General features: G+C 67.2%; 46 protein-coding genes, 1 tRNA gene and 1 pseudogene (1 of these 48 cut by a window edge). 18 read left to right on the top strand and 30 right to left on the bottom strand.

Annotation, left to right across the window (positions count from 1 at the left end):
* Positions 1-97 precede the first annotated feature (97 nt).
* The 6 genes from AAG816_RS03860 to AAG816_RS03885 all read right to left on the bottom strand — a co-directional run bounded on the left by AAG816_RS03860 (position 98) and on the right by AAG816_RS03885 (position 5,715).
* A complete protein-coding gene (locus AAG816_RS03860) occupies positions 98-1,402 on the bottom strand; it encodes a glycosyltransferase family 2 protein (protein WP_341988198.1) in 1,305 nt (434 codons plus the stop codon).
* Positions 1,399-1,929 carry a dTDP-4-dehydrorhamnose 3,5-epimerase gene (gene rfbC / locus AAG816_RS03865; RefSeq protein WP_341988199.1) on the bottom strand — a complete coding sequence of 177 codons (531 nt, stop codon included), beginning with the start codon at positions 1,927-1,929 and terminating at the stop codon, positions 1,399-1,401. The genes AAG816_RS03860 and rfbC overlap by 4 nt, the downstream gene beginning before the upstream one ends.
* 42 nt (positions 1,930-1,971) lie before the next feature.
* Entirely contained in the window at positions 1,972-3,033 is a 1,062-nt protein-coding gene (gene rfbG, locus AAG816_RS03870; RefSeq protein WP_341988371.1) for a CDP-glucose 4,6-dehydratase, read from the bottom strand.
* Positions 3,024-3,797, bottom strand: coding sequence for a glucose-1-phosphate cytidylyltransferase (gene rfbF / locus AAG816_RS03875; protein ID WP_341988200.1), 774 nt, complete (start codon positions 3,795-3,797; stop codon positions 3,024-3,026). The genes rfbG and rfbF overlap by 10 nt, the downstream gene beginning before the upstream one ends.
* A 365-nt stretch (positions 3,798-4,162) precedes the next feature.
* Positions 4,163-5,278, bottom strand: a complete 1,116-nt coding sequence (locus tag AAG816_RS03880) for a hypothetical protein (RefSeq protein WP_341988201.1) — start codon at positions 5,276-5,278, stop codon at positions 4,163-4,165.
* A gap of 224 nt (positions 5,279-5,502) precedes the next feature.
* Positions 5,503-5,715 (bottom strand): hypothetical protein, encoded by a 213-nt coding sequence (locus tag AAG816_RS03885; protein WP_341988202.1) that lies wholly within the window; start codon positions 5,713-5,715, stop codon positions 5,503-5,505.
* On the opposite strand from AAG816_RS03885, the pseudogene AAG816_RS03890 reads away from it, so the two are divergent.
* Positions 5,662-5,991: pseudogene (locus tag AAG816_RS03890) on the top strand (hypothetical protein); the annotation flags it as partial. The gene AAG816_RS03885 and the pseudogene AAG816_RS03890 overlap by 54 nt on opposite strands.
* 192 nt (positions 5,992-6,183) lie before the next feature.
* Here AAG816_RS03890 and AAG816_RS03895 read toward each other — a convergent pair.
* Together AAG816_RS03895 and AAG816_RS03900 are read right to left on the bottom strand one after the other, a co-directional pair.
* A tRNA-Glu gene (locus tag AAG816_RS03895) sits at positions 6,184-6,259 on the bottom strand.
* A gap of 226 nt (positions 6,260-6,485) precedes the next feature.
* Positions 6,486-7,205 (bottom strand): YggS family pyridoxal phosphate-dependent enzyme, encoded by a 720-nt coding sequence (locus tag AAG816_RS03900; RefSeq protein WP_341988203.1) that lies wholly within the window; start codon positions 7,203-7,205, stop codon positions 6,486-6,488.
* 115 nt (positions 7,206-7,320) lie between these two features.
* On the opposite strand from AAG816_RS03900, the gene AAG816_RS03905 reads away from it, so the two are divergent.
* Positions 7,321-9,009, top strand: coding sequence for a GGDEF domain-containing protein (locus AAG816_RS03905; RefSeq protein ID WP_341988204.1), 1,689 nt, complete (start codon positions 7,321-7,323; stop codon positions 9,007-9,009).
* 137 nt (positions 9,010-9,146) lie between these two features.
* On the opposite strand, the gene AAG816_RS03910 is transcribed toward AAG816_RS03905, so the two are convergent.
* The 7 genes from AAG816_RS03910 to AAG816_RS03940 form a co-directional block, all read right to left on the bottom strand.
* A complete protein-coding gene (locus AAG816_RS03910) occupies positions 9,147-10,031 on the bottom strand; it encodes an NlpC/P60 family protein (RefSeq protein ID WP_341988205.1) in 885 nt (294 codons plus the stop codon).
* Positions 10,032-10,038: 7 nt separating this feature from the next.
* Positions 10,039-11,394 (bottom strand): leucyl aminopeptidase family protein, encoded by a 1,356-nt coding sequence (locus AAG816_RS03915; protein WP_341988206.1) that lies wholly within the window; start codon positions 11,392-11,394, stop codon positions 10,039-10,041.
* A 196-nt stretch (positions 11,395-11,590) separates the two neighbouring features.
* Positions 11,591-12,100, bottom strand: a complete 510-nt coding sequence (locus AAG816_RS03920; RefSeq protein ID WP_341988207.1) for a prepilin peptidase — start codon at positions 12,098-12,100, stop codon at positions 11,591-11,593.
* 5 nt (positions 12,101-12,105) lie between these two features.
* Positions 12,106-12,270 carry a Flp family type IVb pilin gene (locus tag AAG816_RS03925; RefSeq protein ID WP_341988208.1) on the bottom strand — a complete coding sequence of 55 codons (165 nt, stop codon included), beginning with the start codon at positions 12,268-12,270 and terminating at the stop codon, positions 12,106-12,108.
* 143 nt (positions 12,271-12,413) lie between these two features.
* Entirely contained in the window at positions 12,414-13,598 is a 1,185-nt protein-coding gene (locus AAG816_RS03930; protein ID WP_341988209.1) for an MFS transporter, read from the bottom strand.
* A 155-nt stretch (positions 13,599-13,753) separates the two neighbouring features.
* Positions 13,754-14,860 carry an AAA family ATPase gene (locus tag AAG816_RS03935; RefSeq protein WP_341988210.1) on the bottom strand — a complete coding sequence of 369 codons (1,107 nt, stop codon included), beginning with the start codon at positions 14,858-14,860 and terminating at the stop codon, positions 13,754-13,756.
* Complete coding sequence (locus tag AAG816_RS03940) at positions 14,820-17,627, bottom strand: [protein-PII] uridylyltransferase (RefSeq protein ID WP_341988211.1); 2,808 nt, start codon at positions 17,625-17,627, stop codon at positions 14,820-14,822. Before AAG816_RS03940 ends, AAG816_RS03935 begins: the two co-directional genes overlap by 41 nt.
* Before the next feature lie 251 nt (positions 17,628-17,878).
* On the opposite strand from AAG816_RS03940, the gene AAG816_RS03945 reads away from it, so the two are divergent.
* Together AAG816_RS03945 and AAG816_RS03950 are read left to right on the top strand one after the other, a co-directional pair.
* Positions 17,879-20,098, top strand: a complete 2,220-nt coding sequence (locus AAG816_RS03945) for a penicillin-binding protein 1A (RefSeq protein ID WP_341988212.1) — start codon at positions 17,879-17,881, stop codon at positions 20,096-20,098.
* A 169-nt stretch (positions 20,099-20,267) separates the two neighbouring features.
* Complete coding sequence (locus AAG816_RS03950) at positions 20,268-21,056, top strand: sulfite exporter TauE/SafE family protein (protein WP_341988213.1); 789 nt, start codon at positions 20,268-20,270, stop codon at positions 21,054-21,056.
* A gap of 36 nt (positions 21,057-21,092) precedes the next feature.
* Here AAG816_RS03950 and AAG816_RS03955 read toward each other — a convergent pair whose 3' ends face one another.
* Together AAG816_RS03955 and hemA are read right to left on the bottom strand one after the other, a co-directional pair.
* Positions 21,093-21,872 (bottom strand): lysozyme inhibitor LprI family protein, encoded by a 780-nt coding sequence (locus AAG816_RS03955; RefSeq protein WP_341988214.1) that lies wholly within the window; start codon positions 21,870-21,872, stop codon positions 21,093-21,095.
* Positions 21,873-21,968: 96 nt separating this feature from the next.
* Complete coding sequence (gene hemA, locus AAG816_RS03960; RefSeq protein ID WP_341988215.1) at positions 21,969-23,246, bottom strand: 5-aminolevulinate synthase; 1,278 nt, start codon at positions 23,244-23,246, stop codon at positions 21,969-21,971.
* A 947-nt stretch (positions 23,247-24,193) separates the two neighbouring features.
* On the opposite strand from hemA, the gene AAG816_RS03965 reads away from it, so the two are divergent.
* Both AAG816_RS03965 and AAG816_RS03970 read left to right on the top strand, forming a co-directional pair.
* On the top strand, positions 24,194-25,324 hold the full coding sequence (locus AAG816_RS03965; protein ID WP_341988216.1) for a type III PLP-dependent enzyme: 1,131 nt from the start codon (positions 24,194-24,196) through the stop codon (positions 25,322-25,324).
* A gap of 209 nt (positions 25,325-25,533) precedes the next feature.
* Entirely contained in the window at positions 25,534-26,091 is a 558-nt protein-coding gene (locus tag AAG816_RS03970) for an N-acetyltransferase (protein WP_341988217.1), read from the top strand.
* A gap of 33 nt (positions 26,092-26,124) precedes the next feature.
* On the opposite strand, the gene AAG816_RS03975 is transcribed toward AAG816_RS03970, so the two are convergent.
* Complete coding sequence (locus tag AAG816_RS03975; protein WP_341988218.1) at positions 26,125-27,090, bottom strand: LysR family transcriptional regulator; 966 nt, start codon at positions 27,088-27,090, stop codon at positions 26,125-26,127.
* A 114-nt stretch (positions 27,091-27,204) separates the two neighbouring features.
* On the opposite strand from AAG816_RS03975, the gene AAG816_RS03980 reads away from it, so the two are divergent.
* Positions 27,205-28,380 (top strand): MFS transporter, encoded by a 1,176-nt coding sequence (locus AAG816_RS03980; protein ID WP_341988372.1) that lies wholly within the window; start codon positions 27,205-27,207, stop codon positions 28,378-28,380.
* Positions 28,381-28,443: 63 nt separating this feature from the next.
* On the opposite strand, the gene AAG816_RS03985 is transcribed toward AAG816_RS03980, so the two are convergent.
* The 3 genes from AAG816_RS03985 to hrpB form a co-directional block, all read right to left on the bottom strand.
* Positions 28,444-29,790 (bottom strand): esterase-like activity of phytase family protein, encoded by a 1,347-nt coding sequence (locus AAG816_RS03985; protein ID WP_341988219.1) that lies wholly within the window; start codon positions 29,788-29,790, stop codon positions 28,444-28,446.
* 138 nt (positions 29,791-29,928) lie between these two features.
* Positions 29,929-31,428, bottom strand: a complete 1,500-nt coding sequence (locus AAG816_RS03990; RefSeq protein ID WP_341988220.1) for a phosphomannomutase/phosphoglucomutase — start codon at positions 31,426-31,428, stop codon at positions 29,929-29,931.
* A 184-nt stretch (positions 31,429-31,612) separates the two neighbouring features.
* On the bottom strand, positions 31,613-34,096 hold the full coding sequence (hrpB, locus tag AAG816_RS03995; RefSeq protein WP_341988221.1) for an ATP-dependent helicase HrpB: 2,484 nt from the start codon (positions 34,094-34,096) through the stop codon (positions 31,613-31,615).
* A gap of 189 nt (positions 34,097-34,285) precedes the next feature.
* Between hrpB and AAG816_RS04000 the strand changes: the two genes are divergently transcribed.
* The 4 genes from AAG816_RS04000 to AAG816_RS04015 all read left to right on the top strand — a co-directional run bounded on the left by AAG816_RS04000 (position 34,286) and on the right by AAG816_RS04015 (position 38,899).
* The gene (locus tag AAG816_RS04000; RefSeq protein WP_341988222.1) at positions 34,286-35,491 is read left to right on the top strand and encodes an ABC transporter substrate-binding protein; all 1,206 of its coding nucleotides are present in this window, start codon (positions 34,286-34,288) and stop codon (positions 35,489-35,491) included.
* 164 nt (positions 35,492-35,655) lie between these two features.
* Positions 35,656-36,588 carry a WD40 repeat domain-containing protein gene (locus AAG816_RS04005; RefSeq protein WP_341988223.1) on the top strand — a complete coding sequence of 311 codons (933 nt, stop codon included), beginning with the start codon at positions 35,656-35,658 and terminating at the stop codon, positions 36,586-36,588.
* Between the two features lie 154 nt (positions 36,589-36,742).
* Entirely contained in the window at positions 36,743-37,489 is a 747-nt protein-coding gene (locus AAG816_RS04010) for an acetoacetate decarboxylase (protein ID WP_341988224.1), read from the top strand.
* 258 nt (positions 37,490-37,747) lie between these two features.
* Positions 37,748-38,899 carry a patatin-like phospholipase family protein gene (locus AAG816_RS04015; RefSeq protein WP_341988225.1) on the top strand — a complete coding sequence of 384 codons (1,152 nt, stop codon included), beginning with the start codon at positions 37,748-37,750 and terminating at the stop codon, positions 38,897-38,899.
* Positions 38,900-38,935: 36 nt separating this feature from the next.
* On the opposite strand, the gene AAG816_RS04020 is transcribed toward AAG816_RS04015, so the two are convergent.
* A complete protein-coding gene (locus AAG816_RS04020) occupies positions 38,936-39,685 on the bottom strand; it encodes a sulfite exporter TauE/SafE family protein (protein ID WP_341988226.1) in 750 nt (249 codons plus the stop codon).
* A gap of 82 nt (positions 39,686-39,767) precedes the next feature.
* On the opposite strand from AAG816_RS04020, the gene AAG816_RS04025 reads away from it, so the two are divergent.
* Entirely contained in the window at positions 39,768-40,661 is an 894-nt protein-coding gene (locus tag AAG816_RS04025; RefSeq protein ID WP_341988227.1) for a LysR family transcriptional regulator, read from the top strand.
* Positions 40,662-40,843: 182 nt separating this feature from the next.
* On the opposite strand, the gene AAG816_RS04030 is transcribed toward AAG816_RS04025, so the two are convergent.
* Positions 40,844-41,500 (bottom strand): glutathione S-transferase family protein, encoded by a 657-nt coding sequence (locus AAG816_RS04030; protein ID WP_341988229.1) that lies wholly within the window; start codon positions 41,498-41,500, stop codon positions 40,844-40,846.
* A gap of 287 nt (positions 41,501-41,787) precedes the next feature.
* Between AAG816_RS04030 and phaZ the strand changes: the two genes are divergently transcribed.
* The 5 genes from phaZ (at position 41,788) to AAG816_RS04055 (ending at position 47,805) form a co-directional block, all read left to right on the top strand.
* Entirely contained in the window at positions 41,788-43,008 is a 1,221-nt protein-coding gene (phaZ, locus tag AAG816_RS04035) for a polyhydroxyalkanoate depolymerase (RefSeq protein WP_341988230.1), read from the top strand.
* A gap of 282 nt (positions 43,009-43,290) precedes the next feature.
* The gene (locus AAG816_RS04040) at positions 43,291-44,721 is read left to right on the top strand and encodes a homospermidine synthase (protein WP_341988231.1); all 1,431 of its coding nucleotides are present in this window, start codon (positions 43,291-43,293) and stop codon (positions 44,719-44,721) included.
* Between the two features lie 332 nt (positions 44,722-45,053).
* Positions 45,054-45,416 (top strand): hypothetical protein, encoded by a 363-nt coding sequence (locus AAG816_RS04045; protein ID WP_341988232.1) that lies wholly within the window; start codon positions 45,054-45,056, stop codon positions 45,414-45,416.
* A 215-nt stretch (positions 45,417-45,631) separates the two neighbouring features.
* Complete coding sequence (locus tag AAG816_RS04050) at positions 45,632-46,171, top strand: Spy/CpxP family protein refolding chaperone (protein WP_341988233.1); 540 nt, start codon at positions 45,632-45,634, stop codon at positions 46,169-46,171.
* A gap of 416 nt (positions 46,172-46,587) precedes the next feature.
* Positions 46,588-47,805 carry a PepSY-associated TM helix domain-containing protein gene (locus AAG816_RS04055; protein ID WP_341988234.1) on the top strand — a complete coding sequence of 406 codons (1,218 nt, stop codon included), beginning with the start codon at positions 46,588-46,590 and terminating at the stop codon, positions 47,803-47,805.
* A 27-nt stretch (positions 47,806-47,832) separates the two neighbouring features.
* Here the strand turns inward: AAG816_RS04055 and AAG816_RS04060 are convergent, their stop codons facing one another.
* From AAG816_RS04060 to hemC, 7 genes are all read right to left on the bottom strand, one after another.
* Positions 47,833-48,591, bottom strand: coding sequence for a VIT family protein (locus tag AAG816_RS04060; protein WP_341988235.1), 759 nt, complete (start codon positions 48,589-48,591; stop codon positions 47,833-47,835).
* Between the two features lie 72 nt (positions 48,592-48,663).
* Positions 48,664-50,469, bottom strand: coding sequence for a translation elongation factor 4 (gene lepA / locus AAG816_RS04065; protein WP_341988236.1), 1,806 nt, complete (start codon positions 50,467-50,469; stop codon positions 48,664-48,666).
* Between the two features lie 82 nt (positions 50,470-50,551).
* Complete coding sequence (locus AAG816_RS04070) at positions 50,552-51,349, bottom strand: cobalamin-binding protein (RefSeq protein WP_341988237.1); 798 nt, start codon at positions 51,347-51,349, stop codon at positions 50,552-50,554.
* Between the two features lie 13 nt (positions 51,350-51,362).
* Positions 51,363-52,961, bottom strand: a complete 1,599-nt coding sequence (locus AAG816_RS04075; RefSeq protein WP_341988238.1) for a heme biosynthesis HemY N-terminal domain-containing protein — start codon at positions 52,959-52,961, stop codon at positions 51,363-51,365.
* Positions 52,958-54,208 carry a hypothetical protein gene (locus tag AAG816_RS04080; RefSeq protein WP_341988239.1) on the bottom strand — a complete coding sequence of 417 codons (1,251 nt, stop codon included), beginning with the start codon at positions 54,206-54,208 and terminating at the stop codon, positions 52,958-52,960. Before AAG816_RS04080 ends, AAG816_RS04075 begins: the two co-directional genes overlap by 4 nt.
* 283 nt (positions 54,209-54,491) lie before the next feature.
* Complete coding sequence (locus AAG816_RS04085; RefSeq protein ID WP_341988240.1) at positions 54,492-55,175, bottom strand: uroporphyrinogen-III synthase; 684 nt, start codon at positions 55,173-55,175, stop codon at positions 54,492-54,494.
* A gap of 15 nt (positions 55,176-55,190) precedes the next feature.
* Positions 55,191-56,144, bottom strand: coding sequence for a hydroxymethylbilane synthase (gene hemC / locus AAG816_RS04090; RefSeq protein WP_341988242.1), 954 nt, complete (start codon positions 56,142-56,144; stop codon positions 55,191-55,193).
* 180 nt (positions 56,145-56,324) lie between these two features.
* On the opposite strand from hemC, the gene tsaD reads away from it, so the two are divergent.
* Positions 56,325-57,316, top strand: partial view of a tRNA (adenosine(37)-N6)-threonylcarbamoyltransferase complex transferase subunit TsaD gene (gene tsaD / locus AAG816_RS04095; protein WP_341988243.1) — the 5' portion only. Its footprint extends 70 nt past the window's final position; only the first 992 of its 1,062 coding nucleotides appear in the window; the start codon lies at positions 56,325-56,327; the stop codon falls past the right edge of the window.

Genomic DNA, 57,316 nt, shown 5'->3' on the forward strand with positions numbered 1-57,316 from the left:
GGATGTCATCCGCCCGGCCCGCTCTTTTTCTTGCGGCGCATAAGATCCTTCGGTGCCGCCTGTGCGGCCCCTGGCGCCGTCCGACCCCGCGGAGCGGCTACAGCAGGTTGGTCACGCGGATGTCGGCTTCGCTGATGATCAGGCCCGGCTTGTAGCCCTGGTCCAGGAACGACTGGCGCAGGCTCTCGTCGCCGAGGAACACCAGGCTGGACTCCAGGATCTTGGCGGTCGGGGTCTTGATGGGCGGCGACACCAGGATGCGGCGCTCCAGGCCCACATCCCGCAGCAGGCTGCCAAGGGACTGCCCGTCGTCCACGCCCGCCATCACGATGCGGTCGATGCCGACGATGGCATTGGCCAGCCGCGCCAGGGTCTGGGCGGCCAACAGCAGCGGCAACTGGTCCATATATTCCAGCTCCGACAGGCTGGACGGGGAGAGGTGGCACAGGCGCGCGACCAGTTCATAGGCGCGCAGATAGTCGCGGCGGCCCATCCACAGCCGCAGCGCCACCCGCATGCGGGTGGCGACGAAATGATCGACCATGTCGCGGAACGCGCCCCGCGTCGTATCATTGAGCGTCATGTTCTTCTGCCGCAGCAGGCTGAAGACCATGTATTCGAGACCGCCGCGATAGGTATCCCAATTGGTCATGGTCTCTTCGACGCCCCACTGTTCGCGCGTGGGGGCCACGGGGGTCAGCGTCACCGAGCGGTAATAGGGCTTGTTGCGAAATGCCACCGGACCCTGGGACGCCACCACCGCCAGATAGCTGAAGGCCCAATAGCAGAAGCGGGTTTCGCGGATGATGTTGCGCAGGGCATCGGCGCGATAGATCATCACTTCCGGGAAGATGTGCTTCTCGATGATCAAGGTCAGCAGGTCGATTTCCTCGCCGGGCCGGATCACGATCAGATCCTGGCCCTGGTCGTAGAACAGGCCGGACGAGACCTTGTTCAGATCATCATACATTTCCCACGGGGCGTAGACAGCGCGCACGTCCGGGTTGTCCATCAGGAAGTGGATGTTGTCCGCCACCGCCTCGGGAATGATCAGATCGTCATCGGCGAGATAGAACACATATTTGCCCACCGCCCGCATGAAGGCGGTGGTCATGTTGGGATAGCCGCCCTTGTTCTCGCTCTGGCGGAAATAGGAGATGGGCAGGCCGGCGGCCTTGTGCTTCTCGACGATTTCCGTGGTGTTGTCGGGCGAGGCATTGTCCGAGACCACGATCTCATAGCGAAAGTCGAACCGGCAGTTGGTGGCCAGGTCGGTCAGCAGATAATCCAGGAACGGGCCGCGATTGTAGGTGGGGATGCAGATGGACAGCATCACGTCCGCCTCCGCATCGCGGGGCGCGGGGACGGCGGTGGCGACCTCGGGAGTGAAGGCGGCATTCATGGGCGGAAATCCTCTGCGGCGGCGTCGCGATCCGAGATAAGGGTGGGGGCCGACGGCCAAGAGATACCGAAGGCGGGGTCATCCCAGCGGTAGGTGCGGGCCAGATCAGGCGCGTAGATGTCGGAGACGAGGTAGAACAGCTCGCAGTCGTCTTCGAGTGTCAGAAAACCGTGGGCACATCCCTGCGGAATAAACAGGGCATTGCGCCGTTCGGCATCCAATTCCACGCCGGTCCAGGCGCAATAGGTGGGCGACTCCGGCCGCAGATCCACGGCCACGTCGAACACTTTGCCCCGTACAGCGCGCACCAGCTTGGCCTCGCTATGCGGCGCCTCCTGCAGATGCAGGCCGCGCAAGGTCCCGACCTTGGGGTTCCAAGAGGTGTTGGCGTTGACAAAATGGTTGGTTAAATTCTGCGCCGCGAAGGTGTCGGCGCAAAATGCGCGCGCAAACAGCCCGCGGGCATCGACGAAAGGCGAGATGTCTATCTCGACGACGCCGGGAATTTTGGTTTCAGTGAATTTCACGGTCGCCTCCTCTGGGGCGAGCCGGCGCGACATCAACGGCGATCACGGCAGAATCTCCTCGTAACGGGCGATTTGCGCCAGGCTGAGCGCGCGCATGTCGGCGCCGGTCCGGTGGGCGCTGTACCATTCCGTCGTCCAGGCGATGGTGTCCGCCAGCGACAGGCGCGGCCGCCAGCCAAGGCTGGCGGTGGCCAGATCGGAATTCAGCACCAGGGCCTGGGCCTCGGGGGGATGGAGACCCTCCGCCTGCGCCCACGGGGCCGGCAGGCCGAAGGCGGCGCCCAACGCTTCCGCCACCTGCGCCACCGAGGCCACGGCGTCGGGATCGGGGCCGAAGTTCAGGGCTTCGGGGGTGCGCTCGGGCCGCTCCACCAGGGCCTGGGCCAGGGCGAGATAGCCGGCGAGGGGCTCGATCACATGCTGCCAGGGGCGCACCGCGGCGGGATAGCGCAGGCGCACCGGCGCGTCGGTCTCCAGGGCGCGGATGAAATCCGGCACCAGCCGGTCGTCGGACCAGTCGCCGCCGCCCACCACATTGCCGGCCCGCGCCGTGGCGATGGCCGGGCCTCCGGCGCGGAAGAAGCTGTCGCGCAGGCTGGCGGTGACCAGCTCGGCGCAGGCCTTCGAACTGCTGTAGGGGTCCTTGCCGCCCAGCGGATCGCCCTCGCGGAACGGGGTTCCGTCATTGGCATTGGCATAGACCTTGTCGGTGGTGACCACCACCACCGCCTCGACCCCCTCCACCCCACGCAAGGCGCACAGCAGGTTCACGGTGCCCATGATGTTGGTGGCAAACGTCTCCACCGGCTCCGCATAGGAGCGGCGCACCAGGGCCTGGGCCGCCATGTGGATCACCACCTGCGGCCGCGCCCGCGCCACCACGGCGGCCAAAGCGGCGCCGTCGCAAATGTCGGCATGGGTGTGATGCTGGCCGGGCCAGGGGGACAGGTCGTCATAAAGCGCCGGCTGGGTCTGCGGCGGCAGCGCCACGGCGCTCACCTGCGCGCCCAGGCGCTCCAGCCACAGGCACAGCCATGCGCCCTTGAAGCCGGTGTGGCCGGTCACCAGAACCCGGCGACCGGCCCAGAACGGGCTCACGCCCACACTTTCCATGGCGCCCGGCCGGAGTTCCACATTTCGTCCAGCTGGATGCGTTCGCGTAGCGTATCCATGGGGCGCCAGAAGCCGTCATGGGGATAGGCGGCCAATTGGCCCCGCTCAACAAGGGTTTCCAGCGGCTGGCCTTCCCACACGCTGTCGTCGCCCTCGATCAGGTCCAGCACTTCGGGCTGCAGCACGAAGAAGCCGCCATTGATGCGCTGGGTGCCGGCCACCGGCTTTTCCACGAAGGCGGAGACCTTGTTGCCCTCGATATTGGCGGAGCCGAAGCGACCGGGAGGGGCCACGGCGCACATGGTGGCGTGGAGGCCCTGGGCGTGGTGGAACGCCACTTCCGCGGCCACGTCCACGTCGGCGACGCCGTCGCCATAGGTCATGCAGAAGGCTTCGCCGGGTGTGAGATAGGGCTTGATGCGCTTCAGGCGTCCGCCGGTCATGGTGTCGAGGCCGGTGTCGATGACGCTGACCCGCCAGTTCGGCTTGTCCGACTGATGGTAGTGGATGAGGTTGCGGCCCAGATCCACGGTGATATCGCTGTGGTGGAGCACCAGATTGGCGAAGTATTCCTTGATCTGGTAGCCCTTGTAGCCCGTGCAGACGATGAAATCGTTGAAGCCGTAATGAGCATAAATGCTCATGATGTGCCAAATGATCGGCTTTTCGCCGATCTCCACCAACGGCTTGGGGCGGACGATGGTCTCTTCCGCCAGCCGCGAGCCGCGCCCGCCGGCCAGGATCACGACCTTCATGCCTGGCCTCGTGCTGGAACGGCCGCCGGGCGGCCCGTGTTGAAACGCTGCATTGGCTTTCCCCCGCCACACGCCGTGCCGATTGTTTGATCCGACTAAACAGAGCCTTGCTTGTGCGGGGCTGGTTCTGGGATTGGGGCCGACCCGGGTTCCCACGAAAGGCTCGGCATATGTCTCGTGCGGCTCGGCCGGGATGCGCTTGACCAGGTACGCGGCGAGTTGGCGCTTGCCGCCGATATAGGGTGCCGCCGGTCGGACGGGCTGAACGGTTTGGAAATGCAGAAGGACAGTTGAGAACAAAACATGAACATACCGGCAGCGCTTCAAGGAAGCACTGCCCGTTTGTCTCTCACGCGCAGGAGTCGTTACGCCGAGATGATCTCATAGAGGCTCACTCGCGATGACGTAGACGCGATCGGCACAGAGAGTGAACCGGAGGGTCCCGCAGCCGCCACGACCTTGGTCACAGCACGTGAACCTGCCGCAAATGGAGAGCTCACGTTATTTGCTGCGCCGACGGACTCTGTCCACCCACTAGGCACAGGGATCACCTGGTTGCTGTTCACCTGTATGACGGCCAGCACTAGGCTGCGCGGACTGCCAGTCGTAACTCCGGCATTTGAAGCGGTGGTACCAGAGGCAACCCAGTTGGTGTTATGCACCCCCATCGGCGTGGCCGCATTCACTCCGGCAAACTGGAGAGCCTGCCCTTGCATACCCACAGGCCCAGAAAATCCGAATGTGACTGAGGCCCCTTCGCTTCCATCCGCTATTTTATAGGCCAAGATATAGTCATTCACCACAACAGTATTCAAGAATGCCCAGCCTGCAACTTCGGTTGCTGTCACTGGCGCGTTTGCGGACATCCAAACAAGTACGAGGTTGCCCGGGATCAAGTTTTCAGGCATCGGCACAACCATAGAACTGCCACTGGAATTTGCTGCGTAGCTCCCAGCATTGACATAATAAGCCGAACCGCTCTGAATTGGCCCCACGGGCTTGGATATGACCGTATGAAAGTTGTTGTCGCTGTCGGTAAAGTGCATGCGCACGCGGAGGAGGTGACCGATATCGTCCTGCGTCGGATGGTATGTCGCCGAGGTGGCGCCAGGAATATCCACAACATCCCTGACCCACTGATACATCTCATTTGCAATGAGCTTTGCAGTGAGAGTTCTCTGCGTTGCGCTATTCCCAATGATGAAAGGCATCAGCGGCGTAATACGCAAACCGCCGCCCACGCAAATGTCATTTTCATTTATAGACATCGTGATCTCCAAGAAAAAATCGGAATCAGGAGTAGTATGAAATATATAGAATGAGTATGAAGTATTTATTAAAAATAAATTAACTTTATAAATTTTTATATTGATATAATATAATTTTATTTGGATAGAATAGCAGAAATTTATTGATGCTGAGAGTGCTGTATAGTGGCCGCCATCATCCCGTCTGAGCGAGCACACTTGATCCTGGATCAAGCTTTGAGGCCAAAAAGGTCCATGCAGATACCTTCCGTCAAAGCACATCCGAGCTCGCGTCATGCATGACTTGCGCCGCATCGGAGACAAGTGCGATCCAAAGTTTTAATGCAACACTTGGCGAGATCGTTCTGGCAGCCTTTTACGCTGCCATCGACGAGATTTCGGCGACATGGGGGCGGGCCTCCCAGCGTATGGAAGATGCCCAGTATGCCCAGTAGCGTTTAGTCGAAGCGCAGCAGGAACTGGGCGATTTCGCCGTCGATTTCGCCACCAACTGGACCACCGTGAACGACGTGTTGGAGGACGGCCTCAAGCTGCTGGAGCCGTAGGTGCTGAAGGGGACACTCGTGGGCGAAGGCCCGCTGGGCGGAATTCACGGAATGAAGGGAAAAGCGGAATGCCGCCATCGACATCATCACGACGCCCACTGCCATCCACATGCTGACCGGTGGCGCCAGCTATCTGGCCGACGGCACGCTCGGCGCGCCGTCCAGCAAGATTTATCCGTTGCCTCAACTGAGCGCGGTGCTTTCACTGCGGCGCCGACGGGCGATCGAACGTTCCTCCTCACCGAGTTCGGCAAGCCGTTTACGCCCAACAGCTTTGGAAGCTGGTTCGCCCGCCGCTGCACCGAAGCTGGCCTGCCCGGTCGCGCTCACGGCCTTCGCAAAGCCATGGCAGTGAGGCTCGCCGAGAGCGAGGCCATGCCCCATGAGGTAATGTCCTTCACCGGCCATCGCACGCTCGGGGAAGTCGAGCGCTACGCCAAGGGTGTCTGGCAAGCGCACTTGGCTGATTCTGCCATGTCGAAGTTGCATACCAGCATGCACTTTGTCCCACCGAAAAGTCGGATGGGACATGAAGTCGAAAAAATAAGGGTTTTCAATGGCCTTCAGGCCACTTGGCGCTCCCAAGGGGAATCGAACCCCTGTTTTCGCCGTGAGAGGGCGACGTCCTAGACCGCTAGACGATGGGAGCGTTAAGCGGAAGGCGCTCTTATTATCCGTAACCGCCGTCGGCGGCAAGCGGTTCCGGCGCGCTCATTGATGGCTGTCCACATGCACGTCCGGAAGCGACGGCTGCGGACGGGCCCGGGGGCGGGGCGCGCCCCGCTGCCCCGAGGGAGAACGCCGTCGCGCTCCGGCGCTCCGGCGCTCCGGCGCTCCGGCGCTCCGGCGCCCCGGCGCCCCGGCGCCCCGGCGCCTCAGGCCGCGGGCCGGGGGCGGGTGCCGAACAGGGCGCTGCCCACGCGCACATGGGTCGCGCCCTGGTGGATGGCCACCGGGAAATCCGCGCTCATGCCCATGGACAGGTTGGCGAGGCCATTGCGGCGGGCGATCTCCGCCAGCAAAGCGAAGTGCGGGGCGGGCACATCTTCCGCCGGCGGGATGCACATCAGGCCGATCACGTCGAGGCCGGCCTTGTCGCGGCATTCGGCCACGAAGGCATCGGCCTCCTGCGGCAGCACGCCGGCCTTCTGCGGCTCGGCCCCGGTGTTCACCTGGATGAAGACCGGCAGCCGGCGGCCGACCCGCGCCATCTCCTGCGCCAGTGCATAAGCGATCTTCGGCCGGTCGACGGTATGGATGACGTCGAACAGTTCCACCGCGTCCGCCACCTTGTTGGACTGGAGCGGGCCGATGAGGTGCAACTGCAGGCCCTCCTGCTGCGCCCGCAGGGCCGGCCATTTGTCCCGCGTCTCCTGGACGCGATTCTCGCCGAATACCCGTTGGCCGGCGGCGATCAGGGGCAGGATGTCCGGGGCGCCAAAGGTCTTCGATACCGCAATCAAAGTGGCGGCCCCCTCGGCGCGGCCGCCATCGCGGCAGGCCTGGCTGATGGCGGCCTGGATCTCCGCAAGCCGGGTGGCCGGCTCATCCGCGGCGTGGGTCGCCCTCGGTGCGGTGGGTTCGATGCGGCTCATCATCATCCTCTTTCGTGCTATCTGCCTCTCTCCCTTTTGCACCCGGAACGGGTTAGAAGGAAGAATACAGGGCTGTTCCTTCCGCGCCGGTGCGGGAGAGGAGACTGCTGAAGGCATGGCGGAAGACAGACAAGCGACGCCACGCCGCGGGCACCGACGCCGTGCCAGCATTCGCTTGCGGCTGGTGCTGCTGATCTTGCTCGTGACCGTGCCGGTGTCGGTGGAGCGATTGGCCAGCCTGTTCAGCCAGCGCGCCGACCAGATCGCCGATACCGAGGACATCCTGCACAATCTGGCGGTGCGGGCGGCGCTGGCGCAGCAGGAGGCCTTTGCCTCCGCCACCGCCATGCTGGAGGTGCTCAGCCGCGAGGCCACCTTGCTGCTGCGCGATCCGGCGGTCTGTCAGCGGCTGGCGGAGCGGCTGAACGGCGAGGTCGCCGGCATCCAGGGGGTCTATCTGGCCAATCCCCAGGGGACCATCCTGTGCGCCAGCGCGCGCTCGGCGCTGGGGCTCAATCTGTCAGACAAGGCCTATCTGGCCCGCGCGCTGGCCGCCCGCGAACCGGTGCTCAGCGAGTTCTCGCGCAGCCGTTCGGCCTTGGCGCCGCTGGTCCTGTCAAAGGCCGAGCGCAGCGACACCGGCGAGCCGCTGGCGGTGGTCATCGTGGGCCTCGACCTGCAGTGGCTGTCGCGCATCGCCGCCGAGACCGGCGCCGCCTCGGGCGTGACGGTGGATGTCATCGACCCGGAAGGCACGGTGCTGGTGCGCTATCCGCCCAATCCCGAGATCGTGGGTCATGGCTTTGCCGACACGCCGCTGTTCCATGCGGCCATGGCCGCGGACGAGGGCAATGCCCATGTGGTGGGTTTCGACGGCAACCAGCGCTATGTCGCCTTTGCACGATTTGCCGGCACCGACGTGCGCATCATCCTGGGCATGGACGATGCGCGGATCCTTGATCCCATCGACCGGGAGATCCTCGCCTCCACCCTGCTGCATTTTGCGGTCGTGCTCTTCGTGCTGGTGATCACATGGTTCGTCGCCGACCGGCTGGTGGTGCAGCCGATCCAGCGGCTTGCCGCGGATGTGGCGGCGGTGGGCGCCGGCGGCGGCGGGCCGGATGGGGACATCGGCACCGAGATGGTCACCGATGTGGGCGTTCAGGAATTCAGGCCCTTGGTGGAGGCCTTCACGGACCTGGGCCGGCGCCTGACGCAGCGCACCGCGGAACTGCGCAATCTCAACGGTCGGCTGGCAGCCCTGGCGCGCACCGACGGGCTGACCGGCCTCGCCAACCGGCGCACCTTCGACGTGCAGTTTTCCGAGGATTGGGTCCGCAGCCGCGATGCCCGCCGTCCGCTGGGCCTGATCATGCTGGATGTGGATCATTTCAAGCTGTTCAACGATGCCCTCGGCCATCTAGCCGGCGATGACGCTTTGCGGGCGGTGGCCCGCATGCTGCAGGCAGCGGTGGCCGGCACGCCCTATCTGGCGGCGCGCTATGGCGGCGAGGAATTCGTGGTGCTGTTGCCTGATGCGGACCTCGCCATGGCGCGCGAGTTCGGCGAGGACGTGCGCAAGCTGATCGTGGCGCTGGCCATCGAGCACCCCGTCGTGGCCGGCCGGCGGCTGACCGCCAGTGTCGGGGTGGCGTCCATGGTTCCCGATGAGGCGGATTCGCCCGACAGCCTCATCGCCGCGGCGGACACGGCGCTCTACGAGGCCAAGGGGCGCGGGCGCAACATTGTCGTGGCCCATCGCGAGGGGGCGTCCCTGGGGGCGCCCCGGGCCGGGGTCTCATAGAGTATTTCCCCGTGTCTTCTCGCCGCTGAAATTCTCTATCTCTCTGTTGTATCGCGTTTTCTTCACGCGAACCGGAATCCCCTTCGCGCGAAAACGCTCTCGCTGGCACCGCGTGGGCGGCTGCCGACGACGAAAAATCAGGCCCCGGCCGGGGCCGCACCGCGGCGGACGGTGCGCAGGGGCGCTGCCACCGCTTCGATCCGCGCCAGCGCCGGGCGCAACGGCTCGCGCGCTACCGCCATATGGTGGGCATTGGCATGCAGCAGGGTGTCGGCATCTTCCGCGATGGCCACATGGCCGGGCCAGAACAGCAGGTCGCCGCGCTGGAACGGACCGGCCGGGTCCGCGGCGGTGCCAAGCGCCGCCTCCTGCATGTCGCTGTCGCGCGGCGCGCGGATGTTGCAGGCGGCCAGCGCCATCTGCACCAGGCCGGAGCAATCCACCCCGAGGCTGGAGCAGCCGCCCCACAGATAGGGCGTGCGCAGGAAGCGGGCGGCGACCGCCACGAAGTCCGGCTCCGCCTCGTCCAGAGGCGCCACATGGGCCAAGGGCACCGCGCCCCGGTCGGTGAGCGCGAACGGGCTCTTTTCGCCGCGCACATGCAAGAGCGCGCCGGTCACCAGAGTGGCGACCGGCGGCATCTTGATGTCCGGGCCGGGGAACAGGAAGCTGCGCAGCGCCCGCACCTTGTGGGTGGGGGCGGGGCCGAGGGGACCGACGGTGACGGTGGGCACATAGCCCACATAGCCGTCGCGGGCCAATTGCACCCAGGACCAGCCTTCCGCATCGTCCTCATAGACGGTGACGGTTTCGCCATAGAGCGCTTCCGTCTCCAGCATGCCGTCCGCGCGCGGCATGCGCCGCACCGGGGCCACATCGGTGAACACCCGCCGCAGCTCGCCCTCCGCAAAACGGGGGGCATCGACGCGGCCGCGCAGAAAGGCGGCGGCCAGATCCGGCCGCGCCGGCAGCAGGCGGCGGTCGGGCAGGGGGGCTTCGGCGGTGGGGGCGTTGGCGGTCATGGGTGCCTCAGCCGTAGCGTTCGGCCAGTAGGGCATCCAGCGCCCGGATGGTCTGGGCCTCGCCGCCTTCCGGCCGTCCGGGGCGGGCGGAGGGGTTCCAGGCATAGATGTCCAGATGCAGCCAGGACTTGGCCGTGCCGACGAAGCGCTTCAGGAACAAGGCCGCGGTGATGGAGCCGGCAAAGCCACCGGCGCCGGCATTGTTGATGTCGGCGATCTTCGAATCCAGCATGCTGGCGTAAGGCCCCCACAAAGGCATGCGCCACAAAGGATCGTTCTGCGCCGTGGCATGGCGGGCGAGATCGGCGGCGAGCGTCTCGTCGTCGGTGTAAGCGGGCGGCAATTGCGGCCCGAGCGCCACGCGGGCGGCGCCGGTGAGGGTGGCGAAGTCCACCAGCAATTCCGGTGCTTCCGCATCGGCGAGCGCCAGCGCGTCCGCCAGCACCAGGCGGCCTTCCGCGTCCGTATTGCCGATCTCGACGCTGAGGCCCTTGCGGCTCTTGAGTACGTCGCCGGGGCGGAAGGCATCGCCGGCGATGGAATTCTCCACCGCCGGGATCAGCACCCGCAGCCGCACCTTGAGGCCGCGCGCCATGATGAGCAGGGCCAGCCCTAGGGCCGAGGCGGCGCCGCCCATGTCCTTCTTCATGATCAGCATGCCGGAGGAGGGCTTGATGTCGAGGCCGCCGGTGTCGAACGCCACGCCCTTGCCCACCAATGTCACCTTGGGTGCATCCGCATCGCCCCACGTGAGGTCGATGAGGCGCGGGGCGCGGGTGGCGGCGCGGCCCACCGCATGGATCAGCGGAAAATTCTCTTCCAGCAGCGCATCGCCCACCACCACGTTCAGCTTGGCGCCGAAGCGGGCGGCGAGCGCGCGGGCGGCATCCTCGATCTCGGCCGGGCCGAGGTCGTTGGCGGGGGTGTTGACCATGTCGCGCACCAGGCTCACCGCCTCCATCGTGCGGGACAAAGCGGCGAGGTCGGCATCGGCGGGCAAAGCGAGGCGCACGTCGCGCTTGGGCCGGGCGCGGTAGCGATCGAAGCGATAAGTGCCCAGCGCGAAGGCGAGCGCGGAATGGGCCGGGGCATCGCCCTCCAGCCGATAGGCGCCGGGGGGCAGCAGGCCGGGCAGGACGCCGGCGGCGAAGGCGTCCGGCTCCCGCGCCAGGCCGAACAGATAGCCCAGCAGCGCGCCATCGGCGCCGGGGATGGCCAGCAGCTTGCCGGCCTCGGCAGTGTAGCCCGCGCTCTCCACGAAGCGGCGGGCGGTGTCCGGGAGCGGGGCGCCGGCCAGGGTCTCCTGCGTGACGAACCAGATCGGCAGGCTCGGCGCATCGGCCGGGGCGAAGCAATCGGACATGAAAGAACTCCCAGAGGGGCGCCGGCGCGACGCTGAGTCGGCACCGGAGCGCAGAACCGCACTCTCAGACCTGCAAACGGGACGGTTTGATGGCTGAAGCGCCTCCCGCACCGGGAGGCCTCAATCGCGCCGATCCACGCACAGCGGCGTAGCACGGCGGCGGCGCCGAGGCGACGCCCCGCTCAAGCTGCCGGTCTCAGCCGGCGCCGAACAGGGCGGCGGGGAGGGCCGCCATCAGGCTGGAGGAGGGATAGAGCGCCAATCCGGCCCCCGCCAGCGCCACCCCATAGGGCAGGCCGCGCCACAGGCCGGGGGCGGCATCGCCACGCCGGGCGGACAGCGTGGCGGCGGCCACCAGGGCGCCGCCGAGGCCGCCGCACAGCAGCACGAACAAAGGAAACTGGCTGGGATCGAGCCACAGAGCGGTGGCGGCGGCGAGCTTGGCATCGCCGGCGCCGATCACATCCTCGGCGAACAGGGCAAAGCCCACCGCCAGGGTGGCGCCGGCCAGCAGCAGGCGGATGTTGAGGTCCGGCACCCGGCCCAGCGCGGCCAGGGCCAAAAGGCCCAGCACCAGGGCCACCACAACCCCGTTGGGAATGATGCGCCGGGTGAGATCGCTGGCCAGCGCCACCAGCAGGGCCACGGGCATCAGGCCCAGCATCATGAGCGCCCAGGGCAGTCCGGCATGGGTGACGACGGGCATGCCGATCAATTGCCGGCGGAGGCGGCGGTGGCCTTCAGGCGGCTCAAGGTGACGGCGACCTGGGTCAGCACGGTGACGATGGCAATGGACAGGCCGGCGGCGATCAGGCCGTATTCGAGGGCGGTGGAGCCATGCTCCTCCCGCACAAATCGCGTCAGCAGAACCTTCATACCCTCACCCGGCGGCGGTGTGCGGCGGGCCCCCCAAGGACCGCCTTCATCCCCACGCTAGGGCCAGTCCGTTGCGGGCTGGTAAAAACCGCAGAACGGGATACCGCTCAGCGGCATCGGCTGCGGAAAGGGTTAACGCTCCCTCAGCGTCCGGGCTCGCAGGCGGTGTCGGGGGAGAGCTGCGGGGTGGTGCGATCGCGCCGGGCCGAGGCGATGGACAGGCCGAGCGCGCTCAAGGTGAGGCCTGCGGCCACCACCGGCAGATGCTGGTAGGCGATGCCGTGGGTGATGGCCACGGCGCCGATGGCGGCACCGATGGCATTGCCCAGATTGAACGCCCCCTGGTTGAGGGTGGCGGCGAGATTGGGTGCCCGATGGGCGCTATCCACCACCCGCAACTGCAGCAGCGGCACCAGGGCAAAGCCCAGCACGCCCCAGATCACCAAGGTGACGAGCGCCGGCACCACATAGAAGCTGGTGGCGACGAAGGCCAGCAGCACCCCCAAGAGCACCACCAGCGTGCCGATGAGCGAGGGCATCAGCCGCCAGTCCGCCAGCCGCCCGCCCAGCATGTTGCCGGCGGTCAGTCCCACGCCGAACAGCAGCAGCGCGCCGGTAATCGCCGAGGCGCCAAGGCCGGTGACGTTGGACAGCAGCGGCGAGATATAAGTGAACACGGTGAACAGGCTGGCGGAGCACAGCACCGAGATCGCCATGGCATAGAGCACCTGGGCCTCGCCCAGCACCTTGAACTCGGCCAGGATGCGGCCCGCCTTCATGGGGATGCGCCCCGGCAGCAGCAGCGCCAAGGCGATGAGCGCGGCAAAGCCGATGCCCACCACCGCCCAGAAGGTGGAGCGCCAGCCCAGCCATTGGCCGAGCGCGGTGCCGGCGGGCACCCCCAGCACATTGGCCAGCGTCAGGCCGGCGAACATCAAGGCGATGGCCTGCGCCCTTTTGTTGCGCGGCACCAGATCGGCAGCCACCACCGAGCCGATGCCGAAGAAGGCCGCATGGCAGAAGGCGGTAACGATGCGCGCGGCCATCAACAGGCCATAGGAGGGGGCGAGGGCGCACAGCACATTGCCGGCGATGAACAGGCCCATGAGGCCCACCAATGTGGCCTTGCGCGGCAGCTTGGCGGTGAGGATGGCCAGCAGCGGCGCGCCGATCACCACGCCCAGCGCATAGCCTGACACCAGAAGGCCGGCATCGGGAATGGTGACGGAAAGATCACGGGCCACATCGGGCAACAGGCCCATGACCACGAATTCCGTGGTGCCGATGCCGAACGCGGCCACGGCCAAAGCAAGGAGCGACAAAGGCATCGGGGGCGGGCCGAAGCTGTTTCAGAAGCGTCCGAGCATGCCCCTGATGCTGCGATGCAGCAAGGGGGCGGGGCGGGGGGCTGGTATGCGGGATGCCTCCCTCTCCCCTTCACTATAACGGCGCACAGATTGCATATTCAAATGAGGGTCTGCATTTAATCATCCCAATCTAGTACGAGCTCAAGCGTCTGAACGATTGCGCTAAAATGTGTTGTTGATGTCCTTGCTGTAGCAATGTGGGCTCCGCGCAGTCCATCAGTAGAATTACAATAGAAAATTGGCTTTTTTGCATCCATTGAATAAGGAATTAAACTATGCAAATTTGGTATTTGTCCAAGTTTATAACTTGTATCGACAGTTGTGTCTCCCTCCCATTCAATGACTTGTTCTATGGGGCGAAGTCGATTGACAATGTTTGTCAATATTGACGATTCCAATTCGCTTCCATAGATGCTCCAGCCGGCCGTCATTCCCGTCGCGTTGGATCTAATATTATGTTGTTGTATTACGTATCCCAGGTAGCGAGGTCTTCCGGATGGAATTGATAGCTCTGTATTGTTCCATGATGCGTTGCACAAATCCCAGTCTGCTCGCCAGGTTACTAGCTTGTTACCCAGATTTTCAGTCCCCTGGATAGAAAATAAATCTGGGGCGACCGGGGTTATAAAGTAATCACTGCTAGCTAGCACAGCTCGATTCAACGCGCCAAGGTTTGGGCCTAAATCGATCATTACCAGATCGGCCTCAACTTTTTCCGCCGCCCATTTTATGTATCGGTGTATGGCCGATTGAGCTCGAAGTGCAGGTTCGCTGCCGCCACGAGCAGCGCTCCATGTATCGCCTAGGCGATCTTCAAAATCACTTAGTCGGAGGTCGCCTGGAACAATAAAAAGGCTTCCTCGCGCATTAATGGCTGGAGAAGGTGCTCTCTTTCTTATATCGCCTATGGTTTGATAAACCGGCTCTATGTTTTTATATATACTATTTCCTTCGGGTCCCCATGAGCGTTTTATCTCGCTATCGGAAAGGCTATATGCGGTTAAATTGCACTGACTATCGCAATCCACCATAAGTACTTTTTTGCCACGTTCTGCTAACATGTGTGCGACGTGGTACATATATGTTGTTTTTCCGACGCCGCCTTTGTTGTTGAATATGCTTATCGTTTTCATTTTTTCCCCCTCTAATATTTTAAATATAAATTGGCGATTTGACTTCGCCTCACCCCCGCGCCACCACCCGCCGCGGCGGCTCCTCTTCATCAAAAGACCCCTCGAACACCCCGATCAGCGCCCGCCGGATGGTGGACTGGCGGGCCGCGCCGGTGATCTTCGCGCCCATCAGGTCGGTGACGTAGAACACGTCCACCGCCCGCTCGCCGAAGGTGGCCACGTGGGCCGAGGCGATGTTGAGGTTGAGCTTCGACAAGGTGTTGGTCAGCTCGAACAACAGCCCCGGCCGGTCGATGCCGGAGACTTCCACCACCGTGTGGCGGTTGGACCAGGCGTTGTTCACGGTGACTTCCGGCTCCAGCGAGAAGGTGCGCTTGGCCTTGGGCAGCTTGCGCGCCATCACCTCCGGCAGCCGCACCTCGCCGGTGAGGGCCTTTTCGATGGCATCGCGAATGCGGCCGGCGCGGCGGGCCTCGTCCTCGTCACGGTCGAAGGCGCGGCGCACGGCGATGGTGTCCAGCGCCAGACCGTCGGTGGTGGTGGAAATCTGCGCATCGACAATGTTCGCCCCCGCCGCCGCGCAGGCCCCGGCGATCACCGAGAGCAGTTTGGGATGATCCGGCGCCAGCACGGTGAGCACGGTGATGCCGCGATCCGGCTCGATCTCGGCGCTGGTGGCGAGCGTCGCCCCCGCCGCCTCGGTGGCGGCGATGAAGCGGGCGTGGCGCACCTTGGTGTCCAGATCCACCCGCAGCCAATAAGGCGGGTAATGGCGCGCGGCATAGGTGGTGAATTGGGTGTCGGTCCAGTCGGACAGCGCATGGCGCAATTGTGCCTGGGCCACCGTCACCCGCTTGCCGCGATCCACTTCCGAGAAGCCGCCGGTCAGCACCGGCTCGGTCTCATAATAAAGCGTGCGCAGGAGCTGCGCCTTCCAGCCGTTCCACACCCCCGGCCCCACGGCGCAGATGTCGGCGGTGGTGAGCACGGTGAGCATCTTCATGCGATCGAGATTCTGCACCACGGCGGCGAAATTCTCGATGGTCTTGCGGTCGGACAGATCGCGCGACTGGGCCACGGTGGACATGACCAGATGCTGCTCCACCAGCCAGGCCACGGTCTCGGTCTCCACCGCGGTGAGGCCGAAGCGCGGGCACAGCTTGCGGGCGACGCGGGCGCCGGCCACCGAATGGTCCTCTGGCCGGCCCTTGGCGATGTCGTGCAGCAGCAGCGCCACATAGAGCAGATGGCGCGGCTTGATGGTGGCCATCAGATCATTGGCGACGCCATTGTCCGGATTGGTCTTGCGTTCGATCTCGGACAGGATGCCGATGCAGCGCAGCAGATGCTCGTCCACCGTATAATGGTGGTACATGTTGAACTGCATCATGGCGACGACCTTGCCGAACTCCGGCACGAACCGCCCCAGCACGCCCACCTCGTTCATGCGCCGCAGAACCTGCTCGGGCGCGTTCTTGGAACACAGCACATCGAGGAACAGGCGGTTGGCTTCGGGATTCTCCCGCAGCTTGGCGTCGATCAGGTTCAGCGAGCGGGCGGCGAGGCGCAGAGCGTCGGGGTGGAAGTTCACGTCGCGCTTGTCGGCCACCGCGAACAGGCGGATCAGGTTGACCGGATCGCGCTTGAACACCTCGTCATCGATGACGTTGAGCCGCTCATGGTCCAGCCAGAAATCGGCGCTGTCCTTGAGCTTCACCCGCTTCTGGCCGCCGCGCAGCCGCTCCACCATGCCCTTGAGGCCGGGCACGCTCTTCTCGTGGCGGGCTTCCAAAGCGGCGGAGAGGATGGCGGTGAGATCGCCCACTTCCTTGGCCACCAGGAAATAGTGCTTCATGAAGCGTTCCACGTCCTGCTGGCCGGGATGCTCCGTATAGCCGAGCCGCTCGGCCATCTCGCGCTGGAGATCGAACGAGAGCCGTTCCTCGGCGCGGTTGGTCAGGAAGTGCAGATGGCAGCGCACGGACCACAAAAAGTCCTCGCAGCGCATGAACAGCTTGGCTTCGTCCTTGGTGAACACGCCCTTGGCCACCAGTTCGTCGGTGGAATGGACCCGGTAGACATATTTGGCGATCCAGAACAGCGTGTGCAGATCGCGCAGGCCGCCCTTGCTCTCCTTGACGTTGGGCTCCACCAGATAGCGCGAGGTGCCGGCGCGGCGCAGGCGCTCCTCGCGCTCGGCCATCTTGGCGGCAACGAATTCAGCCCCGGTGCCTTCCACCACTTCCTTGTCGAAGCGCTTTTCCAATTCGTCGAACAGCGCCTTGTCGCCCACCAGGAAGCGGGCTTCCAATATGGAGGTGCGGATGGTGACGTCGGCGCGCGCCTGGCGCAGGCATTCATCCACCGAGCGGGTGGCATGGCCCACCTTCAGGCCCAGATCCCACAAAATGTAGAGCATGGCCTCGGCCACGCTCTCGCCCCAGGCGGTCTGCTTGTAGGGCAGCACGAACAACAGATCGGTGTCCGAGCCCGGCGCCAGCATGCCGCGGCCATAGCCGCCCACCGCCACCACCGCCATACGCTCGGCGCGGGTGGGGTTCTCCACCGGATAGAGCACGGTGGTGGCCACTTCATGGGCGGAGGCGATGATCGCGTCCTGCAGGGCGGAGAGGCGCATGGAGCACATGCGGCCGGAGCCGTCGGCCATCAGCAGGCGCTCAGCTTCGCGGCGGCCTTCCGCCAGCGCCTGCTTGAAGCGCGCCACCACGGCGGGGCGGATGTCCGCCTCCCGGCCGCCATGGGCCTTGGCGATGGCCAGGATCTCCGCCTTCAGCTTGGTGCCCTCGAAGGGCTCGGCGATGGTGCGGGACGGACGGTTGGGGCGCAGTGCGGTCATGAAAATCTTCGAGGCGCCCCACGGGGCAGAGTCTTCCCGTTTATCCCAATCGCGGGCGCGCGTCACGGCGCGCTGCGGCGTGATTGCATCCACATGCGCGCAGAACGGGAAATGCGGGCAAGTTCGGCCCTGCGAGGTAACCGAACCTTAAATGGCCGCATTCGAAGGTCTTTCAGGTCTCACCTTACAAACAGCGGACGGGACCATTCATGGCGGGGCGCGGACCAGGCAGACAGGAACGGCGCGAACCTTTGCTGGAACGCCCGGAGAGCCTGTTTGACATTCGCCTCCAGCCCGGCGACCGGCCCAGCGGGGCCAGCACCCCGCCGCCGCGCAAGCCGGCGGCCGGCAAAGGCGCCCGTGTCGAGCCCGGTCTCGATGCCGGCGCGGAAAGCGAGGAAAGCATCGCCGCCGACCGCCGCAGCGCGAAAGACAGCAAGGCCCGCCCCTCCGGACGCGGCTCGCGCGCCAAAGCCCCGCGACGGGCCAAGCGAGGCTTGTTCTCGCTGTTCGGCCTGGTGAAGTGGGGCCTGATCCTGCTGCTGTGGGTGGTGGTGGCCGCCGCCGGGCTGGTGGCCTATGAGGCCTCCAAATTGCCGCCCATGCAGACCCTGATGGTGCCCAAACGCCCGCCCACGGTGATGATTCTCGCTGCCGACGGCAAGCCGCTGGCCACCCGCGGCGACATGGGCGGTGCCGCGGTGCCGCTGAAAGCGCTGCCGGCCTATCTGCCGCAAGCCTTCGTCGCCATCGAGGACCGGCGCTTCTTTGATCATTTCGGCCTGGACCCGCTGGGGCTGGGGCGCGCCATCGCGGCCAATCTGGTGTCGCGGCGGGTGCGCCAGGGCGGCTCGACCCTGACCCAGCAATTGGCCAAGAACCTGTTCCTGACCCAGGAGCGCACCTTCTCGCGCAAGATCCAGGAACTGGTGCTGGCGCTGTGGCTGGAGAAGAAGTTCACCAAGAATGAGATTCTCGATCTCTATTTGAACCGGGTCTATTTCGGCAACGGCGCCTATGGGGTGGAGGCCGCCGCCCAGCGCTATTTCAACAAATCCGCCCGCAACGTCACCTTGTCGGAAGCGGCCATGCTGGCGGGATTGGTGAACGCGCCCTCGCGCCTCGCCCCCACCCGCAACCTGAAAGCGGCGCAGGATCGCGCCAATCTGGTGCTGGTGGCCATGCGCGAGCAGGGGCTGATCACCGAGGACATGGCCAAGACCGCGCTGGCCCGGCCCGCCACGCTGGCCAAGCCCAGCACGCCGGATTCCATCGGCTATGTGGCCGACTGGGTGATGGACCAGCTGGATTCCTACGTGGGCACCTTGTCCGGCGACGTCTATGTGCGCACCACCATCGATCCGCTGCTGCAGCAGACGGCGCAGGCCGCGCTGACCGATTCCCTCAACAAGCAGGGCGCCAAGTTCGGCGTCGGCCAGGGGGCGGTGGTGTCGCTGGATACGGATGGGGCGGTCAAAGCCCTGGTGGGCGGGCGCTCCTATGAAGACAGCCAGTATAATCGGGCGGTGACGGCCAAGCGCCAGCCCGGCTCCTCGTTCAAGCCGTTCGTCTATCTCACCGCGCTGGAGAAGGGCCTGACCCCCGACACCGTGCGCGAGGATGGCCCGATCCAGCTCAAGGGCTGGAAGCCGGAAAATGCCAGCCACCAATATCTCGGCCCGGTGACGTTGCAACAGGCGTTGTCCATGTCGCTGAACACGGTCTCGGTGCGCCTGGCCCTGGAAGTGGGGCCGAAGGCCATCGTCGCCACCGCCCATCGCCTGGGCATCATCTCCACCCTGGATCCCAACCCTTCCATCGCGCTGGGCACCTCGGAAGTCTCGGTGCTGGAGATGGCCTCGGCCTATGTGCCGTTCGCCAATGGCGGCATCGGCGTCATCCCTTATGTGATCGACGGGGTGAAGACCGCCGACGGCAAGGTGCTCTATGACCGCGCCGCCTCCGGGCCGGGCCGGGTGATCGCGCCGGAATATGTGGCGATGATGAACCACATGCTGGAGCAGACCATCATCACCGGCACCGGCCGGCGGGCGGAACTGCCGGGCTGGGACGCCGCCGGCAAGACCGGCACCTCGCAGGATTATCGCGACGCCTGGTTCGTGGGCTACACCGCGCATTACGTTACTGCCGTCTGGTTGGGCAATGACGATTCCTCACCCACCAAGAAGGCCTCCGGCGCCAATCTGCCGGCGGAGATCTGGAGCCGCTACATGAAGGTGGCGCACAAGGATCTGCCGCCCACCGATCTGCCCGGCGCCGGCAAGTCCTACGTGGGCTATGGCCAGCCGGCGCAGGCCGGCCTCGGCGGCCTGTTCCCGCCCGGCACGGTGCCGGACGAGGCGCCCCCGGCCATCGTCGGCACTTTGCCGCCGCAAGCCCCGCGCCCGCAGGAAGAGCCGATGACGTTGGACCGCTGGTTCGTTGATACATTCTTGGGCGGGCGCCGGTAATACAAGCTGGGATTGAAACAAGTCCCGGCTAACGTCTGAATCGGATATAAAACGTAAGCAATGGGGTGTTTAAAAACAGCCCCATCTGCATCTGTCGTTTTACCTCCCTTGACCGCCAAGCTTCCGCTACCCAGTAGAATACCCCCGATGATCCTGATCGGGAGTGCGGATGATGTTGGATCCGAGCAACCCATTTTATTGGGCGATACTCGTCATCGGTGGCCTTGTGTGCGGGCTTCTGAATACGCTGGCGTCGTCTGGAACCGCAGTCAGCCTGCCGCTGCTGATCCTCTTTCTCGGCATGAATGAGGGGGTGGCCAATGCCACCAACCGCTTGCCGGTCCTGGTAGGGGCGGTCATGGCCGCCTTGACCTTCGCCCGGCGGGGCGAGATGGACTGGAGCGCCGCCGCGCGCCTGGTGCCGCCAGCGGCGGCCGGCAGCATCCTCGGCGTCTATGCCGCTGAGGCCCTCACCGACCGGCAGCTGGAGCACTTCGTCAATGGCGCGGTGCTGATCGCCTTGGTGCTCCTGTTCACGAAACTCAAGAAGATCCTATCGAAATCGGACGGGCGGCTGCCGACGCTCCACTGGCGCGGCATGCTGATGGTGTTCTTCGTCGGCTTCTGGCTCGGCTTCATCGTTCTCGATGGCGCGACCTATCTGCTGCTGATCCTGATGCTGGTGTTCTATTACGATCTGCCGCAAGCCAATGCGCTGAAGAACCTGCTGATCGCCGTGACCTCGCTGCTGCCGGTGCTGATCTTCGCGCACAGTGGCAAGATCCTCTGGGTCGAGGGCGGCGTCCTGGCCCTCGGCAGCATCGTGGGCGGCTATGTGGGCGCTCGCATGTCCAGCCTCCCCGGAGCGCGCCAATTGGCCTTCAAGGCGCTGGCCTTCGTCATCAGCATCGAGCTGGTCCAACTGGTCTGGCGGGCGACGGCGCCGCTGCGGGCCTGATCGCCTCCGCCGAAGGGGGCAAGCGGGCGCCGCAGGTTAGGGGGCCCGCTTGGCCTGCGCCGGGGTCACCGGCAGGAACGTGCCGTCGATGGAGGCGCGGAAGCCGCAGAAGGGCGGGCTGCCCGACTCCTCCCCCGGGGGGCGGACCAATTCTGCGTCCAGCACCGTGCCCTTGCGGGTGAGGGTGATGGACCAGCCGTCATTGACCTTGCGCTCCGTCGCGCTCCCGCCGACCACCAGCGCCGCACCCTCCGGACGACCCGCCGTGGTCAGGTCGCAGACCGGATAGCTGGGATAGGGCTGCACCGTGGAGATGCTGACCTCGAACGTCCCCCCCGGGCTCGGCTTGATGCGGATTTCGCCCGATGCGTTGCTCCAGGTCCCGGCCCAACCTGGGCGCGGCGCCGTTTCGATGCCCTCCAGCAGCGTCACGCGCGATTGCATGTCGGCCTTGAGGTCATAGTCCTGGGGCTTGGCCTGGGTCATCTGGATGTCGCGCGCTTCCAGGAACAAGCGCTGGTCGGCCCGCAGGGCGTTCTTGCCGCTGGCGTCGAGGCCCGCCATGGCTTTGCGATAGGCGGCGGCCATCTTGCGATCCAGGGCCGCGAGGGCCGGATCGGCGCAGATCGCCTTCTCCGGCTTGGAGCGCGCCGCCTTGCAATCGAACGAGGGCCCCTCGCCGGCCGCCGCTGCGGGCAGGGCCGCCAGCCAGAGGCCGGCGCCGGCCAGCGCCAGGGCGACCATGGCCATGCGGCCGTGCGGTCGCAGCCGAGACGTGGGGTCGGGGGCGGGCGAGACCGGCGCGGGGCGCAACATCAAGGGCTCCTCGTCAGGCGGCGGGGCAGCCTGATCTTGCAGACATGAAAAAGCCCGGGACCAGCCCGGGCTCTTCAAAGCGAAAGCCCGACCGACTCAGCCGCCGGCGATGGGCATGGCGATGGGCGCCGTGCCCATGGCGACGGTGCGGCGCTCATGCCCGGCATCGCGCACCCGCGGCAGGTCGAGGCGCGACCACACGTCGGTGAGCGCTTCCGCCAGCTGGGCGATCAGCTTGTCGTCATGGAACGGGGTGGGGGTGATGCGCAGCCGCTCGGTGCCGCGGGGCACGGTGGGGTAGTTGATGGGCTGGATATAGATGGAATGCTCGGTCAGCAGCACGTCGCAGGCGGCTTTGCAGGCCTTGGCATCGCCCACCATGATGGGAATGATGTGGGTGGGCGTGTCCATCTGCGGCAGGCCGGCAGCGGCGAGGGCCGCCTTGACCTTGGCCACCTGGGCGCGCTGGCCCTCCCGTTCCTTGGTGGAGTGCTTCAGGTGCCGCACCGAGGCGGTGGCGGCGGCGGCGATGGCCGGGGGCAGAGCGGTGGTGAAGATAAAGCCGGGCGCATAGGAGCGCACCGCATCCATCACCACCCGGCTGCCGGTGAGATAACCGCCCACCACGCCGAAGGCCTTGCCCAGCGTGCCCTCGATCACATCGACCCGGTGCATGACCCCGTCGCGCTCGGCGACGCCGGCGCCGCGCGGGCCATACATGCCCACCGCGTGCACTTCGTCCAGATAGGTCATGGCGCCGTAGCGCTCGGCCAGATCGCAGATGGCGGCAATGGGGGCGATGTCGCCGTCCATGGAATAGACGCTCTCGAACACGATCAGCTTCGGCCGGTTGCCCGCGGCCTGGAGCAGCTCTTCCAGATGGTCGAGGTCGTTATGGCGGAAGATCGCCTTCTGCCGGCCGCCCATGCGGACACCGGCAATCATGGAATTGTGGTTCAGCTCGTCGGAGATCACCACGCAATCGGGGATCAGCTTGACGATGGTGGAGATGCCGGTCTCGTTGGAGACATAGCCGGAGGTGAACACCAGCCCGGCATCCTTGCCGTGCAAATCCGCCAACTCGCGCTCCAGCAGCACGATCTCATGGCTGTTGCCGGAGATGTTGCGGGTACCGCCGGCACCGGCGCCGCGCTTCAGCGCAGTTTCGCGCATGGCCTCCACCACATCGGGATGGCTGCCCATGCCGAGATAGTCGTTGGAGCACCACACGGTGATCTCGCGCGGGCCGCCCGGCGAATGCCAGGTGGCACGGGGGAAGCGCTGCGCATTCCGCTCGATATCGGCGAAAGTACGGTAGCGACGTTCCCGGCGCAGGGCATCGACGGCATCGGTAAAGAACTGATCGTAATTCATTCGAGATCCGGGGGCGGAGCGTGAACGCGAACTCGTCTAATCCTAGATCAGCACCTTGCGCCCTCCCTTGCGCTCGATCAAGGGTCGCACCCGTCGCGCGGCGATCCAACGCGGGGCCATCGTGCGGATGCGCAATGGGGGCGCGGAAGATGGAAAAGGCACGCAAGATCCAACGGGCGTCAGGGTTGGCGCGAATCGCGGCCGTCCGATTCGGTCCGGTGCGCTGCGCGCCCGAAAGGGGGCTGTGGCTTGCGCGGGGCGGGCATGTCGGGATGCATGGCGTGACAGGAATATGACGTTTTCCATCCCGTCCCCATGCCGGAAATGGCGGATTTGCGCGATTCCTGGCGAGGGTGATGCGGAAATAATCAGTCGGCTCGCAAAATAAGCTCCAAATTGGAGCCGTTGCCCTGAAATTGCCGCTTGCGAAGGCGGGCAAATTTCCCTAAATCCGCCCTTGCCCAATTTCGCACGTGCCTGTGGTTGCGTGCCGATCGGCGGAAGTCCGGACAAGAGGCCGGAAAGCCGCCAGGACGATCGGTAGCCGGAGGGAACCGGCCCACCCTGCTCTCAGCAGGGGACGTGACTTGAAGCAACGACGTAGCGGGCTTTTTTGGTCTCTGTTGGCCCTCCAAAGGTCGGCGTTACTGAAGAGGCACTACATCTTGCCGGCCGTGCGGAGAGGTAACCCCTTTCCAATCGTGCGCATCGTATGAGCCTTCCGCTCGGCCTCTGGCTGCGTGGCCGGCTCGATGCCGCTCGGCGCGATATGCGGCCGGTGAGAATCCGGCGAAGCGGGCACGGCCCGGCAGGACAAGGCGCGTCCACAACGCCTTCGTGCTGCTCGAGCGCGTGTCCCGGAACGCGACGATGTTGTCGCGCTCCGCCTGACTGTCGTCGTGCGGGAAGCCGCACTTCACGAGGCTTCAAGGTCACGGGAGGTTACCATGACCGATCGCATCCGCGAATTTCTTAAGACCCGACGCGAAGATGGTCCGTGCGTCGTTGTGGATCTCGATATCGTCCGCGCCAACTATGCGGCGTTCGCCCGCGCATTGCCGGATACCCGCGTGTTCTATGCGGTGAAGGCCAATCCCGACGCCGCCATTCTGAAGGCGCTGGCGGAGCTGGGCTCGTGCTTCGATGCCGCCTCGGTGCAGGAAATCGAGATGGTGCTGGCCGCCGGTGCCACGCCGGACCGCATCTCCTTCGGCAACACCATCAAGAAGGAGCGCGACATCGAGCGCGCCTTCAAGCTGGGCGTGCGCCTGTTCGCGGTGGATTGCTACGAAGAGGTCGAGAAGATCGGCCGCGTGGCCCCGCGGGCGAAAGTGTTCTGCCGCATCCTGTGCGACGGGGCCGGCGCCGAATGGCCGCTGTCCCGCAAGTTCGGTTGCGTGCCCGAGATGGCGCCCGACGTGCTGGAGCATGCCCATCGCCTCGGCCTGACCCCCTATGGCGTCTCGTTCCATGTGGGTTCGCAGCAGAAGAATGTGCATGCCTGGGATCAGGCGCTCTCGTCTGCGGCCGGCATCTTCCGCGAATGCGCCGAGCGCGGCCTCTCGCTGTCCATGGTCAATCTGGGCGGGGGCTTCCCCACCAAGTATCTCCAGGACGTGCCGGTGGCCAAGGCCTATGGCGATGCCATCTTCGATTCGCTGCGCCGCCACTTCGGCAATGCGATCCCGGAGACCATCATGGAGCCCGGTCGCGGCATGGTCGGCAATGCCGGCGTGATCGAGACCGAGGTGGTGCTGATCTCCAAGAAGGCCGAAACCGACACCATGCGGTGGGTCTATCTGGACATCGGCAAGTTCGGCGGCTTGGCCGAGACCATGGACGAGGCGATCCGCTATCCGCTGCGCACCCCGCGCGACGGTGACGACACCGCTCCGTGCGTGCTGGCCGGCCCCACCTGCGATTCCGCCGACGTCATGTATGAGAAGACCCCGGTGCATCTGCCGCTGTCGCTCTCCATCGGCGACAAGGTGCTGATCGAAGCCTGCGGCGCCTACACCACCACCTATTCGGCGGTGGCGTTCAACGGCTTCCCGCCCTTGAAGTCCTACGTGATCTGAGGGGCGCGTCGGCCTTAGCGGCTGACGGTTCCGGGCGAGGCGCCAACGGCGCGCGGCATCCTGTCCGCGCCGCACGGGTGGTTTCATCCCTGATGTCCTGAGGGGCGGGTCCCCTCTCTTCCGCTTCCATCCTTGGGCTTTGGCCCGGCAGAGCGCAGCTCTGCCGGATGGGCGTCTTTCGGCCGACGGTTGTGGCACAGGAGGTGCTGATGACTGAGATTGTTGCTGAAAAATGGGAAGAGGCCGCCGCGCGCGAGGCCCTGCTGGACCTGTGCATGCCGCAGCGGTTCGAGAAGGCGTCGGAGCTGATCCGCGAAGGCCGCCTGCCGGCCGAAGGCCTGGCGCTCGCCGCCCACGGCCCGGACGGCCGCATGGTCGCCACCGTGCGGCTGTGGCACGTCTCCGCCGGTCCCGGACGGCCCGCGCTGCTGCTCGGCCCGCTCGCCGTCCACCCGTGGTTCCGCGACCGCGGTCTCGGCGGCGCCATGATGCATGCGGCGCTCGATCGCGCCGGCATGCTGGGCCATGCGGCCGTGCTGCTGGTGGGGGACGCGCCTTATTATGAGCGCTTCGGCTTCTCGGCGGCGAAAACCTCCGGCCTGTGGATGCCCGGCCCGTTCGATCCCGCCCGCCTGCTGGCGGTGGAGCTGCAGCGCGGGGCGCTCACCGGCGCCCGCGGCCTCATCAGCCCCACCGGGGCGCGGGCGGAAAAGCCCTCGCTGGCCGATCTGATCGCCGCCAGCGATGAGATGAAGCGCTCGGCCTGAGCCGGTGCGGCCGGGGCCTGTCCTCGGCCGCCTTTAGCGTGGCGCGCGGCGCGCCAGCGTCCGCGGATCGGCGTTGCCCGCCGCAACGAAGCGCGGCGCCACCTCTGCCACCAGAAAATCCAGATAGGCCCGCACCCGCGCCGGCATGTGGCCGCCCTGGCCGAGATAGACCGCGTGGGTGGGTTCCAGGTCGCCGGGGTTGAAGTCCTCCAGCACCGGCACCAGCCGGCCGGCGGCGATGTCGGCTGCCACATGGAACATGCCAAAACGGGCCATGCCGACGCCTCCCAGCACCAGATGGCGCAAGGCTTCGCCATCGCTCGCCATGGCGTTGCCCTCGGGGCGGAAGGTGAGACGCTCGCCCTCCCGTTCGCCCTTCAGGGGCCATCCTTCGATCTGCCGCAGATAGCAGAAGCCGATGCGGTTGTGCTGATCGAGGTCGGCGGGGCGTTGCGGCAGGCCCATGCGGTCGAGATAGGCGGGCGCGGCGACGATGACCTGCCGGGTCTCGCCGAGCTTGCGGGCCACGAGCTGGGAGCTTTTCAGCGGCCCGGCGCGCACCGCCACGTCCATGCGCTCCTCCATCAGGTCCACCACCTTGTCGGTGAGCACCACATCCAGGGAGATGCCGGGATAGCGGGCCAGGAAGTCGCCTAGCGCCGGGGCCAGATAGAGCGTGCCGAACGGTACGTTGGCATTCACCCGCAGGTGCCCGCGTGGCGCCTCGCTGCCGGCGACGCTGCGCTCCGCCTCGTCGAGGTCGGCCAGAAGGCGCACGGCGTGTTCGTGGAAGGCGAGCCCCTCCGGGGTGAGCTGGAGGCGGCGGGTGGAGCGGTTCACCAGCCGGGCGCCGAGGCGCGTCTCCAGGCGCGAAACCAGCTTGCTGACGGCCGAGGGGGTCATGCGGAAGGCGCGGGCGGCGGCGGAAAAGCCGGCCTGCTCCACCACCTTCACGAACACTTCCATCTCGCCGGAGCGGTTGACGTCGAGGCGGGCCATGGTGACTTCAATTCAAAGATGCTTTTCGTTCAAGCAATCTAGTTCAAGCCCATGGCACCGTCCATTTTCGCTGCAACGCGGCATGCGCCGCTCTCCCCTGCGAATGGATCGATGATGCCCCTTGCCCTCTATGCCCTGACCGCCGGTGCCTTCGGCATCGGCGTCACCGAATTCGTCATCATGGGCCTGCTGCTGGAGGTGAGCGCGGACCTCAAGGTCACGCTGTCCTCCGCCGGCCTGCTGATCTCCGGCTATGCGCTGGGGGTCGTGGTGGGCGCGCCGGTGCTGACCATCCTGACCGCCCGCTGGCCGCGCAAGGCGGTGCTGCTGGGGCTGATGGCGGTGTTCACCATCGGCAATGCCGCCTGCGCCTTGGCGCCGGACTATGCCACCTTGATGGCCGCGCGCGTGCTCACCGCCTTTGCCCACGCCACCTTCTTCGGGGTGGGCTCGGTGGTGGCCACCGGGCTGGTGCCGGCCAATAAGAAGGCCTCGGCCATCGCCATCATGTTCACCGGCCTGACGGTGGCCAACATCCTGGGCGTGCCGTTCGGCACCTGGCTGGGGCAGCACTATGGCTGGCGCTCCACCTTCTGGGCGGTGACGGTGGTGGGCGTGCTGGCCTTCGCGGTGATCGCGCTGCTGGTGCCCAAGTCCAACGCGCCCATGGAGAAGACCAGTCTGAAGCATGATCTGGCGGTGCTCACCCGCGCGCCGCTGCTGTTGGGCCTCGCCACCACGGTGCTGAGCTGGGTCGGCGTGTTCGCCGCCTTCACCTATATCGCCCCCATGCTCACCGAGATCACCGGTTTCTCGGAAGCCGCGGTGTCGCCGATCCTGCTGGTGTTCGGCGCCGGACTGGTGGTGGGCAATCTGGCCGGCGGGCGATTGGCGGACTGGAAGCTGGTGCCCACGGTGTTCGCCACTTTGCTGGCGCTCTCGGTGGTGCTGGCGGGCCTCACCTTCGCCTTGCACAATGCGATCGCGGCGGTGGCCCTGGTGGGGCTGCTGGGGGCGGTGGCCTTCGCCACGGTGGCGCCGCTGCAGATGTGGGTGCTCGAGAAGGCGCAAGGGGCAGGGCAGAGTCTGGCCTCCAGCTTCAACATCGCCGCCTTCAACCTGGGCAATGCCATCGGCGCCTGGCTGGGCGGCATGGTGATCGATTTCGGGCCGGGCCTTGGCTTCATTCCGCTGGTGGCGGCATTGGTGCCGCTCGCGGCCATGCTGACCGCGCTGTGGGCGGTCAAGCTGGGCCGGGTTTCGGCCCTGGCGCCGGCTGCGGCCGAGTAGGGCAAAGGGTCTCGCGAGCGAACGCCCCGGCACCGCCGGGGCGTTTTTCGTCGGGCGGCAGGATCAGCGCAGGACGGGCGTGGGGAAGCGCAGGCGCAGCACCTGGGTGGTGGCGCCGTCGATGCCGAAATCGCTGTCGGTGACCAGCACCAGATCCCGGTCCGAGAGCACGGCGACGGATTCGATCTTGGACGGCATGTCCTTCAGATCGTCGCTGTCGAGGATCAGCGTCTTGGTCAGCGGCTTGAGGCCGTTGGCGGCGAACTGGTCGGCATGGAGTTGCTCCAGAGCCGGGCTGGCCTTGGGATCATCGAAGGCGGCGGGCACCGGCACCGCATCCTTCAGATCCACCAGATAGAGCTTGGTGGTCTTGGAGATGCGCTCCAGCACGATCAGCCGGTCGGTGCCCACCGCCACCATGTCGCTCATGCGCACGTCGGACTGCTTTTGCGGCTTCTGGGCATTGTCGGCGCGGAAGGTGGTGGGGTCGTCTTCCCCATAGAGATATTCGCCCACCACCTTGCCGGTGGCGCGCTCCACCTTCACCAGCCGGGCCAGCGGCGATTGCCGGAAGGCCGCCGCATCGGGATTGGCCAGCGGGCTCTGCATCAGCACGTAGAGGAAGGCGCCGTCGGGGGAGAGGGCGAGATTTTCGATGCCGCGGTTGATCTGCCGCCGGGCCAGGATCGCCGGCAGGATGCCCTCCACGGGATAGTCCGCCTTGGCCAGGTCCGCTTCCACGCCCGCCGGCACCAGGCGGCGGCGAATGGTGCCGTCCGGGGCCACTTCCACCAAGGACGGGCCATATTCCTCCGCCAGCCAGAAAGTGCCGTCCGCCAGCCGCACCACCGCCTCGGTGTCGAGGCCGGAGGGGTCGGGGGCGATGGCCTTGCCGTCGATGCCGTAGGCAACTTCGGTGCTGGCATGGGTGAGGGGATTGGGCAGGCCGGTGATGGGCTTGCCGGAGGTGCCCTTCAGCGGCAGGGCCGCCAGCACTTCCACCGCACCGGCGGGGGTGAGCCGCAGCTTGTAGATGGTGGGCGTGAAGGCCGGCATGGGGAAGATCTTCCCCGAGGCGTCGCCGGCGCACATCAAGGCGGTGGAGCGGCCGGTCAGCGCGTTGGCGTCGGCGCAATCGATGTTCGGGCCGCGGTCGGTGATGGACCAGATGATCCCCTGCTCGTCCACGGTGCTGCGAAAGGCACCGGAGCCGAGGCCGATATTGAGATCCAGCGTCTTGCCATCGGGCACGGCCACTTTTGCCAGCGGCAGCGGCGGCATCTTCATTACTTCGACGGCGGGGACCGCCGGTGCCGGGCTCTGCGCCCAGGCCGTGAGGGCGGCGCCCATTGGCAGGGCCACCACCATGGGCAACGCCGTTGCCAGCAGAAGATGGGACAGGCGCGACATGGGGGCCTCGACGGAAAAAGAGCGCGGGCCATCAAAAAAATGGCCCGCGCACGGCGTGAAACCGTGCGCGGGCCGCAACCTAGAACCGAGCCGTGACGCGCAGACGACGCTGCGCGGGGCCTCGGAGGCTGTGCGTGCTCAGATGGTCTGGTTGTAGGCGCCCACTTCCGGATGGGTGCGCAGCACGCCGTCGATCTCCTTGAACATGTCGCGCATGCGCTGTTCGGAGACCGGGCTTTCCACCACCACCACCAGCTCGGGCTTGTTGGAGGAGGCCCGCACCAGGCCCCAGGTGCCGTCCTCAGTTGTCACGCGCACGCCGTTGACGGTGACCAGATCGCGGATCGGCTGGCCGGTGACGCTGGCGCCGTCGGCCTGGAGCTTTTCGTAATGCTTCACCACGTCGGCGACGATGCCGTACTTGGCCTCGTCCGCGCAGTGGGGCGACATGGTGGGCGAGGACCAGGTCTTCGGCAGGGCGAGGCGCAGTTCCGAGAGCTTCTTGCCCGGATTGCGATCCAGCATGTCCAGCACGGCGATGGCCGAGACCAGTCCGTCGTCATAGCCCCGGCCGATGGGGGCGTTGAAGAAATAGTGGCCGGACTTCTCGAAGCCCACCAAAGCGCCGGTCTCGTTGACCCGGCGCTTCATGTAGGAATGGCCGGTCTTCCAATAGTCCGCCTTCACGCCGAGCTTGATCAGCTCGGGATCGGTGGCGAACAGGCCGGTGGACTTCACGTCCACGACGATGGTGGGGTTGGGATAGATCTTGGCCAGGTCGCGGGCCAGCATCACGCCCATCTTGTCGGCGAAGATCTCCTCGCCCTCATTGTCCACCACGCCGCAGCGGTCGCCATCGCCGTCAAAGCCCAAAGCCACATCGGCGCCGGAGGCCAGCACTGCGTCGCGCATGGCATGGAGCATTTCCATGTCTTCGGGGTTGGGATTGTACTTGGGGAAGGAGTGGTCCAGCTCCGTATCCAGCGGCACCACTTCGACGCCCAGCGCCTCCAGGATGCGCGGGGCGAAGGCGCCCGCCGTGCCGTTGCCGCAGGCCACCACCGCCTTGATGGGGTGCTTGAGCTTGGCCCGGTTGGTGAGATCCTTGAAATAGACCTCGGGGAAATCCGCCACGAAGTGATAGGCGCCGCCGCCGCGCAGGTCGAACTTGGCGCCGAGCACGATGTCCTTGAGGCAGTTCATCTCGTCGGGGCCGAAGGTGAGGGGGCGGTTCACGCCCATCTTCACGCCGGTCCAGCCATTGTCATTATGCGAGGCGGTGACCATGGCCACCGCGGGCACGTCCAGCGCGAACTGGGCGAAATAGGCCATGGGCGACATGGCCAGGCCAATGTCGTGCACCTTGATACCGGCGGCCATCAGGCCGGAGACCAGGGCATATTTGATGGAGGAGGAATAGCCGCGGAAATCGTGTCCGGTGACGATTTCGGGCTTGATGCCCATCTCATGCATCAACGTGCCGAGCCCCATGCCCAGCGCCTGGATGCCCATGAGGTTGATTTCCTTCTGGAACAACCAGCGGGCGTCATACTCCCGGAACCCGGTGGGCTTCACCATGGGTTCGGATTCATAGGCATAGGTATTGGGCGTCAGTGCGGGCTTCGGCGTCGGGAACATGAAAAGCCTCTTTCCGCGCGGAATGTCTGTCCGGGCAGTGCCGGATACCACGAAATTGTGACCTGTCTACCCGGTTGTGGGCAGAAGCCGGCGCGCGACGTGCGCGTTTCTTGGACCCGCGCGCCGCGCGGCACGCCGGGGAACAATGCCCGGCCAAGCCATCGGTTCCCCGATCCAATGCCCGTCAGGTGCCGCGGGGCTTGGCCCGGGTGGTGGGCGGGGCGTTGGCCGGGTCCTCCGGCCAGGGGTGGCGGGGGTAGCGCCCGCGCATTTCGGCCCGCACCTCCCGCCACGAGCCGCGCCAGAATTGTGGCAGATCCTTCGTCACCTGGATCGGCCGATGCGCCGGAGAGAGCAGGGCCAAGGTGAGCGGCACCTTGCCCCGCGCGATGCTGGGATGGGTGGTGAGGCCGAACAGTTCCTGCACCCGCACCGGCAAGGTGGGACCGCCTTCCCCCGCATAGTCGATGGGCAGATGCGAGCCGGAGGGGGCGTGAAAATGGCTCGGCGCCTCGCTCTCCAGCCGCCCCACCAGTTCATAGGGCAGCAAGGCGTGTAGCGCGTTGGACACGTCGCCACCGCCGATCTGGTTGAGGCTGCTCTTGCCGTTGAGGAACGGCGCCAGCCAGTCGCGCGCTGTGGCGCTGAGCGCCGCGTCGGACAGGTCCGGCCAGGGCGCGCCTTCCGCCTGATGCAGGAACTGCACCCGCTCGCGCCATTGGGACAGCGCCGCGGTCCAAGGCAGGCGGTCCAGGCCCAGCGCCGCCAGTCCTTCGGCCAAGGCGAGCGCGGTCTGCGGGCCGTCGGGCACCGGGCGGGGGCGATCCGCCAGGGTGAGGGCGCCCAGGCGTCGGGTTTCGCGGGCGCGCACGGCGGCGGTGGCGGGGTCGAACGCCACCTCCAAAGCGGTGACGATCTCGTCGGCGAACATGGCCTCGATCTCATCCGGCGCCAGCACCGCCGCCAGTTGCACCCGCGCCGCATCTGCCCGGCCGCTCACCTCGGCCACCGCCAGATAGGGCGCGCGGGCCAGCGCGGTGGCCGGGTCCACGGTGGCGCCGCGGCCATTGGCCAGCAGGAAGCGGGTGCCGTCGCCGCGCGCCTTGGCGATGCGGTCGGGAAAGGCCAGGGCCAGCAAGGCGGCGGGGGAGGGCGGTGTCTGGCCGCGCGCGGGCCGTTCGGCGCCGCGCGCCAGCTCCGCCCAGCGGGCGGCGAGGCGGCGGGCGTCGTCGGCGCGGCGCGAGCGCTCGCGGCGGAATTCCTCCACCCGATGGGCCAGATCGATGCTGTCGCCGCCCAGGCCGCGCTCGGACAGGATGGCGGCCAGATCGGCGGCCTGCGCGCCGACCCCCATGTCGGCGCCGCGCACCACCATATGGGCGAGGCGCGGTGGCAAGGGCAGGCGGGCCATGCGCTGGCCCAGCGCGGTGATGGTGCCTTCGGCGGCGATGGCGCCCAGCACCACGAGCAAGGCGCGGGCCTCGGTCAGTGCCGGCACGGGCGGCGGATCCAGGAAGGGCAGGCTGCGCGGGTCGCGCACCCCGGCGGCGGCCAGGTCCAGCACCAGGCCGGAGAGGTCGGCGGCCAGGATCTCCGGGGTGGCGAAGGCGGGCAGGCTGGCGGTCTCGCCTTCGCCCCACAGCCGATAGCAGACGCCGCTCTCGGTGCGCCCGGCGCGGCCGCGGCGCTGATCGGCGGCGGCGCGGGAGACGCGCACGGTCTCCAGCCGGGTCAGGCCCACATCGGGCTCGAAGCGGGGCACGCGGGCGAGGCCGCAATCCACCACGATGCGAACCCCCTCAATGGTCAGCGAGGTCTCGGCGATGGAGGTGGCCAGCACCACCTTGCGCTTGCCCTTGGCGGCGGGGAGCACGGCGCGGTCCTGTTCGGCGGCATCCAGCGCGCCGAACAAAGGCACGATCTCCACGTCCGGATCGCGCACGCTCTGCAACAAAGCGGTCTGGGTGCGGCGGATCTCGGCGGCGCCGGGCAGGAAGGCCAGCACCGAGCCGCGCTCCGCCGCCAAGGCCCGCAGCACCGCATCCGCCATCTGCCGGTCGATGGGCGCGCGGGCATCGCGGCCCAGATAAGAGGTGGTCACGGGGAAAGCCCGGCCCTCGCTCTCCACCACCGGCGCGGGGGTGCCGGTGCCGCCCAGCAAAGCGGCGACGCGGGCGCCGTCCAACGTGGCGGACATGGGCAGCAGGCGCAGATCCTCCCGCAAGCCGGCCTGGGTCTCCAGCGCTAAGGCCAGGCCCAGATCCGCATCCAGCGAGCGCTCGTGATATTCGTCGAACAGCACGGCGGCGACGCCGGCCAGTTCCGGATCGTCCAGCACCATGCGGGTGAACACGCCTTCGGTGATCACCTCGATGCGGGTGCGCCGCGACACCTCCGCGCGCAGGCGGACGCGATAGCCGACCGTGTCGCCCACCTGCTCGCCCAGGGTGGCGGCCATGCGATAAGCGGCGGCGCGGGCGGCGAGGCGACGGGGCTCCAGCACCAATATCTTGCCCCCCTGCACCCAGGGCTCGGCCAGCAGGGCCAATGGCACGCGGGTGGTCTTGCCGGCGCCCGGCGGGGCCACCAGCACGGCGCAGGCCTGCGTCCGCAAGGTGGCGCACAGAGCGGGCAGGGCATCGTCAATGGGCAGGCGGGTGTCGAACATGGAGCGGCGAGACCGAAAGGAGCGCCCCTTAGGCCATCAAAAGCCGGGGAAATCCAGATGCGCATCCAGCCCTGCTAACCCGCATTTTTGCATGTGAATTTAATTAAATTCTTAAAATCTATGTTTATTGAATTGATGTGCGCAGCGGGGCGGGATATAGGCCGCGCATCCGTCACGGAGCCCCGTTTGATGCGCGCCTTTGCCACCACCGCCGCCTTGATTTCGCTTCTCCTGCCCATCGCTACCCCCGCGTTCGCCGCCGAGCCGGTGAAGCCGCTGAAGATCGGCGTGCTCAACGACATGTCCGGCATCTATGCGGACATGGCCGGCCCCGGCTCGGTGATCGCGGCGCAGATGGCGGTGGAGGATTTCGGCGGCACCGTGCTGGGCCGGCCCATCGAGATCGTCACCGGCGACCATCAGAACAAGCCCGACGTCGGCTCGGCCATCGTCAATCGCTGGATCGACGAGGACGGCGTGGACGTGATCGCCGACATCCCCACCTCCTCGGTGCTGCTGGCGGTGCAGGAGATCGGCCGGCGCAAGAACAAGCTGGTGCTGGCCTCCACCGGCGGCTCGTCGGACTTCACCGGCAAGTTCTGCGCCGTGACCGGCATCCATTGGACCTATGACACCTATGCGTTGGCGGTGGGCACCGGCGCGCCTTTGGCCAAGGATGGCCCGTGGTTCTTCATCACCGCCGACTATGCTTTCGGCCACGCGCTGGAGCGCGATACGGCGGACGCGGTCACCAAGGCCGGCGGCAAGGTGGTGGGCAGCGTCAAGCATCCCCAGGGCACCACCGACTTCTCCTCCTATCTGCTGAAGGCGCAGAGCTCCGGCGCCAAGCTGGTGGCCTTCGCCAGTTCCGGCGCCGACGAGGTCAACGCCATCAAGCAGGCCACCGAATTCGGCCTGCCGCAGTCCGGCATCAAGCTGGCGGGGCTCTATCTGCACATCACCGATATCCACGCCATCGGCCTGGAAACGGCGCAGGGCCTGATCCTCACCCAGGGCTTCTATTGGGATCTCAATGACGAGACCCGCGTCTGGTCGAAGCGCTTCTATGCCCGCCACAAAGCCATGCCCACCATGGGCCAGGCCGGCACCTATTCGGCGATCCTGCATTATCTCAACGCGGTGAAGGCCGCCGCCACCACCGACACCGAGAAGGTGGTGGCGCAGATGAAGGCCACCCCGGTCAACGACTTCTTCGCCAAGAACGGCCATATCCGCGCCGATGGCCGCATGGTGCATGATCTCTATGTGCTGCAGGTGAAGGCGCCGGGAGAGTCCAAATATCCCTGGGACTATCTGAAGCTGATCCGCACCATCCCCGGCGACGCGGCGTTCCGGCCCTTGGCCGAGGGCGGCTGCCCGCTGGTGAAGTCGTGACCAACGGATCGGTGCGCCCGTAAGGTGAGACAAGTTCGCGGGCATGGCTTATGAAGACGGCGTTCGTTCGCCTTCATGGAATGCCGCCCGCGATGTCGCCTTCGATGCCGTCCACGCCGTCTTCGCTCACCGACAAGGTGCGGTCCTTCACCCTTGAGGGGGAGGTGACCACCGCCGCATTCCTGCGCGGCACCGGCGTCTTCATCGCCGGCAACGGCATCGCCACTTTGGTGGAGGACGAGCCCAAGGTGGTGGTGTTGCATAAGGGCGGCGTGCTCAGCGCCGCTGCCGACGGCACCCGCCTCATCACCGGCGGCGACGACGGCCGGGTGGTGGAACTGCTGGCCTCCGGCGAGATCCGCACCCTTGCCGAGCAGAAAGGCCGCTGGATCGACCGCGTGGCGCTGGGGCCCGATGGGTCCATCGCCTATTCGGCCGGCAAGACGGCACATTTTCTGCCCGTGAAGGGCGAGGCGCGCGCCCTGGAGGTGGCCTCCACCGTGGGCGGGCTCGCCTTCGCGCCCAAGGGCTTGCGGCTCGCGGTGGCGCATTATGGCGGCGTGACCCTCTGGTTCCCCAATGCGGCAGGCGCCAAGCCCGATCTGCTGGGATGGAAGGGCTCGCATCTGGGGGTCGCCATCAGCCCGGATGGGCGCTTCATCGTCACCACCATGCAGGAAGCGGCGCTGCATGGCTGGCGGGTGTCGGACGGCGGCCATATGCGCATGACCGGCTATCCGGCGCGGGTGAAATCCTTCGCCTTCACGGCGGACGGCAAGTGGCTCGCCACCTCCGGCTCCTCCGAGGTGATCCTGTGGCCGTTCGCCTCCAAGGAAGGCCCCATGGGCAAGCAGCCCACCATGGTGGCGCCCTCGTCCACCGCGCGGGTGTCCATGGTGGCGTGCCACCCCAAGGACCCGGTGCTGGCGGTGGGCTATGACGACGGCATGGTGCTGATGGTGCGTATCCCCGACGCGGCGGAAATCCTGCTGCGGGCGCCGGATGGTAGCGCGGTCACGGCCGGCGGCTGGCGTGCGGACGGCGGCGCGGTGGCCTTCGGTACCGCCGCCGGCAGCGCGGGCGTGCTGAATTTCTGACGCCTGGGGCGGGGGCTTGATCGGGATTGCTCATGCCGGGCCGGGATTTGCGCCATAAGGGGCGTGTCGCGGCCCTGTCACCGGGCCGCGTTATCCGATACCCTCGCCGCCGTTTCGCACATGCGAGATGCACCTTTCGGTCGGAGCCTATCCTATGAAGATCGAAGACGTTCGCCGCACCGCTTATTCCATGCCGCTGACCAACCCGGCCTATCCGCCGGGACCGTATCGCTTCTTCGATCGCGAATTCATGATCATCACCTACCGCACCGACATCGAGGCGCTGCGCAAGGTGGTGCCCGAGCCGCTGGAAGTCTACGAGCCGCTGGTGAAGTATGAATTCATCCGCATGCCGGATTCCACCGGCTTCGGCGACTATACTGAGACCGGACAGGTCATCCCGGTGAAGTTTGAGGGCGTGGAGGGCGGCTATGTCCACTCCATGTATCTGGACGACGAGGCGCCCATCGCCGGCGGCCGCGAGATCTGGGGCTTCCCGAAGAAATACGCCCATCCCAAGATGGAGATCGAGAAGGACGTGCTCACCGGCCGCCTGCACTATGGCAAGACGCTGTGTGTGGAGGCCTCCATGGGCTACAAGCACAAGGCGGCCGACAAGGCGGCGGTGCTGGCGGCGCTGAAGACCCCGAGCTTCCTGATCAAGATCATCCCGCATGTGGATGCCACCCCGCGCATCTGCGAACTGGTGCGCTATTATCTCGAAGACATCGACGTCAAGGAATGCTGGACCGGCCCCGCCGCGCTCGGCCTCTATCCGCACGTCATGGCGGACGTGGCCAAGCTCCCGGTGCTGGAAGTGGTGTCGGCGCTGCATCTGCGCGCCGATCTCACCCTGGGCCTCGGCGAGGTGGTGTACGATTATCTGGCCGACCCCAAGTAGGCGGTCCCCAAGTCGGCGGTGCCGCCCGCGCCGGTCCGATCCCGGATCGGCGCGGGGGTTTGCATGGCGGCAAGGGTCGCGCCATGCTGAAGGTCCATGGAACACAGCGCGCGGCGCTTTCGCCGCCAGGCCTGCCTTGCAGGACATCGCCGGGCCGCTGAGCCATGGCGGTGCGCGGGCAGGTCAGACGGTTTCGGAACAAGGACGTGCGCCCGCCGATCCGGTGAGCGGCGTCAGGCCTAACCAGACGGGGATGTGATGAGCACTTTGCTGAGCGAAGTTCCGAACGATCTAAGCGAGATCGTTTCAGAATATGATCGCGTTGCCCTTGTGTTCCAGGGCGGCGGCGCGCTCGGTGCCTATCAGGCCGGCGTCTATGAGGCCCTGTCCAAGGCCGGCGCGGAGCCGAACTGGATCTCCGGCGTCTCCATCGGCGCCATCAATTCCGCGCTGATCGCCGGCAACACGCCGGAAAACCGGGTGCCCCGCCTGCGCGAATTCTGGGAGACCGTGTCCGGCCGCAAGGTGTGGAACTTCACCCCCGAGGGCGATGCCTTCCGCACCATGCGCAACCAGATGAGCGCCATGGCCACCATCAATCTGGGCCAGCCCGGCTTCTTCAAGCCCCGGGTTCCCAATCCCTGGCTGCTGCCCACCGGCGCGTCCAACGCCACCAGCCTGTACGACACCGCGCCCTTGCGCGAGACGCTGCTGAAGCTGGTGGATTTCGATCTCATCAACAATGGCTCGAAGCGCTTTTCCGTGGGCGCCACCAATGTGCGCACCGGCAACTTCGTCTATTTCGACAACACCACCCACCGCATCGGCCCCGAGCATGTGATGGCCTCCGGCGCCCTGCCGCCGGCCTTCCCCGCCATCCGCATCGATGGCGAATATTATTGGGACGGCGGCGTGGTCTCCAACACCCCGCTGCAATGGCTGCTGGACCAGCCGGATCATCCGAGCGCCCTGGTGTTCCAGGTGGATCTGTTCTCCTCGCGTGGCGAACTGCCCCGCGACATGTCCGGGGTGATCGAGCGGCAGAAGGACATCGGCTATTCCAGCCGCACCCGCTACACCACCGACCTGTTCCGCCGGGTGCAATTGCTGCGCACCATGCATGCGGAAGCGGTGCTGCGCATTCCCGAGCAGTTGCGCACCGAGGAAGACCTGCAGACCTTGCAGGATTATGAGAAGTCCGGCCCGGTCAACATCTGCCACCTGATCTATCAGGAAAAGAGCTACGAGCGGGATTTCAAGGATTTCGAGTTCTCCGGCACCTCCATGCGCGACCATTGGCAGTCGGGCATCGAGGACACGCTGAAGACCTTGCGCCATCGCAAGTGGCTGACGAAGCCGGACAAGTCCGAGGGCGTCGTGGTCCACGACGTGCACCGCTTGGCGGATTAAGGTGGATGATGGGTCCGCCCCGATCGGGCGGGCCCGTCACCACGCAACGGCGCGCACCAGCGTATTGGCGCCCAAGAGCGCCAGGCCGGCGAAGAAGCAGGTGCGGAAGGCCTGCTGCGAGATCGCCACCCGCACCCGCCGGCCGATCTCCATGCCGGCAAACGCCGGGATCAGCGCCGCCCCGGTGGCCAGCAGCGCCGGCCCCGAGGCCAGCGGCGCGCCCTTGACCGAGAGCGCGACAATCAGGCCGAGCGATCCCATCGAAAAGGCCAGGCCCATGGCCTGCACCAGATCCTCCCGGTGCAGACCCAGCGATTGCAGATAAGGCGCGGCGGGCATCACGGTCACGCCAGTGGTGCCGGTGAGCAGGCCGGAGGCCATGCCCATCACCGGCGACAGCCAGGGCTGGAGCCCGATCGGCGTCTGGACGTGAAAGCGACCGAGGCCCATCACGCCATAGAGCAGCAGCGTGCCGCCCAGCACCGCCGGCGCGAGATGGGATTCAAGCCCGCCAAACCCCGCCCCGCCCACCAGCGTGCCCAGGAAGGTCGTGAGCCCCAGCGGCCAGAACCGCCGCAGCACCGGCACCACGCGCGGACCAGCCGCAAACTGCACCACATTTGTGACGATGGTCGGCGCAATCAGGAGGGCGGCCGCCTCCGCGGGCGGCATCATCAGGCTGAGCAGGCCCATGCCCAAGGTCGGCAGGCCCATGGCGGTGACGCCCTTGACCAGGCCGGCGAGCACCAGAACCAGGGTGATGAGGGAGAGGGTGAGGAGACTCATGGGCGCAAGCTGACGCGGCTTTCACCTTGCGGCAATGCGCATTATGCGGCTTCATCCTTCGGAAAATCCGAAGGATGAAGCCGTGCGGTTCGATCTCGTGGACCTGAAGCTGTTTCTCGCCATCCTGGAGACCGGCAGCCTCACCGCCGGGGCGGCACGGGCCAATATGGCGCTGCCGTCCGCCAGCGCGCGGGTGCGGGGCATGGAAGAGGTGGCCGGCGCCGCTTTGCTGGTGCGGCGCCGCACCGGGGCGGTGCCGACGCCGGCGGGCGAGGCTCTGGCCCATCATGCCCGCATCATCCTGGAGCAGGCGGACCGCATGCGCGGCGAACTCTCCCGTTATGGCCGGGGCCTGAAGGGGCATGTGCGGCTGTGGAGCAACACCGCCGCGCTCTCGGCCCGGCTGCCACAAGACCTGGCGCGGTTTCTGGCGCGCCATCCCGAGGTGGATGTGGATTTGGAGGAGCGGCCGAGCCGGGAGATCGCCCCCGCCCTGCGCGCCGGGCTGATCCATATCGGCCTGCTCTCGGACGTGGGCGATATCAGCGGCCTGGAGACCCGGCCCTATGGCGAGGACGTGCTGGTGGCGGTGCTGCCGCAGGGCCACGCTCTGGCCAGCGCCGCCCGTCCGTGCTTCGCCGATGTGGCGGCGCTGCCCTATGTGGGACTGACGGCGGGAAACGCCATCCAGCATTTGATCGAGGCCCATGCGCTGGACCTGGGCCTGCCCCTGAACTACCGCGTGCGGGTCAATCGCATCGAGGCGGTGGGTGAGATGATCCAGGCGGGGGTCGGCGTCGCGGTGCTGCCGACGGCGGATGCGCGGCGGGTGGCGGCGCGCATGCGGGTGGAGACGGTCGAACTGCCGGACCCATGGGCGCGGCGCAAGCTGCTGGTGGCGGTGCGTGCCCGCGACCGGCTGCCGGAGTTCGCGCGCCAGGCCCTGGATGCGCTGGACGGCAGCGCGTCCTGCTGAAACGGTCGCCGATCCGTCGCGGGGAGTGACCGGGGGTGGTGATCGGGGGATTGACGTGGAGCGGGGCGGGTCACACGCCCCGCTGTCCGATGCCTCCCGCCGCGACGCCGCAGACTATGGCGCGGCATGCGCCGCGCCCGTGCCGATCGATCAAGCCGCGGCCGCGTCAGAACCCGGCCGGCTCAGAACTCGGCGTCGAGTTCTTCCAGTTCTTCCGGCTCGCTTTGGGCGTCGGCGATCCATTCCTGGATGAAGGGCAGCGCCATGACCCGGTCGCGATAGGCCCGGCACATGGGGTCGAGGGCAACGTCATAGGTGGTGAAGCGCGAGCACACCGGGGCGTACATGGCGTCCGCCAGGGTCGGGGTGGGGCCCATGAGGAAGGGGCCGCCATGGGCCGTGAAGCAACCGCGCCAGATGGCGACGATGCGCTCGATGTCGGCCTGGGCACCGGCCCACACCTTGAAGCCGGGATAGCGCGCCTTGATGTTCATGGGCAGCGCCGAGCGCATGTTGGCAAAGCCCGAATGCATCTCGCCGGAGATGGACAGGCAGTGCGCCCGCGCCGCGCGATCTGCGGGCAGCAGGCCCGCTTCCGGGAACACCTCGTTGAGATAGGAGGCGATGGCCAGCGTATCCCAGACGGTCACGCCCTCATGCACCAGCCGGGGCACCAGGAAGGAAGGGGAGAGCAGCAGCAGTTCGGCCCGGGCGCTGGGGTCATCCACCGGCACCCGCTCTTCCTCGAAATTCAGCCCCGCCATCTTGCAGAGCAGCCAGCCGCGCAGCGACCAGGAGGAATAATTCTTGCTCGATATGGTCAGCGTGGCCTTCGACATGTGCGCTCCCGACATGTGCGCTCCCCGATGGCAATGCGCTTCCCCGATGGCTTTGCGCCGGAGAAAAACGAGGCATGCTGCAACGCACCATGCCTCTCGCCAAAATCCCATATTAGAGGTACAACCGAAACCGCCTGGGGAAAAGCTCTAAAACCGGGCCGCGTGCGATGCATTAAGAACTTTTGTGCAGGTGCGTGAACGTGCCGCTTCGGCAAATGGAGGCGAGGTCGCATGAAAAAGCGATGGTGCCGCGGTGAAATAGCCGACTACACTCCTGGTCGAAAGGCATGACCATGTACCGTGCGTACCAGGCCCAGTCGGACATGATGGCGCCGTTGAAGCTGAGCGCCCATATGGCGCGGCGCTTCCTCACCGGCCCCTTCGCCGCACCGTTCCAGAATGCCGCGACCCGGCGCCTTGCGGCCGCCTACGAAATGGTGGAGCGCGTGGGGCTGACCCACGGTCGCCCGGATTTCGATCTCAAGACCACGGAAGTGGGCAATCGCGAGGTGCAGATCACCGAGGAGGCGGCCTATGTGCTGCCGTTCGGCACCTTGCTGCACTTCAAGAAGGATGTGGACGTGCCTCAGCCCCGCGTGCTGGTGGTGGCGCCTCTGTCCGGCCATTTCGCCACTTTGCTGGTGGGCACCGTGCGCACGCTGCTGCCGGACCATGACGTGTTCATCACCGACTGGCACAATGCCCGCGACGTGAGCCTGGAGCATGGCGCGTTCGATTTCGACGGCTATGTCGAACACGTCATCAAGTTCCTGGAATTCATGGGGCCGGGCGGGCATCTGGTGGCCGTGTGCCAGCCCTGCGTCCAGGCGCTGGTGGCCGCGGCGGTGATGGCCCAGGACGGCAATCCCGCCCAGCCGCGCTCCATGACCTTGATGGCCGGCCCCATCGATTGCCGAGTGAACCCCACCAAGGTCAATGAGCTGGCCACCTCCAAGCCCATGTCCTGGTTCGAGCAGAATCTGATCTCCACCGTGCCCATGGGCTTCAAGGGCTCCGGGCGGAAGGTCTATCCTGGCTTCATCCAGCTTTCCGCCTTCGTCAGCATGAATGTGAACCGCCATCTCAAGGCGCACATGGACCTTTACGAGGCCCTGGCCGACGGCGATGACGAGAAGGCCACCACCACCAAGAATTTCTATGATGAATATTTCGCCGTGCTGGATCTGGCGGCAGAGTTTTATCTGGAGACGGTGCAGTACGTCTTCCAGGAATATCGCCTGCCCAAGGGCGAGCTGACGTTCCGCGGCAACAAGCTGGATTTCAACGCCATCCGCCGCACCGCGCTGCTCACCGTGGAGGGCGAGCGCGACGACATCTGCGCGCTCGGCCAGACGGTGGCGGCGCACGATATCTGCAGCGGCTTGCGGCCGCACCGCAAGCGCCATCACATGCAGGCGGGCGTGGGCCATTACGGCGTGTTCAGCGGCCGCAAATGGGCCGGCCAAGTCTATCCCATCGTCCGCAACCACATCCTCGCCAGCGACTGATCGCCCACCACTGCCCTGACGCGGCAACGGCATGTGCCGGCCGCGAAGGCCGCTTCATGCGCGGCCCCGAATGCCTGTGGCGTCATGGTCCCGCAGGCCACCCTGCCGTGCGCCGCGCCATGGGGATGACCCGCGCGTGTGGCGCTATATGACCGTTTGATGTCGCAGATTCCTTGCCCGGCCTCGATTTTGGCCCGGCATGCGTGTTGACGTGGGGGGCGCGCCTGCCCATGGTGCGGCGCCCCGCGAACGCGGCGATCCATTACAGGAGTGTTCCAAATCATGAGCCAATGGCCGGTTCACGCGACCATCGATGGCCCCATTGTGATGATCGGCTTCGGCTCGATCGGTCGCGGCACGCTGCCGCTCATCGAACGCCATTTCGACTTCGATCTGGAGCGCATGGTCGTCATCGACCCGGTGCCCGATGACCGCAAGCTGCTGGATGCGCGCGGCATCCGCTTCGTCCAGTCCGAGGTCACCGCTGAGAATTATCGCGATCTGCTCACCCCGCTGCTCACCAACGGGCCGGGCCGCGGCTTCTGCGTCAATCTCTCCGTGGACGTGTCCTCAGTGGCGGTCATGGAGCTGTGCCGCGAACTGGGCGTGCTCTATATCGACACCGTGATCGAGCCCTGGAAGGGGTTCTATTTCGACCCCACCCTGGGCGCCGAATCCCGCACCAATTATGCCCTGCGCGAGAGCCTGCTGGCGGCGCGCAAGCGCAATCCCGGCGGCCCCACGGCGGTGTCCACCTGCGGCGCCAACCCCGGCATGGTGTCCTGGTTCGTGAAGCAGGCGCTGCTGAACATCGCCGCCGATACCGGCCTTGATCGCCCCGAGCCCAAGAGCCGCGAAGAGTGGGCGCAGTTCGCCCGTGCGCTGGGCGTGAAGGGCATCCATATCGCCGAGCGCGATACCCAGCGCGCCCGCAATCCCAAGCCGCGCGACGTGTTCGTCAACACCTGGTCGGTGGAAGGCTTCGTCTCCGAGGGCTTGCAGCCGGCGGAACTGGGCTGGGGCACCCATGAGAAGCAGCTGCCCCCCGATGCCCGCACCCACACCACCGGCTGCGGCGCCGGCATCTTCCTGATGCGTCCGGGCGCCGACACCCGCGTGCGTTCCTGGACCCCGACCCCCGGCCCGCAGTTCGGCTTCCTCGTCACCCATAACGAGGCGATCTCCATCTCCGACTATCTCACCGTGCGCGATGGCGATCAGGTGGTCTACCGGCCGACCTGCCATTATGCCTATCACCCGGCGGGCGATGCGGTGCTCTCGCTGCACGAGATGTTCGGTGCCGGCGGCAAGATGCAGAGCGACTGGAAGATCCTCGACGAGCACGAGATCGTCGACGGCATCGACGAACTGGGCGTGCTGATCTACGGCCACGCCAAGAACGCCTATTGGTTCGGCTCGCAGCTCTCCATCGAGGATACCCGCCAGTTGGCGCCGTATCAGAACGCCACCGGCCTGCAGGTCACCTCGGCGGTGCTGTCGGGCATGGTGTGGGCGCTGGAAAACCCCACCGCCGGCATCGTGGAAGCCGACGAGATGGACTTCCGCCGCTGCCTGGAAATCCAGACCCCGTATCTCGGTCCGGTGATCGGCACCTATACGGACTGGACCCCGCTGTCGAACCGCAGCGAGTTCTTCCCCGAAGACGTGGATGCGGAAGACCCCTGGCAGTTCAAGAACGTCATCGTGCGCTGAGGCGCGCAACGGGCTCATCCGCTCGCTGAAGCCGCCCCGCTCCGGATCGCCGGAGCGGGGCGTTTTTGTCTGTGCGGGGCGGGAGCCATGGCTCGTGCAATCCGTTCGGCAGAGGCGGTCTCGCCTTGCCGCGCTTTGCCGTCGGTTTGGGTCAGAGATGTTGACCAGTAAGCGCGCGCTCAGCCGGAGGTAAGAAAGAGATATATTCCAAGGTGTATTAAAAGTCGTTCATTTTATTTGATGCGTGTTGACTGTTTGCTTCCTGGGGATAACGTATGCCCCTATGCACGGTATTCGCCGTCGCATGATTTCAAAAGGCGCGAGTTCTATTCATGCGCAAAATGCTTCTGGCAGTGGTTGCTACTGCCGCACTTGCCACATCAGCGATTGGTCCTGCAAGTGCTTTCCCGCTGCCATCCAGCCCTGCGGGCATCGCCGCATCAGGCATCACCGCCCCGGTCATTCCGGTGGCGGAAGGCTGCGGCTGGGGCCGCTGGCGTGGCCCCTGGGGCGGCTGTCGCGACACCCCCTATCGTGGGCCTCTGCCCGGTGGCGGCTACGCGCCCGGACCCGCCGTGGTGGTGGTGCCCGGCCCGGTGGGCTACGGGTGTCCGCCCGGCTATTGGCATGGCCCGTGGGGACATTGCCGCGATACGCCCTATCACGGACCGCTGCCCGGCGGCGGCTATCAGTGACCGGCTGATGCGCCTGCCCGCATGACCGCCGCGCACCGCGGATGGCGTGTCGCGGAGCCTGACGTTTCGGCTCCGGCTTTCTCCTCTGCGGTGTCGCCCATCCTCGGCGGCACCCTCGGGCCGTGTGCTGCGGCCTTCCCCGTTGCGGCCGGGTCGCTCCGGACGGTCGCCTCAGCGGAGCGCGGCCCGGCAAACCCTCACAAGGACTTTCGCGAATGACGCGCACCGTTTCCCACCTGCTCGCCGCCGGCGTGCTGGCCTCGGCCCTGGCGGCCGGCTCCGGCGCCATGGCCCAGCAGCCCCCCGCGCCGCCGGCCCCGCCCGCGGCTGCCGCTCAGCCGGCCCCGGCCCCTGTGGCCGCCGGCGTCTATACGGACGCCGATGCGCGGGCGATCCTCAACGCCCGCCTTGCCGCCCTCAAGGCGGTGATCGAACTGACGCCGGACCAGGAGAAATTGTGGCCGCCGGTGGAGGCCGCGGTCCGCGACATCGCCAAGAATGCCATCGCCCGCCGCCAGGCGCTGGAAGCCAAGGCGCCGCCGTCGACCTTCCTCGATGTGCTGGAGGAGATCGCGACGGCGGAAGAGACCCGCGGCAAGGAATTGCGCCGCTTCGTGGACGCCGCGCGGCCATTCGTGGCGTCGCTGACCCCGGCGCAGAAGCGCCGCGTGCCGGCCTTCCTGGGTCTCAACGACACGTCCGGTCCGCACCAGCCGAGCGGCACCTTGTGGCTGTTCGAGGAAGAAGCCGGCTGAGCCCGCGCGCGGGCCGCCTGCGCCACGACGGTCCTTCCGCAACATGCGATGGGTCTCCCGCCGGCGGTTCCTGCCGGCGGGAGACCGGCCGTTTTCCAAGCCGGTTTCAGTCGAGTTGAGCCTGGGTTCGCGGGTCGAGAGGTAAAATCAGGCCGAGGTCAGCGATATCTGGCGCTTCATTTGAAGATTAGAGTGATTTAAATCTGATATTTCATCCGCGAAATCGATGGCAGCGGCTCGGCTCTCTCGCAAGTGAGGCCTTGTCCATGCCGCTGCGTCGGATATTAAGGGCGGCAGCAGACGTTCTGCTCTTTTGTCCCTTGGTAGACGCACGTGCGATTTCATGATTTTCCCCGATGCGCGCTTCGCCCGCATGGCCCGTGGTGTCCGCTCGCGTTTGACGCCGGGGCGCGGCGATGACGGCGAAGGCACGGTGGCAGGTGCGCCCCGCGCTGGTGTGGGCGCATCGCATTCTGGGCCTGGCCACGGCGCTGTTCCTGGTCATCGCCGGGCTGACCGGGAGCGTGCTCGCCTTTCATGAGGAACTGGATCAGCTCCTGAACCCCAGCGCCTACAGAGCGAAGGCGCACGGAGCCCCCCTGTCGCCGGAGGCGCTGGCGGCGCGGGTGGACGCGGGCGATCCCCACCGCGCGGTCTGGTACATGCGGCTGGAGAAGGAGCCGGGGCGCTCCATCCTTGCGCTGGCCGCCGGCAAGATCGATCCGGCCACCGGCAAGCCGTACACGCTGGCGGCGGACTGGCTCGACGTGGATCCGGTGAGCGGTGAGATATTGGCGGCGCGCAAATGGGGGGAATGCTGCTTCTCCCGGCTCAAGCTCATCCCCTTTCTCTATGAGTTCCACCACACTCTCAGCCTGCCGGGCACCTATGGCGTTCTGCTCATGGGCGTGGTGGCGCTGGGCTGGCTGGTGGACGGCTTCGTCGGATTCGCGCTGACCTTGCCCAGGGGGCGCCCGTTCCTGGCCAAATGGCGTCCGGCGTTCGGCATCAAGGGCGGCAGCCCCTTTCGCCTCAGCCTCGATTGGCATCGCGCGGTGGGGCTGTGGCTGTTCGGGGTGCTGATCGTGGTGGCGATCTCCTCGGTGACCATGAACCTGCGCCAGGAGGTGGTCGAGCCGGTGGTGAAGCTGGTCTCGTCGCTGACGCCCGGCCCCTTCTCCGGCGCGCCGCTGGCGACGCCGCGCCCGCGCACCCTGTCTTATGATGTGATCATGGACCGCGCGGTGGCCGAGGCGCAGGCCCGCAACTGGCGGATGGACGCCAGCGAGATCTTCTATGGCGCATCCATGGGGGTGTTCGGCGTCGCCTTCGGCTCCCGCGACGATGCTCTGGGCGCGCGCTGGCTCTATTTCGACGGCGAGACCGGCGCGCCCGTGGGCGAGGTCATTCCCGGCACGGGCACGGCGGGCGACATCTTCCTGCAACTGCAATTCCCCATCCACAGCGGCAAGATCGCGGGCCTGCCGGGGCGGATCGCCATCGCCGTGATCGGCCTCGTGGTGGCGGGCCTGTCCATCACCGGGGTGATGGTGTGGTGGATGAAGCGCGCCGGCCGCGTCAGCCGCGCCCGCAAGATGGCCCGCATGGCGAGGGCGACCGCCCCCGCCGAATAGGCGCGGGGCGCATCGGGCACGGGCGGCTCAGACCGCCACGCCGAACAGGGCGCCGATGCCGGCGGTGGCGGCCATGGCCAGCGCCCCCCAGAAGGTGACACGGACGGTGGCCTTGACCACCGGCGCACCGCCGGCCTTGGCGGAAATCGCCCCCAGCACCGCCAGGAACACCAGCGAGGCCCCCGCCACCAGCGCCACCCGCAGGGCGTCCGGCGCCAGGATGGCCATGGCCAGGGGCAGGATCGCCCCCAGGGCGAACGAGGCGGCGGAGGCCACCGCCGCCTGCACCGGGCGGGCGGCGGAGGTCTCGGAGAAGCCCAGTTCGTCGCGGGCATGGGAGCCCAGCGCATCCTTGGCCATCAATTGCCGGGCCACTTCCAGGGCCAGGTCCGGCTCCAGTCCGCGCGCCACATAGATGGCCGCCAGCTCCGAGGTCTCGCCGTCGGGATTTTCGCTCAGTTCGCCGATCTCGCGCTTCAGCTCGGCGCGCTCGGTGTCGGACTGGGCGGACACGGAGACATATTCGCCCGCGGCCATGGACATGGCGCCGGCCACCAGCCCGGCCACGCCCGCCAGCAGCACCTCGCTCTGCCCCGCCGACGCCGAGGCGACGCCCACGATCAGGCTGGCGGTGGAGACGATGCCGTCATTGGCCCCCAGCACCGCGGCGCGCAGCCAGCCGATGCGGTCCACCAGATGGCTGTCCTTGTGGTTGGGAATGGGCGCGGCGCCCGCCGGCAGGGGACGGACGCCGGTCGGCGGGGAAGAGGCGTTGGACGGGGACATGGGCGGCGGCTCCTGGGGCAGCGGAACAGGTCGGGGGTGCCGTCCGGTCCCGCTGGGATCAGGGCCGGCCGGTCAGTCGTCCATCTTCAGCGCGGCGATGAAGGCTTCCTGCGGAATCTCCACCTTGCCGAACTGGCGCATCTTCTTCTTGCCTTCCTTCTGCTTGTCCAGAAGCTTGCGCTTGCGGGAAATGTCGCCGCCGTAGCACTTGGCGGTGACATCCTTGCGAAGGGCCTTGATGGTCTCGCGGGCGATGATCTTGGCGCCGATGGCCGCCTGGATCGGAATGTTGAACAGATGCTGCGGGATCAGGTCCTTCAGCTTCTCGCACATGGCCCGGCCACGATGCTCGGCGCGGGTACGGTGCACCAGCATGGAGAGCGCGTCCACCGGCTCCGCATTCACCAGCAGCGACATCTTCACGAGGTCGCCCTCGCGATAGTCGGTGATGTTGTAGTCGAACGAGGCGTAGCCCTTGGAGATGGACTTCAGTCGGTCGTAGAAATCGAACACCACTTCGTTCAGCGGCAGGTCATAGGTGACCATGGCGCGCGAGCCCACATAGGTCAGCTCGATCTGGTTGCCGCGGCGGTCCTGGCAGAGCTTGAGCACGCTGCCCAGATACTCGTCCGGCGTCATGATGGTGGCGCGGATCCAGGGCTCGCGGATCTCCTTGATCTTCACCACGTCCGGCATGTCGGCCGGATTGTGCATGTCGATGGTCGAGCCATCGTTCATCTCCAACTGGTAGATGACCGACGGGGCGGTGGCGATCAGGTCGAGGTTGAACTCGCGCTCCAGGCGCTCCTGGATGATCTCCAGGTGCAAGAGGCCCAGGAACCCGCAGCGGAAGCCGAAGCCCAGCGCCGCCGAGGTTTCCATCTCGAACGAGAAGCTGGCGTCGTTGAGGCGCAGCCGGCCCATGGCGGCGCGCAGATCCTCGAAGTCCGCCGCATCCACCGGGAACAGGCCGCAGAACACCACCGGCTGGGCCGGCTTGAAGCCCGGCAGGGCTTCGGCGGTGGGCTTCTTCTCATCGGTGATGGTGTCGCCGACCCGGGTTTCCGCCACTTCCTTGATGGAGCCGGTCAAGAAGCCGATCTCGCCGGGGCCGAGTTCGTTCAGCACCACCATCTTGGGGGTGAAGACGCCGACACGGTCCACGTCATAGGCGGCGCCGGTGCGCATCATCTTGATGCGCTGGCCCTTCTTCACCGTGCCGTCCACCACCCGGATCAGCACCACCACGCCGAGATAGGTGTCGTACCAAGAGTCCACCAGCAGCGCCTTCAGGGGCGCCTCGCGGTCGCCCACCGGCGGCGGCAGGCGGGTGACGATGGCTTCCAGCACCTGGTCGATGTTCAGCCCGGTCTTGGCCGAAATGCCGATGGCGTTGGAGGCGTCGATGCCGATCACGTCCTCGATCTGCGCCTTCACCTTGTCCGGCTCGGCGGCGGGCAAATCGATCTTGTTGAGGACGGAGACGATCTCGTGATTGTTGTCGATGGCCTGGTAGACGTTGGCCAGCGTCTGCGCCTCCACGCCCTGGGAGGCGTCCACCACCAGCAGCGAGCCTTCCACGGCGGCGAGCGAGCGGCTCACCTCATAGGCGAAGTCCACATGGCCGGGGGTGTCGATGAGGTTCAGCGTATAGGTCTCGCCGTCCTGCGCCTTGTAGCTGAGGCGGACGGTCTGGGCCTTGATGGTGATGCCGCGCTCGCGCTCGATGTCCATATTGTCGAGCACCTGCTCGGACATCTCCCGTTCGCTCAGTCCGCCGGTGAGCTGGATCAGGCGATCGGCGAGGGTGGACTTGCCATGGTCGATATGGGCGACGATGGAGAAATTGCGGATGTGCTTCTGCGGCGTTGCGGTCATGGCTCGCGCCATAGCATCCGCTTGGGTGGGGGACAAGGCTGGGGAGGGGCGCCGTCCGGCTTCCGCGGCGTTCCGTTTCGTCTCACCGCGCCGGAATGAAGCCGTCCACCAGCCGTTCCAGCGCGTCCAGCCCGTCGGTCAGAGCGGCGGGGCCGGGCTGGAGAATGAGCGGCGACTTGATCTCATGCAGCGCGCCGGCCGCCACCGCCGGCAAAGCGGAAAAGCCCGGCCGGGCGGAAAAGGCCTTGGGGTTGAAGCGCTTGCCGCACCACGAGCCGATCACCATGTCGGGCGCGGCGGCGATCACCTGCTCGGGGGTGACGATGCGCGCGGCAGCCCCCTTGCCGCGGGCGCGGTCCGCGAACACGTCGATGCCGCCGGCCACCGCGATGAGTTCCGAGACCCAGCCGATGCCGCAGATCATCGGCGCGTCCCATTCCTCGAAATAGATTTTCGGCCGCACCGGCCGCAGGGCGGCGCGGGCAGTGGCCGCCTCCACGCGGGCCGTGAGGGTGGCGGCCAGGGCCGCGCCCTTCTCCGGGGCGCCCACCAGGGCGGCGAGGGTCGAGATCATGGCCAGGATGCCGGCGATGTCGCGCTGGTTGAACACATGCACCGCGCAGCCCGCCGTCACCAGATCGGCGACGATGGCCGCCTGGAGATCGGAAAAGGCCAGCACCAGATCCGGCTCCAGCGCCAGGATCTTCGGGACATCGGCGGTGATGAAGGCGGAGACCCGCGGCTTTTCCTTCCGCACTCGGGGAGGGCGCACCGCATAGCCGGACACGCCGACGATGCGATCCTCCTCCCCCAGGAGATAGAGCGTCTCCACCGTTTCCTCGGTGAGGCAGACGATGCGGCGGGGCGGGAAGAGGCTCATCTCCCGCCCCCGGTCACAGGCCGAACGGGCGCTTGCGGGGGGCTTCCACAGGCTCTTGCTCCGGCTCGGGGCCGGGATCGTCCGGCAGCGGCGGCAGGGCCACCACTGGCGACGGCGCGCGGTGGCCGGCGCCGTTGAGCGGCGCCGTCGGGGTCGCGGCGGCTTCGGCCGGTGCCTCCACCGGGGCGGCCAGGGCTGCTGCCGCGCTCTCGGCTGCGAGGCGCTCCAGTTCGGCGGCGCGGGCGATCTCCCGGCGCGCCTCTTCCTTTTCGCGGATAGCGGCGATGGCCGTGCGCACGCGCTCGGCCTCGTGCTCCAGCACCGGCGTGGCGGAGACGCCCGGCGGCACCGCCCACACGAAGGCATCCAGCTTGCCGGTGAGGGGCGAGAGCGGGCCCCAGGCATCGAACACCCGGCCGTCGCAGATCCAGGCCGGATCGCGCGGCGCGCGCAAAGCGCGAGCGGCCCATTCGCGGGCCTTGCCCACATCCTCGTGCTCGGCGGCTTCCAGTTCCGCCATCAGCAGGCAGATGCGCTGGGTCGGCTCCAGCGACAGCTTCTGCAGCACCGCGCGGGCTTCAGCGAATTCCAGCGCATCGATGGTGGCATGGGCCAAAGCGATGGCGCTTTCCGGATGGTCGGGGGCCTTGGCGGCGAGGTTGCGGATGCGCTTCAGGCGATCCAGCGCCGCATCGCCGGGCCGCAAATGGGCGCACACCTCGGCCAGTTCCGGGTGCGGGGTGGAGGCATAAGCGGTCTCGACGATCTTGGCGGCCTTGCGCAGATCGCCATTGGCGCCCAGCAGGCGCCCGGCCACCACAGCGGCGGGCACCAAAGTGGGGGCGAGGCGCACCGCCTCCACCGCGCATTCGCGGGCCACCGGCGGGTCGGTCTGTTCCAGGGCCAGGGCTTCGGCGGCCATCAGCACCGCGCGGCGGCGGCGATATTGCAGCTTGTCGATGCCGCGATGGGCCATCTGCTTTTCCAGCACCGCGCGGGCGCCGGCATAGTCGCCGTCCGAGCAGCGGGCCTCGATCACCGCGTCCGCGGCCCAGGTGAGGGCCGGGGCTTGCGTCGCGGCCTCTTCCGCCAGCAGGCGGGCGGCCTCGGCATCGCCGGAGCGGCGGGCCTCGATATGCAGGCCGCGCAAGCCCAGCAGGCGAGTGTCCGGATCCTCCAGCATGGTGCGGAAGGTGCGCAGGGCATCGTCCTGATCGCCGGAGAATTGCGCCGATTGCGCCGCCAGCAGGCGGGTCAAGGGATCATTGGGCAGGAAGCGCTGGGCGTCGCTGCGGGCGCGGCGGGCGGCGTCCGCGTCGCCGGCGCCGATGGCCATGAGGCCGCGCGACACCGCCGCCAGGCCCTTCTCGCGCCGGCGACGGCGGGAGAAGCCGGCCAGCAATCTGGGCGAGGCCACCAGCAGGGACAGCAGCCGCCAAGCCACCAGCAGCACGACGCTGAAGGCCGCCAGGGCGGCCAGGGCCACCGGCACGGTGGTCTGGATCTGCCAGCCCTGCCAGACGATGGCGATTTCGCCCGGCCGGTCGGCCAGCCAAGCGGCGCCGAAGGCGATGAGCGTGAGACAGACGAGGAGGAGGACGAGGCGGATCACGGCACCTTCCCGGAAATGGCGGCGAGCGCCTGCTGAAACAGGCTCGTGGCGGCGGCGGCCGCATCGCGGCGGCCCTCGATTTCGGCGATGACGGGCTTCAGTTTCTCGATCACCGGCGCGGGCAAGGTCTTCAGTTCCGCCAGAGCGGCGTCGAACTCGCCGGCCCGCACCTGGTTCACCGCCTTCTGGAGGTGTTCAGTGGCTTCGGGCGCGGCGGCGCTGCCATCCGGCGGCGTCACTCGCACCAGGCCTTCGGCGCTGGACATCAGGCGGTTGACCAGGCTGTCGGTGCGCGGCGCACCGGGCTGGGCGGCGAGGGCGGCGCTACCCAGTTCGGAGAGTCGGGTGGCCAGCTTGGTGGGGGTGGCATAGCCGGTGCCGGCGGCGGCCGTGAAGGGGTCGAAACTCGCCGCGCTGGGGCCGAGAATGGCCCGCGCCGCGTCCAGCTCGGTGGCAAAGGGGCGGCCGGAGAGCACAGCGTCGCGCAGCAAGGCCAGAACCGCCACCGCCGCGGCGGCGCGATCCATGGCCTGGGCCGAGACGGAGACCTCTTCGATCCGCTTCTGCATGGCGTCGATCTTGCGGCCGAAATCGGCCACCTGCGCCTTGGCGCTGTCGGTGCTGCCCTGCACCGCCGTCTGGAGGGCGGCCTGCTGGGTGCGCAAGGCGGACAAATCGGCCTCGGTGCGGCTGTCGCCGGCGCGCAATTGGGTGATGGCGGCGGTGATGGGCTGGAGATCCGGCGGCGCGATCTGCTTCAGCGCGGTTTCCAGCTGGGTGATGCGCTGCACCTTGGTGGTGCGGTCCGCCGCCAGCCGCGTTTCCAGCGCGTCGAGCCGGGCATTGGCGCTGTCCTGGCCGGGGGCGGGGACATAGTGGGTCAGCGCCCAGGCTGCGGCCACCGCCACCACGGCGCCGGCAACGGCACCGGAAACAATCGCGCCCCAGGGCGACGGGCGCGAGGCCCGGATCGGAGCGGCGGCGGCAAGGTCCGGCTCCAGCGCCGGCTCATAGGCATCGGGCTCGACCGCATCATCCCGCGCGGCCGCCGCTGCCGGCGAGGCCGCTTCGGCCTGCTGAGGCTCGGTCCCTGCGGACGGGGGCTCGGTTGCGGCAATCGGGGCGGCGTCGGGCGTGGCGCCACCGGGCGCGCTGGCGTCGGGCGCAGCCGCGTCGGCCTTGGGCGATGCCGGCGTCCCCGGTGGGACTCGGGCCGGATCCTGCGGGGTCGGATCGTCGCTCGCCATGGGCCTCCTCGAGAATGCTGGTCCCGGTGTCCGCGCGATGCGGGTCCGGAGGATCTTGTGGTCCGGCAGCTCTGCCCTGGGGCCGAACTGCCGCCCTGTTCTGTGTCCGTCGCGATCCGGGCTAACGTGAGGCGCTGCCGGATCGTCTCTCCGTCTGCCCCGCCCCAGACCGCGCAGGATGCGCCGGTCCGGTGAGGGGTGTCCCGGTCGGCGGCTCCAAGGCGGAGGGGCCTCACGGGAATTAAGCCGCGGCCTGCCGCACGGCAAGCCGCATGCTGAAGCCTTACAGCAAAGTCAGCAGCGCGTCCTCATTGGGCGCTGTGGCGATCTCCACCGCGGCGCCCAACGCGCGCAGGGGCGCTGCCACCGCCTGCGACAGACATAACTGCCGCAGCCCCAGGAAGGGTCCGTCGATACCGGCGGCAGCGACGCCGTGAAGCAGGGCCGCCACGGTGCGCGGGGAAAAATGCACGGCCGCATCGAGGGTTCCCGCGCGCAGCGCCTGAGCCACCTCGGGGGCGAGCGCGTCCGCGGCCAGGCTTTGGTAGAGGACGGCCACCTCCACCGCGATGCCGCGCGGCGCCAGCATGCCGCCGAGATCGCCCGCCCGCTCGGCCCCGGCGGCGTGCAGCACGCGGCTGCCGGGAGCCAAAGCGGCGAGCCGCGCCCCCAAGGCGATCACGTCGCCGGCGCAGTCGGTCACGTCCGAAAAGCCGAGGCGCCGGGCCTCGGCTGCGGTGCGGGTGCCCACGGCGAAGGCGGGCAGGGCACCGAGCAGGGGCCGCTCCGGGTGCTCGGCCAGTGCCCGCACGCCGTTGAGGCTGGTGAAGGCGAGCGCATCGAACCGCCCGGCCGGCAAGGGCGCGCCGGTGGCGACGATGCGCAGCATGGGGTCGCACAGGACGGTGTGGCCCAGCGCGGCGAGGCGCCGGGCGGTCTCGCCGGCGCCGGGTTCGGGGCGGGTCACCAGAACCCGCACCGCTCAGAGCCCCAGGGCGCGGGCCGGCGCGGTGGTACGCAACCGGGCCCCGGCCTCGGCGCCCAGGCGGGCGGCGTCGGCGATGGGCGCGCTCAGGTCCACATCCGCCGCGTCGCGGCCATCGGGGGAGAGAATCAGGCCGCGCAGGCGCACCTGGTCGCCCGCCACCCGCGCCAGACCGGCGATGGGGGTGCGGCAGGAGCCGTCCAGCGCGCCCAGGAAGGCCCGTTCCGCCGCCAAAGCGATACCGGTGGCGGTGCAGGCGATGGCGGCGATGGCATTATTGGTGACGTCGTCGCCGATCCGGCTTTCGATCGCCACCGCCCCCTGGCCCACGGCGGGCAGGAAATGGTCGGTATCGAGAATGGCGCTGGCCTCGTGCGCCAGGCCCAGCCGGGTGAGGCCGGCCAGCGCCAGCAAGGTGCCGTGGAACGCGCCGCTGCGGACCTTGGCGAGGCGGGTCTGCACATTGCCGCGCAGCAGCGACACCTCCAGATCCGGCCGCAGCCGGCGCAGTTGCGCCTCCCGGCGCAAGGAGGCGGTGCCGATGCGGGCGCCGGCGGGAAGATCGTCCAGGCCGGTGCCCTCGCGCAGGATCAGCGCGTCGCGCACGTCGGCGCGGGGCAGGAAGCCGGAGAGGAACAGGCCGTCCGGCAGAGCGGTGGCCATGTCTTTGGCCGAATGCACCGCCAGATCAATGCGCCCGCAAAGCAGGGCTTCCTCGATTTCCTTGGTGAACAGGCCCTTGCCGCCGGCTTCCGACAGCGCCCGGTCCTGAATGGCATCGCCGGAGGTGCGGATCACCTCGATGGTGATGCTGTCCACGCTGCGCCCCAAGGCGCTCGCCAGCGCGTCGCGCACGGCATGGGCCTGCCACAGGGCCAGCGGGCTGCCGCGGGTACCGATGGCGAGGCGGGGCGCGGGGGCGGCGGAGGCATCGGGGGACGGGGACGACATCGGCTCTTCGGATCTCACAGCTTGCGGCATCGCGTCTTGTGTCAGGGGCGCGTACAATGATAGCCGGAATCGCAACGGGATAGAGCGGCGATCGGGCGCAGCACCGATCTGCCGCATTTTTCCGCGCATGTAGTTATTGAGCGCCCGCCATGACCGGGCGCCGACGGAGGCGAACAGCCAGTGGCGGATCTTCTGGTGCTCGGCATCGAGACCACATGCGACGAGACCGCCGCGGCGGTGGTGGCGCGTTCCCCCTCCGGGGCCGGCGACATCCGCTCCAGCATCATCCGCTCGCAGATCGAGGCCCATTCGCCCTATGGCGGCGTGGTGCCGGAGATCGCCGCCCGCGCCCATGTGGAGGTGCTGGACCGGGTGATCGCCGAGGCCATGCACGAGGCCAATGTCTCCTTCCACGATCTGGCGGCGGTGGCCGCCGCCGCCGGCCCCGGCCTGATCGGCGGGGTGATCGTCGGGCTGACCACGGCCAAGGCCATCGCGCTCGCCTCCCATCGCCCCTTGGTGGCGGTGAACCATCTGGAAGCGCACGCCCTCACCGCCCGGCTGACCGATGGGGTGGCCTTCCCCTATCTGCTGCTGCTGGTGTCCGGCGGCCACACCCAATTGCTGGCGGTGGAAGAGGTGGGGCGCTATCGCCGCCTCGGCACCACCTTGGACGACGCCATCGGCGAAGCCTTCGACAAGGTGGCCAAGATGCTGAGCCTGCCCTATCCCGGCGGGCCGGAAGTGGAGCAGCAGGCGCTGCTGGGCGATCCCGAGCGCTTCACCTTTCCCCGCCCCATGCATGGCCGGCGCGAGCCGGACTTTTCCCTGTCCGGCCTGAAGACCGCCGTGCGGCTGGAGGCGGATCGCCTCGCTCCGCTGTCCGACCAGGATGTGGCGGATCTGTGCGCTTCGTTCCAGGCGGCGGTGGTGGATGTGGTCACCGACCGGGTGCGGGCCGGCGCGCGCATGTTCCGCGAGCGCCTGGGCACCACGCCCACCGCGCTGGTGGTGGCGGGCGGGGTGGCCGCCAATGGCGCCATCAAGGCCGCCTTGCAGAAGGCGGCTGCCGAACTGGGCACGCGCCTGGCCGTGCCCCCCCCGATCCTGTGCACCGATAATGGCGCCATGATCGCCTGGGCCGGGGCCGAGCGGCTGGCCCGCGGCCTCAC

Source organism: Azorhizobium sp. AG788 (assembly GCF_943371865.1).
Taxonomy (GTDB): Bacteria; Pseudomonadota; Alphaproteobacteria; order Rhizobiales; family Xanthobacteraceae; genus Azorhizobium.

What these genes read in the sequence shown, in the direction of transcription:
- AAG816_RS03860 (WP_341988198.1), bottom strand. Translation starts at nt 1,402, where the DNA reads ATGAATGCCGCCTTCACTCCCGAGGTCGCCACCGCCGTCCCCGCGCCC.
- rfbF (WP_341988200.1), bottom strand. Translation starts at nt 3,797, where the DNA reads ATGAAGGTCGTGATCCTGGCCGGCGGGCGCGGCTCGCGGCTGGCGGAA.
- AAG816_RS03885 (WP_341988202.1), bottom strand. Translation starts at nt 5,715, where the DNA reads ATGGCAGTGGGCGTCGTGATGATGTCGATGGCGGCATTCCGCTTTTCC.
- AAG816_RS03900 (WP_341988203.1), bottom strand. Translation starts at nt 7,205, where the DNA reads ATGAGCCGCATCGAACCCACCGCACCGAGGGCGACCCACGCCGCGGAT.
- AAG816_RS03905 (WP_341988204.1), top strand. Translation starts at nt 7,321, where the DNA reads ATGGCGGAAGACAGACAAGCGACGCCACGCCGCGGGCACCGACGCCGT.
- AAG816_RS03910 (WP_341988205.1), bottom strand. Translation starts at nt 10,031, where the DNA reads ATGACCGCCAACGCCCCCACCGCCGAAGCCCCCCTGCCCGACCGCCGC.
- AAG816_RS03915 (WP_341988206.1), bottom strand. Translation starts at nt 11,394, where the DNA reads ATGTCCGATTGCTTCGCCCCGGCCGATGCGCCGAGCCTGCCGATCTGG.
- AAG816_RS03920 (WP_341988207.1), bottom strand. Translation starts at nt 12,100, where the DNA reads ATGCCCGTCGTCACCCATGCCGGACTGCCCTGGGCGCTCATGATGCTG.
- AAG816_RS03925 (WP_341988208.1), bottom strand. Translation starts at nt 12,270, where the DNA reads ATGAAGGTTCTGCTGACGCGATTTGTGCGGGAGGAGCATGGCTCCACC.
- AAG816_RS03930 (WP_341988209.1), bottom strand. Translation starts at nt 13,598, where the DNA reads ATGCCTTTGTCGCTCCTTGCTTTGGCCGTGGCCGCGTTCGGCATCGGC.
- AAG816_RS03935 (WP_341988210.1), bottom strand. Translation starts at nt 14,860, where the DNA reads ATGAAGAGGAGCCGCCGCGGCGGGTGGTGGCGCGGGGGTGAGGCGAAG.
- AAG816_RS03940 (WP_341988211.1), bottom strand. Translation starts at nt 17,627, where the DNA reads ATGACCGCACTGCGCCCCAACCGTCCGTCCCGCACCATCGCCGAGCCC.
- AAG816_RS03950 (WP_341988213.1), top strand. Translation starts at nt 20,268, where the DNA reads ATGATGTTGGATCCGAGCAACCCATTTTATTGGGCGATACTCGTCATC.
- AAG816_RS03955 (WP_341988214.1), bottom strand. Translation starts at nt 21,872, where the DNA reads ATGTTGCGCCCCGCGCCGGTCTCGCCCGCCCCCGACCCCACGTCTCGG.
- hemA (WP_341988215.1), bottom strand. Translation starts at nt 23,246, where the DNA reads ATGAATTACGATCAGTTCTTTACCGATGCCGTCGATGCCCTGCGCCGG.
- AAG816_RS03965 (WP_341988216.1), top strand. Translation starts at nt 24,194, where the DNA reads ATGACCGATCGCATCCGCGAATTTCTTAAGACCCGACGCGAAGATGGT.
- AAG816_RS03970 (WP_341988217.1), top strand. Translation starts at nt 25,534, where the DNA reads ATGACTGAGATTGTTGCTGAAAAATGGGAAGAGGCCGCCGCGCGCGAG.
- AAG816_RS03975 (WP_341988218.1), bottom strand. Translation starts at nt 27,090, where the DNA reads ATGGCCCGCCTCGACGTCAACCGCTCCGGCGAGATGGAAGTGTTCGTG.
- AAG816_RS03980 (WP_341988372.1), top strand. Translation starts at nt 27,205, where the DNA reads ATGCCCCTTGCCCTCTATGCCCTGACCGCCGGTGCCTTCGGCATCGGC.
- AAG816_RS03985 (WP_341988219.1), bottom strand. Translation starts at nt 29,790, where the DNA reads ATGTCGCGCCTGTCCCATCTTCTGCTGGCAACGGCGTTGCCCATGGTG.
- AAG816_RS03990 (WP_341988220.1), bottom strand. Translation starts at nt 31,428, where the DNA reads ATGTTCCCGACGCCGAAGCCCGCACTGACGCCCAATACCTATGCCTAT.
- hrpB (WP_341988221.1), bottom strand. Translation starts at nt 34,096, where the DNA reads ATGTTCGACACCCGCCTGCCCATTGACGATGCCCTGCCCGCTCTGTGC.
- AAG816_RS04000 (WP_341988222.1), top strand. Translation starts at nt 34,286, where the DNA reads ATGCGCGCCTTTGCCACCACCGCCGCCTTGATTTCGCTTCTCCTGCCC.
- AAG816_RS04010 (WP_341988224.1), top strand. Translation starts at nt 36,743, where the DNA reads ATGAAGATCGAAGACGTTCGCCGCACCGCTTATTCCATGCCGCTGACC.
- AAG816_RS04015 (WP_341988225.1), top strand. Translation starts at nt 37,748, where the DNA reads ATGAGCACTTTGCTGAGCGAAGTTCCGAACGATCTAAGCGAGATCGTT.
- AAG816_RS04020 (WP_341988226.1), bottom strand. Translation starts at nt 39,685, where the DNA reads ATGAGTCTCCTCACCCTCTCCCTCATCACCCTGGTTCTGGTGCTCGCC.
- AAG816_RS04030 (WP_341988229.1), bottom strand. Translation starts at nt 41,500, where the DNA reads ATGTCGAAGGCCACGCTGACCATATCGAGCAAGAATTATTCCTCCTGG.
- phaZ (WP_341988230.1), top strand. Translation starts at nt 41,788, where the DNA reads ATGACCATGTACCGTGCGTACCAGGCCCAGTCGGACATGATGGCGCCG.
- AAG816_RS04040 (WP_341988231.1), top strand. Translation starts at nt 43,291, where the DNA reads ATGAGCCAATGGCCGGTTCACGCGACCATCGATGGCCCCATTGTGATG.
- AAG816_RS04045 (WP_341988232.1), top strand. Translation starts at nt 45,054, where the DNA reads ATGCGCAAAATGCTTCTGGCAGTGGTTGCTACTGCCGCACTTGCCACA.
- AAG816_RS04050 (WP_341988233.1), top strand. Translation starts at nt 45,632, where the DNA reads ATGACGCGCACCGTTTCCCACCTGCTCGCCGCCGGCGTGCTGGCCTCG.
- AAG816_RS04055 (WP_341988234.1), top strand. Translation starts at nt 46,588, where the DNA reads ATGACGGCGAAGGCACGGTGGCAGGTGCGCCCCGCGCTGGTGTGGGCG.
- AAG816_RS04060 (WP_341988235.1), bottom strand. Translation starts at nt 48,591, where the DNA reads ATGTCCCCGTCCAACGCCTCTTCCCCGCCGACCGGCGTCCGTCCCCTG.
- lepA (WP_341988236.1), bottom strand. Translation starts at nt 50,469, where the DNA reads ATGACCGCAACGCCGCAGAAGCACATCCGCAATTTCTCCATCGTCGCC.
- AAG816_RS04070 (WP_341988237.1), bottom strand. Translation starts at nt 51,349, where the DNA reads ATGAGCCTCTTCCCGCCCCGCCGCATCGTCTGCCTCACCGAGGAAACG.
- AAG816_RS04080 (WP_341988239.1), bottom strand. Translation starts at nt 54,208, where the DNA reads ATGGCGAGCGACGATCCGACCCCGCAGGATCCGGCCCGAGTCCCACCG.
- hemC (WP_341988242.1), bottom strand. Translation starts at nt 56,144, where the DNA reads ATGTCGTCCCCGTCCCCCGATGCCTCCGCCGCCCCCGCGCCCCGCCTC.